The sequence below is a fragment of the Ruegeria sp. BC5 genome, from assembly GCF_056539205.1.
This window is the reverse complement of record NZ_JBQFUN010000009.1, coordinates 1-55,359: the sequence shown is the minus strand read 5'-3', so window position 1 is coordinate 55,359 and position 55,359 is coordinate 1. Positions and strand designations below refer to the sequence as shown.

Below are 55,359 nucleotides of genomic sequence, written 5' to 3'. Positions count from 1 at the left end.
ACAGGGTGGGCCCGGCGCTGAAATTGATCTGAGCGATCTGGATTCGGCGACAGCCAAATCCCTGACACGAGACTTTCTTGACATCTATGCTGCAGATGCCCGGGCCATGCCGCTAGAGGATGTGCAAGCGGCTTTGGCAGAATCTGCGTTGAACCCGCTGCAATTGGCGTCCCGGTTTTCGGTGGATCTTGCGACGGTGCTGCGTCGGTTGGCGGCCCTGCCGGACGGGTATCTGGGCCGCCCGACGGGTCTGGTGGTGTGTGACGCATCCGGCAGCATTCTGTTCAACAAATCCGTCCCCGGCTTTGCTATGCCGCGTTTTGGCGAAGCCTGCCCCCTGTGGCCGTTGTTTCAGGCCCTGAACAGGCCCTTGGTGCCCATTCGGCAACGCATTGTACAGCTTGGTCGGACGGCCGCTGTCTTCGACTGTTATGCCTATGCCTGGCCGCAATCCGTTTCCGGGTACGACGAGGGGCCAGTTTATCGCTCGGTGATGCTAGTACGCTCGGTCGAAGACGTGGCGTATGACGAACAGGCCGTGGCCCGGGTTGGGCCCAGTTGCAGGGTCTGCCCGCACAGCGACTGCAAGTCGCGGCGCGAACCGTCAATTCTGAGCGAAGGTTTTTGACAGTTTCCTGACACTGCGCGTAAGCTGTCGGAGACGGGTCTGCCAGTTTGTAGCCCGTCACGGGGAGGACAGATAATGAGCCGTAAGGTTCTGTTAATTGAGGATGAGCCCAACATCGCCGAGGCCATTCGGTTTCTACTGACGCGTGAGGGTTGGCAGGTGGAAACCCATGCCGAAGGCGCGGACGCGTTGCAGGTCATTCAGGGGGCAAGCCCGGATCTGGTCATTCTGGACGTGATGTTGCCGGGCAAAAGCGGGATGGAGATTCTACGCGATCTGCGTGAGCTTGAAGATATGCAGAGCCTTCCGGTTTTGATGCTGACAGCCCGCGGCCAGTCCCGAGATCGCGAAATGGCCGAAAACGCCGGTGTCAGCCGCTTCATGACCAAGCCGTTTTCCAATACCGAGATGCTGACGGCAGTGCGCGACCTGCATGCGCAGGCGACACAGTCATGAGCACTGGCGAAGACCGGCCGCCCTCGGGGGTTCGGCCTTCGCTTTTTCTTGAGCGACAGAGTTATCGCCGCCGCAGGCTGTCAGACGCCGCGCGCCTGTTGCCATTTTTGGGGGCGGCGCTGCTGGCCATTCCGTTGCTGTGGCCAGATGAGCCGGGTGCGCCGGAAGGGGTGCCCCTGTCCTCAGCGATTTTTTACATCTTTGCCTGCTGGGCGGGCCTGATTGTTGCCAGCCTAGTGTTTGGCTTTGCTGCCCGGCGTATGGCCATTCCGGACGATTCCGAGCCCGAGACGGATTGATGGCCACGCTGAACGTCCTTATTCTGGTCTGCCTTGCCTATGTTGTTCTGCTGTTCGGGGTCGCTTTTGCCGCGGATCGGATGGCGGCGGCCGGGCGGGGGGCTTGGCTGCGATCTCCGCTGATCTACACACTGTCGCTGTCGATCTATTGTACGGCTTGGACGTTTTATGGCGCCGTGGGCAACGCCGCGCGGTCGGGGTTAGAGTTTGTGACCATTTACCTGGGGCCAACGCTGGTGATGGTCGGTTGGTGGTGGGGACTGCGCAAACTGGTGCGGGTCGGGCGCAGTCAGCGGGTGACCTCGATCGCTGACCTGATTTCTTCACGCTATGGCAAATCCAATACGCTGGCGATCTGTGTGACCATTCTGGCTGTGCTGGGCGGAACCCCCTACATCGCGTTGCAACTGCAATCCATTACCCTGTCATTTTCTATCTTTGCCGAGGCTGACCCCTCGGGGCTGTATCGCGAAGGTGCCAGCGTTTTCTGGGTTGCTGCAGGGTTGGCCATCTTTGCGATCCTGTTTGGCACCCGGAACCTGGATGCCAATGAACGGCACCACGGAGTAGTGACGGCCATCGCATTGGAATCCGTGGTCAAGCTGTTCGCGCTTTTGGCGGTTGGTGCCTTTGTGGTCTGGGGCGTTGCGGGGGGCGTGGGGCCGATGATGGACCGGATCGACGCCTCTGAGATCGGTCAGTGGAATGTGGATGCGGGGCGCTGGACAACGTTTATTTTCCTCTCCGCCGCGGCTTTTATCTGCCTGCCGCGTATGTTTCAGGTGATGGTGGTTGAAAACGCGGATGAAGGGCACCTGAGGACCGCTGCCTGGGCCTTTCCGCTGTATCTGCTGTTGATGAGCCTTTTTGTGGTGCCGATCGCGGTCATTGGTCTGGACCTGATGCCCGAAGGGTCAAATCCCGATCTGTTTGTCCTGACTGTACCCTTGTCTCAGGGCAATGATTGGTTGGCGATGTTGTCCTTTATCGGCGGCTTCTCTTCGGCCACATCGATGGTCATCGTTACCGCAATGGCGTTGTCGACCATGGTGTCAAACCATTTGGTCATGCCAATCTGGCTGAGCACGCAGGAAGGGTCCGGCTCGGTTTCGGGGGACGTTCGGAATGTCGTTCTGATGGCGCGTCGGGTGTCGATCGCTGTCATCATGGCGCTGGGTTTCTTTTACTACCGCCTGTCCGGTGGCGGCGCGGCTTTGGCGTCAATCGGATTGGTGGCCTTTGCCGGGATTTCTCAAATCCTGCCCGCACTAGTCGGCGGTCTGTTCTGGCGCGGTGCTACGCGGACCGGCGCGCTGGTGGGGCTGACGGTAGGTTTCCTGCTTTGGATATACACACTGCTGTTGCCGGGGATGAGTGGGGCGTTGATACCCGAAACGGTCGTTCAAAACGGGCCCTTCGGGTGGGGTTGGCTGCGCCCGCAGGCCCTGTTTGGGATCGAAGGTATGGACCCGATGGTACACACCGTAATGTGGTCACTGTCCCTGAATACGGTGGCGTTCTGCGTTGCATCGTTGCTAAGCGTTCCCAGCCCGTTGGAACGCCTGCAAGGAGCGCAATTCGTTAACGTTTTCGACCATTCGGTCGCGCCGCGCGGCTGGACGGGATCGGTGGCCCAGAGCGAAGATTTGATGATCATGACCCAGCGGATTTTGGGGGCGGGCCCGGCGCAAGACTTCTTTCATGCCGAGGCAGAACAGCAGGGTGGTCGCTCTAGCCTGCCGGAACCCACGCCCGCCTTTCTGGAACGTCTGGAACGGGAACTCAGCGGCTCTGTCGGTGCGGCCACAGCGCATGCGATGATTGGCCAGATCGTCGGGGGATCATCCGTTTCGGTCGAAGACCTGTTGGCGGTGGCCGACGAATCCGCGCAGTTGCTGGAGTATTCCAGCCAACTGGAGGTCAAATCCGCCGAGCTTTCCCGCACCGCGCGGCAATTGCGCGAGGCAAACACCAAGCTCACGCAAATCTCGGAACAGAAGGATAGTTTCCTTAGCCAGGTCAGCCATGAGTTGCGCACACCCATGACCTCGATCCGCGCGTTTTCCGAGATCATGCGTGACACCGACGGGCTGAGCCCCGAAGAACAGACGCGCTATGCCGCGATCATTCATGACGAAGCTTTGCGCCTGACGCGATTGTTGGATGACCTACTTGATCTTAGCGTGCTGGAAAGCGGACAGGTCAGCCTGAACGTGGGCGGGGATACGCTTCGCTCGGTTCTGGATCGGGCGGTGTCCAGTGCATTGGCCGGAACCGGGCAAACACTGACCGTCAAACGCGCGAAAGCGTCCGAGCGTATCCCGCTGTTAACTGATCTGGATCGGCTGGGGCAGGTGTTCATCAATTTGATTTCCAATGCTCAGAAATATTGTGATGCTGACGAGCCCGAACTGACAATCTCGGCCCATGATGTTGGTGGGCAAGTTGTGATTGATTTTGCCGATAACGGCAGTGGCATCCCGCCCGAGGCGCGCTCGATGGTGTTCGAAAAATTCGCCCGTGTTGGCGTCGACAAGGCCGGGGGTGCCGGATTGGGTTTGGCGATCTGCCGCGAGATTATGCAGCGCCTGGGCGGTGAAATCACCTATCTGCCCGGTCAAGGCGGGGCGGCCTTCCGTGTTCGGTTGCCACTGGCCTATCGGCAGGCCGCGCAGTGATGTGCTTGTAAAGACATTCGTAACCAGCATGGGTTTAGACAGGGTGTCAGACGCGGAAAAACACAGCGGATTCGAGAATGTCGCAAACGGTCAGCGCAGCATTGGCGCGCAAGCTTTCAGCGGGACAGGAAGAGCAGGGCGATAAGCCACGCTCGATCTTGCGGGCGCTGCGGCTGGCTTTTGCACGCGCGGCCGGGGACAATTTGCAACTCCCGCTTGTTGTCATAGGGGCCAAACAATCCAACCGTACGCCGGACATGCTGGCGGGGCCGGTTGGGGAAGATTGGTTGATGCTGCAGTTTATGAACAGCGATGGAATCTCTGCCGCTGTCTGCATGGATCTGGGCGCTGTTTCAGCCATCGTTCAAGTGCAAACGATTGGTGAGGTAATGGCAGGTGATCCTGCGCCACGTGCCTTCACGCACACGGATGGTGCGATGGTTGCCCCGTTGGTCGAGCAGGTCTTGGCACGGTCTGTGGAACTGGTGGATGCGCCCTTGGATCAATCCAGTTTGTTGGGGTATGAATTTTCCACGCGTTTGGCAGATTTGCGCACATTGTCGCTGGCGATGGTTGAAGATACGTATCGGGTGTTTGACCTTACCGTGGAACTGGGCGGTGGCCTGCGGCAGGGCCAAATTTCTGTCTTCCTGCCCGATCATCTGGCAGAGCAGGAGGGGGAGGTCAGGCAAGAGGACACAGGTCCAAACCTTGAACAGGCTTCGGATGTTTTGCGGGCAGAGTTAAACACGGTGATCTGCCGAATGACCTTGCCGCTGGCGTCGCTGTCTGACCTTGCCGTTGGGGATGTGCTGCCGTTGACGGGATCACGGCTGGATCGGGCGCAGGTCTTGACGATCGACCGCGCGCGCGCTGCCGTTGGTCGCTTGGGGCAATGTGGCGGGATGCGCGCCGTGCGCCTGAACGAATGCGCACCGCTTACGGCGTTGACCCAATCTGAAGCCGAGGAGTTTCTGGAGGCCCGGTCGCCTGTGGCATCACATCAGGAACCGGACATGCCCGCACAACCAGAGATGTCGCAGATGCCTGTCCCGTTCGGTTCAATCGCACCGGAGGATTTGGAAACGAACCTGAATTTCGCCGACTCAGATCAAATGGTTGCCGAAATTTCGCAGCTGGCCGGGTTGTCGACGCCCACAACTGATCCCAATAATCCTAGCTAGTTTACTCAGTGTCGCTGCGGATCTGCTCAAGGATCGGGCGCAGGTTGTCCAGCGTGTAACCCGCTTTGGTGGTCGCGTTCAGGATGTCGTCCGCACTCATCCGATCGCACTGCCCCAATGCCCACACTACCGAACACCGCGTGCCCGAGGCGCAATAGGCCAGAACCGGTCCGCCGCAGCTTTCGGCTAACTCGCGTTGCAGGGCCACATTTTCAGGGGTCATGGTCTGGTGGGTCAGTTCCAGAACCTCGTATTCCATACCCGCCGCACGCACCGCGTCGCCGATGGCGTCTGATTGCATGTCCGCAGGAACCTCGACATTGGGCCGGTTGCAAATCACTTTGACAAAACCGGCATCGGCGATGGCTGGGACGTCCTCGACCGAAATTTGCGGCGAGACGGCGTAGCGGGGGGTAATCGGGCGAATCTCCATGGCAATTGCTTAGGCCGCGTTGGCGGCTCTGTCCAGTTGCGCACCAAGGGTAGGGGCCGCAACCATGCCCACAATCATGGCGATCAGGAATACAACTCCGCCAACTCCCCCATAGCCAAGCGAGGCAAGGGCCGGTCCGGGGCACAGCCCAACCAATCCCCAACCCATGCCAAACAGAACAGAGCCAAAGATCAACTGGCGGTCCAATTCGGGTGCGGCTTTTTGCGGAAACCTCCCTCCGGTCAGTGGGCGGCGGTTGGACGTCAACCGCCATGCGACAAGCATGGGAAGGATCGCCCCAGCCATCACAAAGGCGAGCGTTGGATCCCATTGTCCGAACATATCCAACCAGCCCTGCACTTTGGTTGTGTCGGTCATACCAGAGATCAGCAGGCCGATTCCGAACAACGATCCTGCAAGAAATGAAATGACTACGCGCATCAGATCAGCCCCCAGACATGGCGCAGCAGAGCGACCGTTGCGATCCCAGCCATGATGTAGACGATTGTGGCGACAATGCCCCGCAGGGAAAATCGGGATATTCCGCAAACGCCGTGCCCCGATGTACACCCATTGGCGATGCGTGTGCCCAAGCCCACCAATAGACCGGCGATAATCACGAGGGTGATGTTCCCGGTCAGATGAGTTTGGGCCGCGGGCAAGAGCAGGGGCCGCAGCAACAAGGGCACTCCGATCAATCCCGCAAGAAAAGCAAGCCGTTCAAGTGATCGATCACTGCCGTCGACCAGTCCGCCCAGAATGCCACTGGCCCCCATGATGCGCCCATTGCCCAGTAAATAGAGGGCAGCACCCAGCCCAATCAGAAGACCTCCGCCAAGGCCCCATATCCATTCAAGTTGCATTGTTTGTCCTTTGCGTGACAGCCGCCTCTGTTTCAGAGTTTGTTCAGTGGAAGTTTCAGGTAAACGTCGCCATCTTCATCGGCTGGCGGCATCTGCCCTGCACGCATATTCACCTGCAGCGACGGCAGAATCAGACGGGGCATGGGCAGCGTTGCATCACGGGCGTCGCGCATTTCAACGAACTCTTCGACAGAGCGTCCATGACCAATATGGACGTTCAGCGCCTTTTGCTCTCCCACGGTTGTTTCCCAAGCATATTCGTCGCGCCCCGGCGCCATGTAATCATGCCCCACAAAGACGCGCGTCTGATCCGGTAGTGCCAGAATTTTTTGGATCGATTCGTATAGCGTTGCGGACGACCCACCTGGAAAATCACAGCGCGCCGTGCCGAAATCGGGCATGAACAGAGTGTCGCCGACAAACGCGGCATCGCCAATCACATAGGTCAGGCAGGCCGGAGTGTGGCCGGGCGTATGCAGAACATCGCCGCGCATCTGACCAACGTGAAAGCTGTCGCCTTCGCGGAACAGGGCGTCGAACTGACTGCCGTCCCGCTGAAACTCGGTCCCTTCGTTAAAGATTTTACCGAATGTTTCCTGAATGGTAACGATCTGATCCCCGATCCCGATCTTGCCGCCCAGCTTTTCCTGCAGATAGGGGGCAGCGGATAAGTGGTCGGCGTGCACATGGCTTTCCAGAATCCATTCAACCCGCAGGTTGTTCGCCCGCACGTACTCGATGATCTTATCGGCTGCGTGCGTACCCGTCCGGCCAGAGGCGTGGTCAAAATCCAGAACGCTGTCGATAATCGCGCATGCAAGCCCTTCGGGCTCTTGCGCCAAGTAGGAAACCGTAAAGGTCTCGGGGTCGAAAAACGCTTTTACTTTTGGTGTCATGTGGTCCTCCGCCTATGTCGGTAATTCATATATCAATTACGGAATATATTGCAATCAACACTGCGTGATTTGATGCGGGTCAAAGCAGGGTAGCCTCGTTTCGAGTAAAAATTAATCAAATCGCCCCCGGTCGCAAAAATAGCTCGACGAACAGGCGGTTTTCCGCGCGATTGTGTGGCAATCTATACGGGTCTTAAAACGGTCACATATATCAGACTAAATGAAGACATTTGGGAGGATAGAAATGTCGTCAGTCAATTTATACTCAGAAGCCGAACAACTTGAAGAAAAGCTCAGCGGAGCGTGCCTTGATACACGTCTGGCATTGCAACCGAGTGTGGCCAAGGTGATTCAACGGATGCGCCAGCAGGGAATGCATGTCCCGTCGCGCCTACGTCGTTTGGATGCAGCCCTGTGCGAAGATGCGATGGAAGCGCGCTTTGATAATCTGCCCGTTTGAATATAACAGTCAGCCAAAAGAAATCCCGACGATCACCACCATCAGGCCAAGAACCGACAAAAACAGTGATGCCAGGTTCCACGGCAATACACCTTGAACAACAGCGCGCAGTTCCTCGTCCGACAGGCCGGACTTGCGCGCCTTCATCACACGCAGGATACACCAAACTAGGCCGCAGAGCCCGGCAAGCGACAGGGCGGCACCGCCCCAGGTGATGAATTCGAACATGGTTCCCCACATTTGCTTGTCAATTCCACCAGCGCTTAGCGGATCGCCACTGCTCACACAAGCCCGGCAGGATTGGGTGCTTGCGGCCCGTGCGGCAGCAATGTATCCGGCGTAGAGCCCGCTGTCACAGCATCAGATATCCACCTCTGGGAGAGACATTTATGGATGACATGACCGAAGATCAGGCCACTGCGAATTATCGTGTTACCGCGGGTGAGCTGCGCCAGTTCATCGAACGCTTTGAACGCCTGGACGCAGAAAAGAAAGACCTTGCGGAACAGCAAAAAGAGGTGATGGCGGAGGCCAAAGCCCGTGGATACGACACCAAGGTCATGCGCAAGGTAATCGCGCTGCGCAAGCGCGACAAGGACGATATTGCCGAAGAAGAGGCGGTGCTTGAGATGTACAAGGAAGCTCTTGGCATGAGCTGAAACAGGGCTGGGTCCGTCTGACGATTCTTGTCATGCGGGTCCCCCACATTCACGATCAGGGTTTTAGAACACGCACGCCCGGTACAGCACCAAGCCGTTCAAGATCCTGTTCGTACAATTCTGAAAACGCGTCCACGATCTCGGTGGACCAGCCGGGCAAGTCCAACTCTTCCTCGATTTTCTCAGGCAGCGCGTGCTCTTCAAAGATCTGCGCCAACTGTTCATGCAGGGCTGACCTGTCTTGCGGCTCAATTTGGTTGCTCAGGGCCAGCACTTTGGTTTGTCCGGCTTCATCCAGCAAAGTCGCCAACAGGTCATATTCATCCACCAGCGTCGTGCTGTCGTCCAAGCCAGTCAAAGACCGCATAATGTCCCCCCAGATAAACGGGGTGTCCTCATTGCTCCACAATGTGATTTGAACGCTGGGGGCGAGGTCCTGAATGTCTTCGATCATGCCGATCCAGCTAAGGCAGCTCAGGTCAGTGTTTCGAACAATTTCGGCACGCTCACCTTCGGGCAGCGACATCAGGAATTTGGGGATAAAGCTGCCCGGATTTCTGAGCCCTATGAACAATTCAAGTTGGTGTTCATCAAAGGCTTGCTCCAACAGCGCCATTCTGCGACCGGCTAAAGGATACAACTGCCCTTCCTGCAAGGCATCAGCCGGTTCACCCGCAAATCTTCCACTGGAAAAGATCGCGCGCTGGGTATGTGAATCGTTTGGCAGAATGCTATTGAGGTTTTGGGATAAGTCGACGGCCTTAGTTCCCAACTTTTCAAAAATGGGATTGAAGGTCCAGTTGTATCGTCGCGCGCCAAAAATCTTGACCCCGTTATTTTTCAGGATGCCTGAGTTTTTCTTCAACGAGTTCAGCACGCGGCCTTCATCTGTAAAAGCCGCGCCCGCGTGGATAGCAACCTTCATTTTCGGTTCTTGTCCTTGCTTTCAACTCTTCTAGTCGGGTTACAGCCTGCGGTCGGAACAGTCAAATCCACACCATTCTGCCCGGTTGTTTCTTCGCGTTGCCAAGAAATCCGACATTCACTAAGTTAAGATAAAAATATTGGCTTGCAGTCTCCAACAAGAGAAAGTAATCGACACTCAGTGCCCCTATAGCTCAGCTGGTAGAGCAACTGATTTGTAATCAGTAGGTCCGCGGTTCGAGTCCGTGTGGGGGCACCAAACCAGACGCAGAAGCGTTGCAATCCGCTAACGCTCTGAAAGGTAAAGTCAGATTCACGGTTCGAAACCCTTGTTTATGGCTGTAGACCGCTGGAGCGGCAAAGATCATTCGAAGCATAGATTTTCGCCATTCGAGCGTTGACTTTTTCCATATATCAAAAGGGCTTGAGAGAATCCGCATTGCCGGTTCGAACGCATCTGAGAAGTCTGGGCTGTTTTGGTCGAATTCTCTTAATTTGTGCTCCTCATGGGCCTTTTCATTGTGTAGTTTTTCTAGCTTTCTCTCCAGGGCCGAAGACACAACTTCCAACTCAGTGTCTACGTACTTGTCAGTCGTCTTTTCGATTTCACTGTTTATCTGAGAGATTCGCTTTCTGCGCTCCTTACGTGACTGTTTATCCTTGAGCCTCCGAAGCTCCCACGCATCTCGCAGCATTTGGGAAAAGACCTTCACGAAACCAGGCTCGGGTTGAATCTGGCGCAACAAAGATTCGAACTCACCTTCAAGCTGCTCTCTTCGAATTGACTTTCCGGCCCTGCTGCATCCGTGTTTTCGGCAAATGTAGTAAGGATAGTGCTTTGATCTTCCTCCTGACCAATTCGAGGTCATGAAGTTCCCGCAAGCTTCACAAAGGACGAATCCACGGAGAGGAAAATCCTCGCTGACATCTTGCCTGACACGAGCCACCACCCTTCCATCCAAACGCTTCAGAATTTTCTGATGTTCCTCATATGAGATCAGTGGAGAATGCTTTCCTTTGGTGAGTGGGATGTTCCACTTGAGGTTGCTGTAGCGCCCTGCATATAACGGGCGCCGCAATATCGCTGAGACGTATGAGTAAGTAAGTTTGCTTTTTCCGATATAGCGCATGAATGTAGGATCATTCTCAAGGAACGATTTGGATTCTCCCACAGTTTCGAAGCGACCAGCGGCAAACCCTGATAACATCTCTGATAGAATGGATGCCACGGGCTCGTCCCTTACAACCTTTTTTCGCCCTTGATTGTCCGAACGAACATACAGGTAGCCAACCGGCAAGCGGCTGAAAGCATAATATCCGTTCAACATTCGACCACGAGTGCGGCTCTTGTTTGTCTCTGCATTTTTTTGGCTAAAGTGCTGAGAGAACACTGCTTGCATCATCTCAAACAGGATTTCATCGGCGCTTTCGCCAAAGCGAAGTCGAGGGCTTACCAATTTACCGCCCGCGCTTTCGATTTCCTCCTTTATTCGCAAGTATGCCTTCATACCTCGGGCAAGCCGAGAGACGTCATCAATGATGACGGCTTTCGTATGCCCTTTAGATCGTTTTAGATAACTAAGCAGACTGCTCATGCCTTTTCTTTTATCCAATCGACCCGACGCTATATCTCTAAATTCTTTTTCGACATCTAAGTTGTTTTTAAGTGCAAACTCGCGGCATATGGTTAGCTGCGATTCTAACCCATCGCCTTCCTTAATTTGCTTGGAACTCGAAACTCTGACATAAATTACTGCCGCGATCTTTGTGTCAAGGTTGCTCATTTTTAATTCTCCCTTTTTATTCGATGTAATTCCGCTATTTTTGATATTTCATTCACTAATATTCGCAATAGCGAGCACGATTTGCCATGAGGCCCATAAATGTGATCTTCCAATTCTCCTTTGACCCGCTACCCAGTTGAGCTCGGTGCAATATTTTTCGAAATTCTCATTAAATTTCGCCGTCACACATAGAGAACTTGTTCGCGTAGCCAACGCGTCTACGTCTGAACATACCGCGCCCCAACCATTTGAAATTGCGCCGACTGTGCTGGCTCCCTTGGTCGACTTCCACGAGATGCTTGGCTTATCTTTCTTTTCCTTTTTTGATCGGATCATTTCACAAACCATTTATTACATTAACTGACTTCCCTATTGCCTCAAATGAAACTCAATTCGTCAAGGGTAATGAAAAAACAAGCTCGGTGGAGTAGCGTCACTAATTCTAGACCAGTTCATTTATCCTTGAATTCCTGGTGCTAAAATTCTGTGAGGTCTATTCTTTCAAAATCTCCTATCGGACTCATCTATTCATGTTGGCAAGAATAAATTTGGCACCCATTAGATCTAAAAATACGAATATTGCCTTGAAGTCTTGGTAAGTATTTTGGTGTGGAATTCCATTTGCCATTGGGAAAATGGTAGCCAGTCAAACTCAAAATTCTACGAGAAAAAAAAGCGAATCAGTCAGGAGTGCTGTCGCGATTTTCGGGCCTACCTGTTAGCAATTGACTTGAGTCCCAAGTCTTCTCAACTTAGGAGAAAATTCCTGAGTTTGGGGTTTCCCGAATGGAAGTACAGGTAGCGCCATGCCGCTCATGAAGTGGGATCAGTTTTGAACACTACGGTCGCAGGCATCTCCAGGGATGGCCAGCGGAGGCAAACTGGCCTCGTTCAGCCATGATAGATAGATCGCAGAAAACAACACTGACGATAGTCACAACTGCCACCGAACAATGAACTTCTCGATCTGAATGACGTTGGCTTGGAGCTTCGCTCGCAGCCTCGATGCCAGGATGCCTGCCGTGGGCGTGTCCTCATGCTGCGTGATGAGTCCATCATTGCCAGTCCACCGGATGTCGAAGAAATCAGGGCAGGGTATCTCCATGCCGCGGACGGTTGCTTTCTCGTATTCCTCGAAAAACCACTCCCTAACGGTTCGCTTGATAGTAAGCGGTGCTGCCCAGGACGGCATCCTGCTGACCGAGGAACAGATGGCGGCGCTGGAGAAGGCCAAGCAGCAGAGGGAGGCGCATGGCGAGATCGAGAGCCACCATCCCGGTTATCTTGGCAGCCAAGACACCTACTATGTGGGCACGATGAAAGGCGTGGGGCGCATCTACCAGCAGACCTTTGTCGATACCTTTGCCCGCGTGGCGATCTGCAAGCTCTATACCGAGAAGACGGCGATCTCCGCCGCAGACCTGCTGAATGACCGGGTGATCCCGTTCTTCGCCGAACAAGGCATCAACCTGCTGCGCATCCTGACCGACCGGGGCACCGAGTATTGCGGCAAGGTCGAAAACCACGCCTACCAGCTTTATCTGGCGGTCGTGGATGTGGATCATTCCAGGACCAAAGCAAACAGCCCACAGACCAACGGCATCTGCGAGCGCTTCCACAGGACCATCAAGGATGAGTTCTACGACATTGCCTTCCGCAAAAAGCTCTACCGCTCGGTGGAGGAGTTGCAGACCGATCTGGATATTTGGCTGGCCAAATACAACGAACAGCGGCCACATTCGGGAAGATACTGCTACGGCAAAACACCTATGCAGACCTTCCGAGAAACGCTACACATCGCCGTGGACAAGACAATCAGGGGTTCCGATCAATCGGACGGCCAACAACCCATTCTCAGCCCTGTTCGCTGAGGTGTCCGTCAGATCAAGTCTGAAGTTTTACATCTCATTGTTCTTCGGTAAGCCGTTTCAAACCAAGCTCCAGCTTCGCTCCAGTGCTTACAACTCGCGTTGCCTCTCGAAACCAGAGCCGATCTTCGGCGGATACCTCGAGAAGGAACCACTTTGCCAACTCGTTGTGATTGTGCGTGTAGAGCTGCGTTAGTGCAGTTGTTCCGTCGTCAAGTTTGTCTCTCACGTTTGCTCCGTATTCTATCAGTGTGCGAAAAAGCCAGGGATCTCCTATTTCAGCCGCAAAAAGAAACGGAGTCATTCCGTCGCAAGAGACTTTTGTGGTGATGTCTGCCCCTGCGTCTAGAAGGGACAAAACGATCTCTTTACAGTTTACAAGTTCGCTCTGTTGCTTCTGAAAATACTCATCCATTTGCGGCACGATCCGAGGGTTTTTGTTGATAAAACTCTCCCACGCTTCTGCATGCCTATGCCTGAATGGAGATGGTGTCTGCCAATGCCGGTCACCCCAAATGGACACCTTTTGAGCACGTTGGTGAGGATCAAGGAAGTCTTCCAACAACCTTTGTGGCGACCGGAAGTTATTTGCTGCTGCAAATAAAGGCGAACCTCCTTGCGGCCCTTCAATTTCGAAATCTGCACCTTTAGAAAGCAAAGATTCAACAAAACCCGAGTGGCGCTCCTTTATTGCTTCATGCAAGCATGTCTCGCCATTTTTTGCCTTCGTATCGATTGTAGCCTTCTTTGTGGCGTCGATTAGTTCGTAAAAGACATCTTTGTCACCTCGCTTAATCGCAAAAAACAAAGGTGACCTTTCCCGCTTATCGAGGTCGCCTGGATCAGCTCCCTTCTTCAAAAGTGCTTGGATATTTTCCCTGTCGAGGAGGAATGTGTAAATATGAAGCTGGCTCACGGGTCCATCGCCCCAATCCCTAAGTCTCCTGCCCGGGTTAGATAAATCTGGTGTCCGGCCTTTCCATTTAGCTGCTGCGGGAAACCCGACTTTCGATGTCTTTATTGGCAGGCAACCAAGTGCTTCAGGATAAGAATTTGGAAACAAAGACTTGAAAGAAGTATCCGTCTCCTGAGGCATTACCTCTAGTCCGATTGTTTCACAACGCGCAGTCCAGCGGTTGCGAATTTGCTTTTCGTTGATGGCGGCTGAAGTGGCGAACAAGTAGGTCATTGCGCATTCAAATCCGGCGGCACTATGGTAGCTGAACGCTGCGCCCGCTTCATCAAAACACTTCAGCGCGGCCTTGCGATCTCCAAGCTGTGCCAAGTGCATCCCTTCCATCAAAGAAAGGTTAGCCAGACTGAAGCTATCGCAAAGCTCTTCCTTAAGCAGCTCGATACAAGCTTCGGCCCTTGCTACATCTCCAGCCACCTTCTCTCTACTAGGGGCTGTGAGCTCCGAGAGCTCCAATAAGTTTTTACAACGGGCTTCTCGAAATTGCTCATGCGAAATAGAGTTTTGGAGTTTTATTTCTTCAAGGACCGTCTCGACCGACTTCTCGTAACGCGAAGTGTGCCGAGAAGTATCTACCATTTCGAGACAGCAATAGTTTCTGTATGCATTCGCAAGTGCCAAAGCAAAACCGAGATCAAAGTCATATTTGCTCTGGATTGCTAAGATCTTCGAAACGCTCATGCCGGACTTACGCGACCATCGACCGATCTCAGTTTCCCAACTGCGCGCCTCTATCGGAATTTTTTTTTGTAGGTCAGCAGATAGCGCCCGGATGGTTTTACCCTGAAGACGTGCACTCCATACAACGGAGACACCTTCCGCAGGATGACCAATAACATCTTCAACCTTGAAACCGAGTTTCTGCGAAAGCGGCGTCAGGAGTTCGACAAACAAAGAAACAGCGTAGCTGTCAAAGACGCTTCTAACTTCAATAGCACCACGAGATCCGCACTCGAGTTCTCGGACGGCAAAAAAGTAGTGGTCCTTATAGTTGACCAGAGTTTCTAGAATCCCAGTAGAATCGGGGCAGGACTTCAACAAACTCGAAAGCTTTTTAAGTGAGAGTTCGCGGATTTCTTCAGAAAGAAAACCCTGTAGATCAGCCATTCGTTGAAGTTTCTTGTCGAGAGCAGAGTTGTTCTCACCGTCAACGTGCGTGAAATTACGAAGTATAAACTCTAAGATTTCGCCGGGTTGTGGGATTGGCTTCATTGGGAGGCTATTCGTTTTAGATTCTCTAGCTGCATGCGCGTGTTCAGGTAAGCTCTCCGGCAGCTTGGGGATCTTGCTACGACCAAAATTCCGCCATTCGCTAACCGCAATTTGCCGTGCTTTCGACCAATTGCAAAGCGTGCTCCTGCTTTTACTTCTTGACGGATCATTTTGTCTATATCTCTGTTTTTACAGTACTTCATGTGTGAGATTTGGGGGGAGGTGATGAAAGCCTCATCACCTCGATGATATTATTTTTTTGTCTGCTTTGCCGCAGCAGCCTGGGCACGGGCCGGAAAGCTGCCTTTACTCACTTTGCCACCGTTGCTTTTCGCGGAGGCACTCTGTACTCGCGCAGCAGCTTTTGCAGTCATTGGTTTTGATTTTCTCATAACGTCTTCCTTGTTGCGTTGTAGATGGCCAATATTTGGCAAGCACCAAGAAACAAATCGAGAGACATACTCGGGACACCAATCTTCATTTTTAGGGAAGGTCGGGTTGAGGTTGCGCGTCCAACGGGCTCAGTAACCCCTTTTACGCATACTACTCAGTGAAGCCGCCAAATCTCTCATACAGTATCACTGACACTGCGACACGCGGTCTGCTCGTCTTTGCCCTGTGTAATCAAGACCCTGCGCTAGAGACTTCGAAATGGGTATTCACCACACGCAACAAGTGCTCAAAGTCACCCTGGACGGCGTCCTCGAGGAAGGCCCGAACTCTGGCTTGTTCGGCTCCGGCTTTTTCGGCTGCGGTCTGGCAGCGTGCCAGCACTTCAAAGGCGTTGCCGCTTGTCCTGGGCAGGTCGATGGTTGCAAGTTTTTTCATGTCAAATCCTCATCTAGAATACCGGGCAACCATTGCAGGTCGAAATTAATCTCAGGTATAAGAATTGCGGATTTTGCCCCGATCCAGAGACTGATTGGGATTTAACATAAGTTGCGATTATAGAGTGATTGCGCTTTCGTCAGCCTGCTACCCGCTGCATCCGAACATCGACCAGTCGTGAAACTTCGATAGGTGACAGCCTTGAGCCCTAAGTTCAAAATGCTTCTTCGCACTCAAAGGTCTGCGATGCGCAGCAAGCGGACTTTGCAAAGTTTGGTGGCCATCTCTGCTGTGCTGCTTCGTCAAATCAGACATATGAAAGCCGTTGCGTTAATGCTGGGTATCAGTGACAGATTGTAGCACGTTTATGCGAGTTTGGTTTCAGCAAAGATATACGATGAGCAGAGCAATTCCGACAAAACTGATACAAAGTTTGAGGGATGAGTTAGCATCCGCGATATCAGATTATAAGGCCTATGAAGTGCCGGGTGTCTGCGCACGATTGGGTTTGGCCGAAGGAAGCGAAGAAGAAGCGTTTCAGAGTAAGTACAAGTATGCGTCCAGCAGGTTGGCAGCAGTTGAGGTCGAACCACTCGTAAAAATGGCTCGTTCGCTTCTTCAAGAGATCGACGCTTTCAACCTCCTTGAGTTGGTTGATAAGATCGCGGATCTGGAACGGCCCGAGATTACTAGCATCACGCGCCGAAGATTAGTCAAACTGCTGACCGTGGGCCCACTGGTGAGTGAAGTTGATGATTTTACGTTTGTGGCGGCTGTCTTTCCACTGGAAAACATGTCCGCACCCCATCGAAATGATAATCGCACACTCGAAGAATACTTAATCCAACACACAATTCGAAACGATGATCTGACTCAACAGGAGTACTTGGAAGCTCTTGGGCTGCTGACTTGCTCCACCCGTTTGTTGTTTAGCTTTATCGAACAGCTCACCTCTGCCGAATATCAAAGTGAGGAACGCCAGAGGATACTATCTGGGAAGGTCGACGATTTGCTGCGCCATGATGGGTACACGCTGTCTGAAGCCGGAAGAATCTCAGGATCACCGATTTTCGAGGTAAACCCGCTGCCAGAAGGAAATCCGGCTGATATTGAGATCACGGCGACCCTGAGCACCTTTAACCCGGATCAAATTGGCGAAAGATGGCAAAGTGCACTCGACAGCAGGTCAAAAGACGCTGAACGCGCAATCACATTGGCCCGAACTCTAATGGAAGACGTTTGCAAGTGGATCTTGCACGAGGCAGGTGAAAGCTGGGAAGAAAAAGATGATCTTCCAGTTCTATACAAAAAACTCTCCAAGACGCTAAGGTTGGCCCCTGATGATTACACGGAACAAGTATTCAAACAGATTTTGAGTGGGTCACAATCGGTTGTGACGGCACTCGGTGCGCTCAGAAACAAGCTGGGAGATGCTCATAGTATTGGACCGAAGCGCATCAAACCAGCGGCTAGACACGCAGAGTTGGCCGTCAACTTGTCAGGTACTATGGCCACGTTTCTTGTTTCCACTTGGAACGCGAGGCAAGCAGAAAAGTAGAAACACAGATACTGGTTGGCAGGTTTGGCTGAGCAGCCTCATCTGACTGGTCCAAGTTGATTGTTAGTGCATCATTGGCCTGTGATCCATTGAGATGATGGTTTCGGGCGCTGGCGGGCGGTAGCCCAGTGCACTGTGGGGACGTTTTGTGTTGTAGTGTCTCCTCCATTGTTCGATCAAGATTTGTGCTTCGCGCAGGCTGTAGAAGATTTCGCCGTTGAGCAGCTCGTCTCTGAACCTGCCATTGAAGCTTTCACAATATCCGTTCTCCCAAGGGCTTCCAGGTTCGATGTAGGCTGTCTTGGCCCCGACAGCAGCCATCCAATCCCTGACGGCCAGGGCAACAAATTCCGGCCCATTGTCTGAACGAATGAAACCGGGCGCGCCACGCAGGATGAACAGATCCGTTAGAGCATCAATCACGTCCGTTGAGTTCAGCTTGCGCTTCACTCTAATCGTCAGGCACTCCCGGCTGTGCTCATCAAGGATGTTCAGCGTCCGAAAGGCTTTGCCATCGTCGGTTCGACAATGAACGAAGTCATAGCTCCATACATGATTGCGATACTCCGGCCTCAGCCGAACACACGACCCATCGTTCAGCCAGAGCCGTCCTTTCTTCGGTTGTTTCACTGGCACTTTCAGCCCCTCTCGTCGCCACAGGCGTTCAACCCGCCCGTCGCTAACAGACCATCCAGCCTCTCTCAGCAGCGCTGCGATCCTGCGATAGCCATATCGGCCGTACTGTCGGGTCAACTCGATCATGTCGGCCACCAGTCGGTCTTCGTCTGCGCGACCTTGTGGGACGCGCCGTTGCGTGGACCGGTGTTGCCCCAGCACGCGGCAGGCGCGTCTCTCGGAAACGTTCAGCTGGTTGCGTACATGGTTAATACAAGCACGACGACGAGCGGGGCTCAGTAGTTTCCCTTTGTGGCTTCCGTCAGGATCAGTTTGTCCAGCGTCAGATCTGAAACTGCGCGTCTCAGCCGCTCGTTCTCTTTCTGAAGCCGTTTCAGTTCCTTCAATTGATCAACACCCATTCCACCGTACTTCCTCCGCCAGCGGTAATAGGTTTGTTCGACAACTCCGATCTGTCTGATCGCATCAAGACGGGACATGCCTTGCCCCATCAGAACTTCAACCTGCCGTAACTTCGAGACAATCTCTTCAGGCTTCGGTCTCTTATTTGCCATTCGTGGCCCTCCGTTTCCTAAACATAACGGTGGACCAGTTCAGTTGGGGAGGCTCAATATCGCGGTGAGGAACTTCCTGAGCCCACATTGATGACGTTAGAAATTACAAATTCCGGCCATAGCGCAGTCGAGGACGCAGAAGTTGTCGTGCAACTCCCAGGCTCCACTTACTTGATCCCTGGACATTTTATTGATCTCCCACCTGGATATCTGTCTCTGTGGGACATCGAAAGAACCGATGCTGAAGAATGCACTGTGAAGCTCAAGCATATCAACCCGAGACAGACTGCCAAAATGCGGTTTCTGATGGACGAGATGCCGCAGGGAAATCCTCAGCTGGCCTGTCCGATGCCAAACGTCGAGTTCGACAAAGCTAGTGTTGCTAAGATGGGTGTAATGGCAGAAATTGTCGTGTCGTTCGTTGCCCCACAGGTATTGGGTGCCACGCGGCTACGCTGAGCGTGTGAGCTGCACGCCTGGGAAGCCCATATCTTAAGAAACGCAGGGAGCATCAACCAATAAACTCACTCTCCCACCTCTAGCCATATAGCTACTGCAACAAGCCGCAGGCAGCCCCAAGCGGACATTCGTAACAAGTATTTTCAGCTCCTGCTTCGGACCATAGGCCGTCAGAGATTGATAGGAGGTGTCGTCACACTGGTTAGCATCGCCGTTGCAAACAGGATCAGGACAACAGCCAACATCTCCATTGAAATCGACCGCCGGAGAGCAATTTCCGCGCCACGCTTCTCAGCCCTGAGAGCCGGAACAAATCTCAGCTTGTTCAGCGCCGCCAGGCCAAGAAGGGCAGAAACGATAACGACCTTGGCCAAAAGTACCAATCCATAGGCCGTTCCGAACAAGGCGACCACAGAGCCCGAAAGCAGCCATGCGAGTGCTGCGCCAGCAACAATCAGGACGGCAACTCCGTAAGCAGCGACATTGCCAAAATGGTGCAGTAGATCGGCCCCAGTGGGAGTGAGCGCCGCTTTGTGCAGGGGCAGAAGAGCGCCAACCCAAAAGGCGACTGCCAGAAGATGAAGAACCAGTAAGACTGCGAGAGGCGCCCTGGGCTCTCCAAGCGAGTGTCCCACCTGAGCAAAGGAAATCGCTATGGCAAGGCTGCCCGCCAAAGCGACCCACTGCCCTACGCGGGGGAGCAGGATTGCCAATATCGCGAGTTCGCCCACCCCTCGCCAAATCGCAGCGGTGCCAAGCGGGCTGTCCCAGACAATGCCAAGCATCATTGGGTCCGTCGCGCCCTCAAAGCCCATTCCGGATATCCGCGCCGCTCTGATGCCGAAACGTAGAGCCAGAACGGCGAGACCGAGAAGCGCCGCACCGACCGAGAGGTGACGTGCAAGGCGCAAAACGGACGCCTCGGCGCGCGTGGCAAAGAGAACGGTGAACAGGATGCTGCCCATCGCCAGCAGCGCCGCGCCGTAGCCAAGTGCTTTCGCCAAAATGGCCAAGACGACAACACCGTCAATGGGGGCCAGTCCGGTCACTCAGCGACCGTGAAAGAGAAGCTGCCCTGCATCGGGTGACCGTCTGACGCCATACCTCGCCAGTCGAAGCGGTAGCTTCCCGGTGCAAGCTCTTCCAACGGCATGGCCCGGAATTCTGTGGCGGGGTCCATACCTGTCTCGCGTTCAATTTCGACGTCGCCATCTGAGGAGGTCAGCGTAATCGAAATGATGCGCATCGGATCATCGAACCGCATGGAAATCTCCGGCGCGTTCGTGACAGTCGCGCCGTCAGCCGGTGTCGTTGCTTCAGACTTTGAATGCGCAGCCGCAAGCATCGGAGCCATTGCAACGGCCAAACCGAAAAGAGTTTGTTTGATCATCTGAGTTGTTTCCTATTCGGACTGGGCATTCAGTTCGTCATGATACTCACGAAGGTCATCGGGCCAGGTTGATTTGATAAAGGATAGCACCGCAATGATTTCGTCATCGCTGAGCACACCTTCATAGACCGGCATACCAGTTGCGGGCGCATTCTCTATCAGCCCGGCCAGGCCAAATTTGGTCAGGGTGAAAAGCGTTTCATCATCGTGGTGCCACGTATGCCCTGTGGCGTCATGCGGAGGTGCCGGTAGCAAACCATCCTCGCCGCGTATCCGCCAGTTTGGCTGTCCTTCCAGGCGTGCTCCGTGGCAGGCAGCACATTGTTCCGCGTAAATTATTTGGCCAATGGCGACCAGTTCAGCGTCATCCGGTGTCAATAGACCGACCGCTTTGGTGGGCTGGGCCAGAACGAATGCTACGGTGAAACCGGCGAGCGTAAGCCCGCCGGTGACCAATAATGTTGTGCGCCCAGCCATCAGGTGTCGAACGGCTGCGCGGTGCCCGCGCGGTAGTACACCGTTCCGGTTCCAGCCTTTCCCCCAAATGCAATGACATCATAGCGGGCGGACGGATCGTCGCCCATACCAGGGGACCCCACTGGCATGCCGGGAACAGCAAGCCCTGTGATGTCAGGCCGATCCTTCAACACGGCTTCCAGTGCTTCAAACGGCACATGGCCTTCAAAGACATAACCATCGGCTTCTATGGTGTGACAGGATGCGAGGTTCAACGGGATACCCCGCGCTGACTTCTGTGCCTCGGGGTCGGTCAGTTCCTCAACGGTAACGGCGTAGCCACGTGCGCGAGCCAAGTCGGCCCATGCGTGACAACATCCGCAACCTGGTGAGCTGAGCACGTGCATTGGGGTGCCTGCACGAACGGGAAGAGCGGTCGCGATGAGAGCAGTTGCAGACAGTGCTGTGAAGTAACGACGTGTGATCATGTCTGTCGGTCCTTTGAAGTGAAATTTGAACGGATTGCGGGCGAGCGCCCGTAGCCATTCAGGCTTTCGGAGGACCGGTGGGGACACCCAGTGCGAGGCTCGAATAATCGGAACCAGCGTGCGTCACACCACCCACTGAGATCACCAATGGAGCAATCGGCGAAATCCCCGCCGTGGCGACAAAATCACCAAAACAGGATGTTGAACCCATGCCGCTACTGGTGTCGCAACAATCCGCAGCAGCTTTTTCGGCATCAGCCAACGGATCGTCGCCCGCCATTTGAGCATGATGACCAGAATGATCCGATCCATGGGTCAAGCCATGCTTCGCGGACGCTGCGGATGCGCCAGAGAATGCAACAACTAGAAATATCGACAGGACCAGGCGAAACATACCAAATACCTACTGGGGGTATGTGGTTTTGACAAGTTGCGAGGATGGGTCGCCATATACATCCTAGTTGCACTCATTATGGGTGCGCCACATCTCTGGATCATGCCCGTCCGGAACAGTGGAACACAGATCACCTGAAATTCCGGTAAGACTGATTATTGACTGACTTGCGCATTAGTTGGCAACGGCAATGTCAGCAGGTAGGCGTTTAGCCCAAGGTGTTGCCGGTGATGAAGGTGTACGAGCTTTCAACCAGATCGATGACGACATCCAACTCTTCGGGTGTCGTCGGTGTATAGATCATAACAAAGCCGCTCCACCCAGGACGTTGATTGGCCCACGGGTGCGCTACGGCCCAACCCGCCTCAACTGCCCGTCGCGCCATTGCGGGGTCTAGCGAAGCGTGCAAGCTGCCATCAGGATGCATGTGCGCAAACTCAAACCCACCAACGATAGAGTTCGGGTGAGACAACAACATGTCGGGATCAAGTTGAAAACCAATCGCGCCAGGTAGTGATATGCGTGTGGGGCCTAGTGTGACCCCCGGGAATTGCGCAACACGCTCCAGCAATAGCTGGGCCAATTCGGCATCAATTTTGACACCAATCTGAGTATGCGGTACGCCGCTTGTCGTTTCCGGACGGGGCGAGGTGCGCTCTGGCAAGGAGCGCTCTTGTGCGGATACCATCGGGCACATCAATGCCACCACCGTTACAGCAACCGCCAATGTTCTCAGGTAGACATTCATCGCTTTGACCATCCGCCAAAATTAAAGATTGAGTGCTCAGCGCCGTATCGGTGCCCCTGCACACATCATTCAGCTTTTAGCGCTTCGATATTGATCAAGAGCTCTATTTCGTCGCTCACCGCAGGTGCAAAGGCCCCAAGTCCGAACTCAGACCGCACGATAGTCGCCGTGGCTGCCAGACCCAAGGTCGGCGTGCCCTCTTTTTGGCCAAACGGGTATGGCGCTGACTTGTTAAGCGTTGTTTCCAGAACCACAGGTTTGGTGATGCCATTCATGGTCAGGTCGCCAGAAATATTCGCGGTATTGTCCCCGGTCACTTCAATGCTGGTTGAGGCGAAGGTGACCACGTCATCGTCACTCGCGCTGAAAAAGTCATCGGACATGAAGTGTTGCAGACGGGCGTCCCAGCCGGTGATCATGGATTTTACAGGCATAGACACTGTGACAGATGACGCAGACGGATCATCTTCATTGAACTCTATCTCGCCGCTAAAACCTGAGAACATTCCAAACGTTTCTGAGAACCCGATGTGGTTGTAGCTGAACAAGACCTGGCTGTGTCCAGGATCCAGCTCGTAAGTGCCACTCTCGGACAGCGCGGTTGTCGCACCAATCGATAAGAGTACCGCCAGCGGGGTTGCTGCCACTTTGAACATTGATACGCTCCCATTTTGACAAGACGTGTTCGCGGAATTGAGTATTGAGCTTTAGTTTTTAGCCGGCCATACTTTTAGTACAAAATGTTCTGCTATGCAACAATATGTTCTATAGGAGGGGCGATTGAAAGAAGATCCCAGGCTGATCGCCACACGACAGGCCGCACTTGATGCGGCGCAAAGGATACTGATGGATGAGGGCGTGCTGCACGTAACTCATGGCGCGGTTTCAAAGGCAACGGGCATTTCGCGCAGCACACTTTACAGGCATTGGCCAGATGCGCGCAGTCTGCGTGATGCAGCATTCAGGCGCATAGCAACCCCGCCGAACATACCGCCCAAAACCCATGGCCCGCTACGATCTGATCTGCGCTGGTTACTCGGAGTACTGATGGGAGCCTTAAATGACACACCATGGGGCCAGATCGCGCCTCAAGTGGTCGCTGCTGCGTCCACCGACGAAGAGGCGCGGTTAGTGATAACTGAATTCATGAAAGACAGGTTCGCAAGTGTAGAAGCAGTATTTGCAGCCGCAATCGGCCGCGGTGAGATCACCGCCGACGTTCCGGTTGACCAGCTCATAGAACTAGCAGTCGCTGCACCTTATTTTCGCAAGCTCATACGTCACGAGGCCCTGGACGAAGATTGGTTGGATCGACATGTCGATCTGCTTTGCAGTTTTGCGAAAACCAATTCTGGACGGTGAGAACCGCCTGAAATTGCAAACAAAGCGGCCAATAAACATAACAGTTTCCAAGATCGCAGTATGGCTACGTTCGCCGCTTGACATCAGCACGTCGCAGGGTCAATTCGATGCGCTCCTCACAACGTTGACGACTGCACTCTGATTTGTCGCTGCCGCTAATTCACAATGCAACATGAATACCTTTGGGTTCAGTGTCGCCCACGGCAATGTCGACTTTCGGGAACCGGCCAAACAATGCAATGTCCAGTATCCTCCTCGGATGCGCCTTTCTCTGACTTGCACATAAGTGACTTGAAGCAGCCCAAACTGAACCTTCTCACCCAAGCATTGCAATTTAGTAAACTCGCAACGAAGCGGCATTTAGACTATTTCCGCCCAAAAACCGCTTCCAAAACGCGATCCCCCAGACTGACTTGGTAATGTCAGGTTCAATGCGGGCGTCACGCGTACCAATGCTGCCCGATTAGTCCGTTGCGAAGCAATAAAACAGACCTGCCCCGCCTGAACGTGGCAGATGTTCCTCTCCGCAACCGCGCGAGCCGTGCGATGAGTTCCAGGACACCATGTTTCGGGCATCGTTGAGACCGATACGGTCATGATGCCCGACAATCGCAGATCCATCCTCGCTGTTCGAAGTCCAGTTACTGCATGTTGTGTCACCGCCTGCCGTAGAGAAGTAACCTGCGGAATCGGAGCCGGTCAGAATGTCATGTTTGTTCGGCTGGCTACCACGCCCATTGACGGGGTTACCGTTTTCGTCGAGCGCTGTCTGTAGACTAATGTTCACGCTGTCGCGGTGCAGTTCTTCAACATTGTTGGCGATGAGCTCTCCATTGGCATTGTACCAGGGGCCTGATCCGATCCGGTCGCGTGCAGAAATGCCATTGGTGATTGTCATCGGGTCGGTGCTGCGATCAATGGACATTGAGGTGCTCAGATAGGCCGCGAAAGTCTTGGAAGAACCGGTCGCGGAGGCAAGCGCATTGCAATGAGCATCGGCGCCTTCGAGGCCACCTAAGTTGGCACCGTCGCCCTTGCCCACACTAGTGATGAAGAACGACATCTCCTCGCCTGCCGATTGCGCCTGTGCGGTCGCCGCGATACAGCAGATTAGGAGTGCAACAACCCCGTGGGCAGTTTTTCGTTTGGTGAACTTCGACATGTGTGTCTCTCTTCGTGCTGTGTGATCACTGATGCTAGCCGTATGTAACAATCGGGTCCATCCGAGTAACAGATGTATGACGCTGTGGTGCCAGCGCCATTCACGACAGCCGGTCGAGCATGACCGACCCTACGGCCCTGTTCATCTTTATCCTAATCCTGTCTTACGTGTTAAGCACGATAGCTCATCTGTTCCTAGGATCTCTTGTAACGATTGACTGAGGCTCGTGACCGAATGACACAAAAATTTGCTCTTTGGTCCATTCCGATTTCCATTGCGGTACTGGCTCTGAAACTGCTGGCCTGGTGGCTGACGGGCTCGGTGGCGTTGTTGTCAGACGCAATGGAATCAACCGTGAACGTCGTTGCGGCGCTGCTGGCGTATTTCGCAGTTCGCGTTGCAAACAAGCCTCCTGACGAAAACCACCCATTTGGTCACAAAAAAGCTGAGTATCTTTCCGCCGTCGCCGAGGGCGTACTGATTGTGCTGGCAGCTTTCCTGATCATCAGAGAAGCTGTGCTGGCGCTCCCTAACCCGCATCTTGAGGATGCGCCGCTGCTTGGAATTGCCGTCAATGTCATTGCAACAGGTGTGAATGGCGCATGGGCCTACCTATTGCTCAAAATCGGCCGGCGCGAGGGTTCGCCTGCATTGGAGGCAAGCGCCCGGCACATTTTTACGGATGTCATGACTTCAGTTGGTGTCATAGCAGGTCTGATACTTGCACTTGTCACCGGCTGGCTGATCCTCGACCCGATTCTGGCAATTCTTGTTGCACTGAACATCTTGTGGGAGGGATGGAAAGTTATTCGGGCATCCATCGATGGCCTGATGGATGTGAGCCTTTCAGACCATGACTTGCGGGCTATTTCTAACGCAATCGAAGCAAATCTCGGCGCAGCCTTAGAGTACCACGACCTCAAAGGGCGCAGATCCGCGAATGTCATCTTCGTGGAGTTTCATCTTGTTGTGGACGGCACAATGCCAGTCAGCGCGGCGCATGATATATGCAATGACATCGAGGAAGAATTGGATCGTTTGTATCCGGGTTCCGTCTTTGTCATTCACCTCGAACCTGATGACGAGTTGAAGGGTGACGGGGTTAATTCCCACTAAACTGGTCAAATGGCTCAGCAAAAACTCTATTGGTTTGACTGATCTGACTAAGACGTTCGGCTTGAAATTCGTCAGACCTAAGCCCGATGTGGGAAAGCCGAACCAGAAGTAACCTGTCTCCAACGTCACGAAGCGTGACGCTTAGAAATGGAGGCGAACATGAAAATTCAAAGAAAGCTGGGTCAACTTCTTAGTACAGCAGCGTTGGCTTCGTTGATTGCGGCTACGCCTTATGTGCCAGCGTTTGATGCCGATGGTCGCCTACATTTTGAACCGTCCTATGCCTTTGCCAAGAGCGGCAAGGGGAAAGACGGGGATGGTCGCGACGATGATCGGGATGATGATCGTAACGACGACAGAGATGATGACCGCGACGACAACTCGGGGTCAGGTAATAGCGGCCGTGGTGGTGACCGGGACGATGATCGTGATGACGATAGGGACGATGATCGCGACGACGACCGAGATGATGATCGTGACGACAATTCGGGATCAGGAAAAAGTGGTCGCGACGACGATGACGATGATGATGATGATGATGATGCCTCCAAACGCTCCAACAAAGGCAGCGGAAAGAAGGATCGGTCTCAAACAGGGGGCAAGCCGTCGGGCTCGGCTGGGATAACAAAGATCGAAACAAACGCTAACGGCATTGAAGTGCGTTACGCCGACGGAACCAAGGAGGAGATCGAAAACGGGCGGTATGAAAGAAAGAATGCTCAGAACCGAACTGTTGAGGAGCGCCCCGCGACTGGTGCTGACGTCTCAAGGCTCCGGTCTTTGGCAAATGGCATCTCAATCGGCAACGTGCGCTCTTCAGGGCAAAGCGGCGCTGCTGGAAGTCGGCCCACGAAAATCGAACGCCAGGGCAACAACATCGAAGTGAACTATGCCAATGGTTGGAAAGAGGAGATCGAGTTTGGGCGCTACGAGTTGAAAGACCCGTACAACCGAACTGTTGTTGAAAGAAACGCAACGGCCTCTGATCGCAGGAGGTTGCAGTCGGTTGCCAACTGAACAGCAACTCCAGTCGATAATCCGTTGGCGGCTTCTTTGAGTGAGGGGCCGTCATCGTCTTCAAAGGGACCGCAGTTAATCTCCCTTGTTCCAAACATCATGCGCAATGAGCGCGGCCTCTACCCGATTTCGCGCATGAAGCTTGGACAGGATTGCCGTCATGTAGTGCTTCACGGTCTTTTCCTGAAGGTCTAACTCATCAGCGATTTCACGATTGCTCAGTCCCTTGGCCACGCGTCGAAGTATTTCTTCCTCACGATGCGTAAGATCATCGAGAATGCTGCTGTTGATAGACATGCCAGTGTCAGCGTTGATTTGAAGCAATACCCGCGAGGCCAAGCCCGGAGAAACGAACCCTTCACCTGCGGCGATGCTGTGTAAGGAAGCGGTCAATTCGCTCGCGGTTACGCCCTTTACAATGTACCCAATCGCGCCCGCCTCCAAGGCGTCCGCGACATCGCTGCTGTTCTCTGAGACCGTTAAGATTGCAATGATGGGCGGATTTGCCATTGCCGCAATTTCACGTGTTGCGCTTATCCCGCCACCGGGCATCGAGAGGTCAAGAATGGCTATGTCCGGCTGATGCGTGACGACCAGCGATACTGCATCTTCCGCGCTGGACCCAGCAGCCAAAACTTCAAAACCATCAGCTTCATCCAGCGTGCGTTGCAAGCCATCCCTGAATATCGGGTGATCATCAGCTATTACGACAGATGTAGTCATGATGTGCCTAACTTTCTGGGAAAGAGTGTCATAGAAATGGTCGTGCCCTCACCCGGTCTCGATGCGACTTCGAACCTGCCGCCAATACTCTCGACCCGATCTCGCAAGCCCATAAGCCCCTGGCCACCATCGTCTCGCAACGCGGCTTCTTCTGACCTGTCAAATCCAGGTCCGTCGTCTTTGACCTTTACAACTATGCGGTCGTTCTGCGCCTCAGAAATAACAGTGCACTTGGAAGCTGGAGCATATCTCGCGGCATTGGAAAGCGTCTCCTGAAGGAAACGAAAAACGCACAGCTTGTCGGACAATGACAACCTTGGGGCCTGGCTACCCAGGAATGAAATATCCGGTCGCAACGGGCTGTGTTCGGCGTGATCCTCTACGGCTCTCTTCACAACATCGGCAAGCGCCAGGTTGTCGATGTCCGGGGCGGACAGCCCTCGCGATATTGCACGAATTTCAACCAGAGATTTTTGCAAAGACTGCTGAATTCCCTCTGCCTCTTTAGGCCTTTCGGACTCTTTGGAAAACGCCGCCTCCAGTCTAAGGGCAGCGAGCGACAGGTATTGTGCAGGACCATCATGCAGCTCGGCACCGAGTTTCTTGAGGAACCGATCTGTTTGCGTGGCATATCTTTCTGACGCCTCGACCACACGCGACCGCAGCAGGGCATTCTGCTCAGCCATCCTTTCACTTTCTGTCAAGCGCTGTTTAAGAAGAGTCCCCTGTCGTCGAATTGTTTTGTCGCCAATTGCGACGATGGAATACAAGACAATCGTACTTGCAAGAAATGCGGAACCGACGACCAACCAACTCGTTCGCCTGGCCTTGGCTAAGTCTAACTCCAGCTGGTCAGCTCTTTCGTAGAACTCCGCGACCGCGATGATTTCGCCGGACCAGAGTTCGCGGATAGGGCTGTAAACTTCAAGTAGTGGTATCCCCAGTGCTGCCTCGGCAGCGCTTTCGGCATGATCAAGCTCTTCAAAAGAGCCGGAGATATTTCCACCCCATGCTCGTTTCAGATCATCCGTTGGATTGAAACGGTTTCCTATGATGTCTGTATCCGAGGCATGTGCAATCACGCCGCCTTGCTTCCAGAATTTGTAGGAAACAATGCGGTCACGCATTGGCTGGCTCATGAAAATCTCGTCCAGCGCTAGGCTCGCCTGCTCGGAAAGGCGGTAGCCATGTGCCAATTCCTGGCTGAGCGGGGATACTACGCTTTCCATATACAGCGCCGCGGAGTTGGCGGAGTTTTGCACGACTGCGTTCTGGATTCGATTAGACACCCAGACCCCGACGATTGCGGTAGCAGTACCCATCACGAAAATGCTGGCCGCAAGAAAGACTCGCGACAACGACCAATTTCCAATCGTCAGGTCAGTTACTTTGGCTCTCATCGTGAAATCGACTATGAACTACAATCTGTTATCGCACCACGGACCTTGGTCTGACGTGATCTGGCTAAATCTCGGATACTGAGCTTCTGCCCAGTGGCCGGAGTCAGATATCATCCATCGTTCTCAGTCTTTGCAGCATCGGGCAGTGAACGTTACCGCTATCACAATTGGCCGTAAGCTCACTCAAGGCGTGCTCCAGTTGTCTGAGCTCATCAATCTTGCTTCGAACGCTGGCAATGTGTGCCTCGGCCAATTCTTTCACTGACCGGCAATCTTCAGCACTTCCTTCTGACAGCTCTAAAAGCACCTTTGCGTCAGATAGAGGAAACCCCAGGTCGCGGCACTTCTTCAAAAATCGAAGTCTTCCCACATCGTTTGCTGAATAGAGGCGACGATTGTTCAGAGCTCGTGCGGGTCCTGGTACGATACCTTCGCGTTCGTAGTAGCGGATAGTTTCTATGCCGACCCCGCTTTGCCGGGAAGCCTCACCAATCGCAATCATGTGAAGTGCCTCCACTTGATCCTGTAGTTACTACAGGAGTTATACGCTCTGAATGCCGGTGCCTCAACACAATCAAATAGAGTACCTCGGGAGCAAAAGATGAAGAAATATTTGAGCCTCAGCTACTTGGGATCGGTTTCAGCTCTGGGGGTCGCGACATGCTGTGTTCTTCCAATGGCCATGATGTTGCTCGGCTTGGGTGGCAGTTGGTTGGCGATATTCGGAAAAATAGCGGCAGCAAGCTACTATGTTCTCGCCATCTCAACAGCGCTGGTCGCGGTTTCGTTGTTCGTAGCGCATCGAAACGGGACGTTGGCAAATCTGAAATGGTGGCTTGTCGGAAGCACGGCGACTACCGCGTTGGCATGGGTCATCGTGTTCAATGAGGCTCAAATCAACGATTATCTAATCATGCAGATGTGAGACAATGACAAAACAAACTGTGGTGCTGAATAGCATTTTGACCTGCCCTCGGTGTGGGCACGTTGAAACCGAGAAAATGCCAACTGAATCGTGCCAGTGGTTTTATGAATGCAAGTCATGCAAGGCAGTCTTGAAACCGTTAGAAGGCGATTGCTGTGTTTTTTGTTCCTACGCAACTGTCCCGTGCCCGCCAATTCAGTTAGGTGATTGCTGTTGTGGATGAGCGGGCCGCAACCGCAATATCCGACAAAGATGTTGAGTGTCTTAATTGGCTCGTCCGCCAAAGTTTGCAATGTCTGCTTTCTGCGCTAAGCCGGAATTGCAAAGTCTTGAGTTCAATGTCTGCTTTGGGCTGAGGCTGTGTGAAAACTCCGGCCCACGAGCTCTCTCGTCGCGCTCGTTTTGAGCGCCTGAGCAAAAGCTCTCTCAGAAGTGCGAGAGAATGCACATAGAAGGTGTTTTCGGCGTATTTCGCCAGACTGTCAGAGTTTTCACACAGCCTCGGCTGCGAGCGGTCTATCGCACCATTTCAGAAATCGCCGGCACTGACCCTTTTTAGACCTGCTTTGGGGCGAGTTTGTTCCACTCATCCGCGCTCATGCTTTTTCGCGCTAGCCCATCCTCTGACGCGAACTGAGCTGCTTTGACGAGGAGAAAGGCCACCGTGATGGCGTCTACCTCGCAGCGTTTCTCGAATTCTTCGGTAGTTTCATTGGGCCTTTCTTCTGACATTCCCATTCCCCTCTGTATCTGACGCTTTCGGGTAATTGGCTCACTTTGCATAATACTTCGTCGCCCTAAGAAAGCCAGTTCTCGGGCGTGCGAGCGCTTCTTCAGGAGAGGCTCTAATTCTGCAAACAACCTCGTCCTCCAGCGCAAGTGATTTGCAACGGTGTTGAAGGGCGGGAGATCGGCTCTGATACTCCTCATTGTTCGTTTTGATGGGCGTCATCTGGCGACACATCCCGCTCATTTTCAGACGTTGCCATTCTCCCGAACAGCCAACTCGGCGATTTTTCGAACCAGATACCAAACGCTGCTGCGGCGCGCGTGACCCTTGATCCAGCCGGTGACATTCTTGACCAGGATATCGAGATGCGGGGCTTCGTCTTCGAATACTCTGACTTTGTAGTCGGAGATATCCGCAAGCCCGGACATGTTTCCTGCACGGGCTTCCGCGATTGGGGTACGATTTACGTAAACAACAACTCTTAGCATTTTCGCCTTTCCTATTTTGTGGTGTCTGCATGCTTGGGTCCTCGTGGATCCGTCCTAGTTCCACGAGTGGGTTTTGGTCTTTTGATGCAGAAGGCCGCGCACCAGCCGTCTCAAAACCCGCACTGATCGGTGCCGTCCATAGGTACTCACCAAAGCTTCAACATCGCCGAGATCCAGCCGAAAGAACTCAGGCCTCAACCCAAACTCAGCAGCGAATTCGCTCACCAGGCTTTGAATGATCGCAGGCAGTTGTTCTTGGGTCGGGGGCGGGATTTCATAGATTGTGCAACGGCTGAGAAGAGGGGCGGGTACGCCACTCAAGTGATTTGCGGTCAAAATCCAGCTCACATGTGAGGCATCCACGTCAACCGCCAGATATTTCTCTCGATATCTCCTGGCCTCAGAGGGCTCGAGCAACGCAAGAAGTTCGCCGGTGATATCTCCGTTGCGGCTCGCGTGCGTCTTGTCGATTTCGTCGAGGATGATCATTGGGTTAAGGAGGCGTGCCGTTGCCACGGCCTCCGTCACGATCCCTGCATGCGCGCTACTCCAACCTACCGAAAGACCAAACAAATGGTTCTCCGATTTGCCGCCGACGTTTGCGCTTTGCACATAAAGGCCGAGAGCTTTACAGGCTGTCTTTGCAAAAGCTGTTTTGCCGACGCCGGGCTCGCCAACCAGTAGGGTGGGTTGGATATGAAGGATGTCAGATCCGATGCTCCATCGACACTCGATATCGTGGACCATCCCCTCGATGACGAAGTTGCAATGAGGGAACCTTTGGGAAACTGCACGAAGCTCGTTCAACTCATCAAGTGAGGCCAGTCGGGCGAACTGATTGCTCCAGGTTGTGAGTTGCTTGATATGTTCCGGCATCTCGTTTCGGAGGGTGCGCGGCAGTTACTCAAAGTCCACTTTGTCCAGAAGATATCGGGCAGCAGTGGTCTTCTCACCCTCTGCACGAGAAGCTTCCATGCTCATATCGGCAGTGTGACGTTCCGAAATGAGGCCCATGACCTCTTTCCAGCGCTTCAGGCTCGGCATCTGTTCCACCGTGTCTTGGGCGAAGACTGCCAGAGCAGGATCGATTTCCCTCAAACGGTTAATTTCCGTCTGCCGCCAGTTGTCAGGATCATCGCTAAATCTTGCGGTTTCTTCTGATCGTTGTTTGATCACCTTGAGGAGGTCTTCAGAACTGGCTCTTTCCAAAATCATTTGCTTCACGATTTCCCAGGATGCACGGGAGTTGAGAGCGCTTAAAACAAGGCGGAGGATGTCTGCCTCGTCATGGCAGAAGCCAGCCAGCGCAAAGATTTCATCTTCTTCCCAGGTTGTTTCACTCATCGGGCTACCAACCTTTCGCGACACAGGAAGGGCAGCGGTGACCCGATGCGCCCCAGGCAATTTGGCCGATATAGCCGCAGCTTCGGCATTGAAGCACATCTCGCTTGGCACGCGTATTCAAACGCACTGTGGGAAAGGTCTCCATCCGTTCACTGGCCGCCTCGTGCGCGTGCCAGCAGCACAGGTTGACATGCCAGGCAGCAATGACTTGAGTTGTGGAGGCGTTGCCGCACCGCTCGCAAGACATCTCTGCTTCCTGCACGGCTTGCTGCAACCGCAGTTGAATGAATGTGTCTTCCTGCACGCCGTCTAGGTAGATCCGAAGCGAGCCGAATTTTTGCTTGATCTGTCCGACCGTGAGATAGCTTTCCTCTCGCTGATCGCAGTGCTTCTTGATCGCTTCAAAACACTCAGTGACAATCCGAACCCAGCCCAGATTGTCTTTTCCCAGATGCTTCTCAACGGAGCCGCGGATGTCATCGTAGTCGAAGGTGTCAGTCATCCGTCAGATCCCCGGTTCCAGGGGGCTCGGACTCTTGCGCTGAAGCGATTTCCTCCAGCGCAGCAATGAGACGATGCAGGCCTTTTTCTGTCTCTGCCGCCACCGTCGATTTGAGAGCGGAGAAGTGTTCGTCCGGTAAGTCGAACAGGCATTCAGCGACGTTTTGATGCCTGATACTGTCTGGGTCGAATTCGTGAAAAGGGAATACCAACCGCAGAATGGCATCTGGAGGAAGAAGGCGCTTATCTTCCTTCCCATCGTCTGAGTACATGCGACCTGTATCGCCATGGAACAGAAGCGTTTCTTTCAGCTCACCAGTCTCGATGCGCGTTTTGACTTCAGATAGAAGCTCGTCGTTGGCGTAGAGCTTCAGGCGTCTTCTCAGATCTTCATTTGTTTTGGGGTCTTGTGACATGGAATGCCTCCAAAGAATGGTAGGAGGCGTCGGAATCGAACCGACTCGTGCACTCTGATCTGGAGCTATCACAGGGGTATAAGCCCCGCCCGCATACCAATGCTGCCTCCCGCGTGTTTCGCGTGGGCTATCGACCTCAGGTCGATATTCGCTGGCAGTGGATGCGTGTGTTGGTCATGCGGTGAAGCTGAACCAGCGCGGGCCGTCGTGTCAAGATGAAGTGAGCAATACATCGTGGTTTACCGCGTAGTTCCGGGAACTTTCTATCATGGGTTGTGTGAATTGCTGCCTCCCGACCGTATCAGGCACGTATATTTCGCCACTCAAGGTGAGAATCGGTCGGTGATTCTGATCTAATGAAGAGCGCCCGAACGTTCTGTTTCTCGGTCGGCGCAACCGGGGTTTATGTATTCGCGTCTTCACTGACACCGCTGGAGAGTGGTTCTTGTTTTATCGAACGTAGTGCGACGGGTTTCATGATCGGCGTGGAACCCGCCCAGATCTCACCAGTCTTTTTTCACGCAGCAGGGGCACCTCCGCCTGTCATCGGAACGGTCAATATGTCCAACATAACCGCAAACAGCACAGGTAAGGTGCTCGGCTGCGTCCGTTCGGCGGAAATAGCGGCGTTTGTGCTCGTTGAACCGTCTGGCAGCTTCTTCATGTGCACACCAACAGCATAACGTCATGATCCAGCTCTCTAAAATCTGTGGGAGTGCCGCGTTCCCGCATCGCTCGCAGCTCTGGTTTGCCCTATTGATAGTAGCTGCGACCCAGCTGCGGATGCGTTCATCCTCAGATGCCTTGCTGAAGTAGATCCGGAGCTCGCCGAATTTTTCTTTGATCTGGAGAATCTTTGGATAGTCGATCCCAATCTCGTCACTGCGTGCTTTGATCTGCTCAAAAAGCTCGGTCACGATCCCTGACCAACCCAGTGGGGTCTCACCCAATTCGTGTTCAACGCTTGTTTTAATATCGTCGTAGTCGACCACATTGATGGTGGCTTCGGTTTCGGACATGCCGCGTCCTCCTGGAATTCCGCCGGTAGGGGGTCAGCTCCGATTGGGTTCCGGCAGCACTTCGCTGGACAAAATGGTCTTTGCTTGGAGTGTCAACTGCAAGTTGTAGTATCTATTACTACAGGAAAGTCGCGTTTCTTTGTGCCGGATTTGCAACTGCTTCTCGTCGCGCATGACCTCAGGGAATTTTGGCTCGGTCGTGGGGTTTTCTCCTAGAGCGCATGCTTCCCATGCTTGCCTTGTTCCAACCGTGCGATCTCGGCTTTCAACAGCGCGATCCTCTGCGACGTCTGATGTTCCGCAATCAGATCGAGAAACATCTTAGTCTTGCCGCCGTGCTTCATGCCATAGCGCTCGTAGACCATCGCATTAAACACATCCAGCTTCGCCTTCGGAATCCGGAACTGGATGTGTTCATATTGTTCAATCGCTGTTTTTGTCATCGAATCCACCTTTATTGTCTGGTCGGTCATTTCAAACCTTTGTATTTTTTAGAGAGTTCAGAAAGGGTCAGTTTCAGGGATAAGCCAAGTTCCCGCTGCAACAGTCTTTGCTGGAAAAATGGCTTGATGAGATTGCTTTTCCTTGCAATTGCCAAGCAGTATCAAGGCATTGCTAACAACGAATACTTGATCGAACGGAAGCTACAACTTGACTACACCAAATGAACTTGGTCCCCACAACGCAATTTGGCTCGGCGACGGTGAGTGGATTAGCTGGGATGAGATCAACTGGCAGATTCAGTGCAAGGAATGGCGAGCAAGGTATCCGAACGCCCGGCTCTCACTCGTGCCTATTTTCGAGCAACTATTGGATGCTGCTGCCGCGTATTATGATGCCACCGGCAGCCATCTTCAGGTCTACGGTGACATCGGTGAGCTTTATGGCGCCATTACCTACGGCCTTGAACTTCATAGGAACTACGCACAGGGGTCAGACGGCCGCATGGGCAATGATTTCGTTGAGGTAAAGACGATTACACCATTCAAGAATAGAGACGAGGTCGTCGTCAACATGGATGGGAACTTCAGCAAACTGCTGGTGGTTCGTATTAACGAAGACTTTGACCTGTCTCACAAACTTGTCGACCGCAAGGACATACCCAAGCGAAAGGGGAAAGTCATAGTTAAATGGGCTGACATGTAATCAGGTATGCAAGGAGTCACTATCCTTTCCTTGTGGTAAGTGACAACACAGAGTTAGCCAATGAACGCGGATTCTAGGGGGTGCAGATCATCTGATTTACTACCTTTGACCAGTCTGCGAGTTCCTCCAAGATCCGGTTCGAAGTTTGTTCGTTTGGGGGCACCACAAATCATTTAAAAACAATGGCTTACGAGATGCCAATGTACGTAAGATGACGTATGGCTCGAAGCCGTATCTCGGATTCGAGCCGGTGTTCCATCGACTTTGACTTCCGGCTCAAACTAGTGATCAAGCCCGGTAAGGAATGTGCGATCTGTTTTTCGAGACGATAGGCAGTGTCGATTCTACGGGTGTTGCGCTATCACCAGTAGCAACGGCCACGAAGCCGCCATTCGCTGATGCCGCATCGTCATACGTCCACAATGGCAGCAATGCGCAGGAAGCGGACTTTGCAAAGTTGAGTGGTCCACTCTCAACCGAACTATCAGACCCGTCGGCTGCGAGCTCGTTGTCATCTAAAACCGGTGAATTTTGGGCGGCGGTAGCTTTCGAGACCAACGACGGGGTAAATGCTCCAATAGCTCAAATGAACCGATCAGAATGAAATCGGATTTGCAAACGAGGTGGCTATTGGAACCTGCTTAGAAGACTACGCTACCAAAACGCGCCAGTGTCGGTCGAGAATACCTTCCCAACCGTCAGAGTTCTTTAACCCGTTGGTTGTTTCACCCATCAGCGTCATTACCATCATACGACCGCGAATTTCAGCGTCTTGAGGCCCGAAACCGGCCTGTTCGAACAACCAGGCTGAAAACTCAAACCGCCGGTCCATAGCACGCTTATAGCTCAATGCAGCGTCCGCATCAGACTTCGCCCAGACCGCAATGGCCCCGTCTGGTCTGGAAGCGTCTTCGCGAATGACCTGTTGCATCAAGAGCCTGATCCGCTCTTTCGCGGGACCTTCAAACTTTATTGCATCCTCAATGATGTGCCCGGTCAAAGCTTCTTCCCAATAGGTTAAAACGGCGTCGAGTAAATCTTTTAAATTCTTGAAGTGCCAGTAGAAACTTCCGCTCGTCAACCCCAACCTACGCGCAATAGCGACGACCTTTACGCCTTCTATTCCGCGCTCTCTCAAAACGTCCAGCGTCGCAAGCAACCAATCCTCGCGCGACGCTTTTTCCTTTTTTTCGATTACTGCCATTCCGCTTTCCATAGAGGCCTCTATTGACATAGAGAAGTCTATGGTACTACCGTAGAGATGTCTATGGTTGACTTGGGAATCACGCTTTTGTGACATGCTTAGCCACGTCTAAAGGGAGGGGGAACTATGAATAGATTACTCATTTCCACGACAAGTGCAGTTTTGGCGCTTGGGCTTGCGGTCAGTGGATCCGCGTTGGCGCAGAATATGCTTCCAAAAGGTCGAACGGCTGCAGCAATCGAAGACGGAACCTATCCGGCGTCCTATTTCCCAAACACTGAAATTCTCGGTGAAAGCGAGATGCGGATCACCGCATTGGGCACGGGGATGCCAAACCAAACAAAAGCGGCCGTGTCCATTTCGTTCCTAGTCGAGTTGGGCAACGGGGATACCTTTCTTTTCGACGTTGGCACCGGATCTACTGGCAACCTTTTTTCATTGCGACCAGATTTCTCAAAGATCGATAAAGTCTTTTTCAGCCATCTGCATGTAGACCATGTCGGTGACTTCATGGGTCTTCACGTTGGAGGCTGGCTCTCTGGCCGCTACACCCCGCTTCGTATTTTCGGTCCGTCCGGATCGGAGGAAGAACTGGGCACCAAGGCATATGTAGACGGTATGTCGAAGGCTTATGCTTGGGACCTTGCGACCAGAACCGGTGCTTTGCCGGATGAGGGTGCGAAACTTGATGTCACCGAATTCGATTACATGCAGGAGAACGAGATCGTTTACCAAGAAAACGATGTCATCATTCGTTCCTGGCCGGCGATCCACAGCCTCGATGGCTCGGTCAGTTATTCCCTTGAATGGAACGGGCTAAAGTACGTCTTTGGCGGAGATACCTACCCGAATAAATGGTATGTCGAGTATGCCAAAGACGCAGACTTAGCATCTCACGAAGCGTTTTTGCCGCCAGATGCGTTGGCACCCTACTTTGGCTGGGACATGAAGCAGGCAACTTATGTCGCCACCCGCGTCCACACCGAACCCGCGGCTTTTGGCAAGGTCATGTCAGCGGTCAAGCCTCGCATGGCACTGGGATACCATTCTGTTCTTTCACCAGAAAACTACCAGGCGATTTTGGAAGGCGTTCGTTCGACGTATGACGGGCCGCTGACGCTAGCGCGCGATCTTCAGGTAATCAATGTCACCAAGGATCAGATTGTCGTCCGGGAGGCCAGCGTGGATGACTATGCCCTGCCACCGGCAGTCAGCGACGAATATATCAAGGCGCCTCGCTCGAAGGAAAAAGAGCCATCTGACAAGGTGACTGCTGGCAAGTGGGAAGGATACACCCCGCCGCCGATGCCGGATCAATAACGACATCTTCGCTGCATCCGCGCGGCCAGATCACAGGTCGCGGGGGACAAAACGGCAAATGTCTTCCCATGAGAATGACGGCTGCATCACAGACGCGTGTCGAGAGCTGGGGAACTCATTGCCCAGGCAAGTGATGGAACGAAAGCACTGCCAATGAACTTGTCACGGAACACAGTAAGCAAACCACCGGGCCGTGTCAGATACATGCTGGCACTTGTAACGGCATTGGTTTTGCCGATTGGGGCGCAAGGAGATGTGACGCCCTACAGCGGTGCGGAAGTCGCCGATAACATTGCCGTCTTACGAATTGAAGACGAAGGCATTCACCTGGATCTGGAAATATACCCTCGGGACTTAACGGCCTTCGCTGCGACTCTGTCATCTGGAGAATGGTTGGAACCACAGCCGGAATTGGTCACATATGACGTTGCATCCGACAAAGGCCTTGAAGATTTCTTGATAGTTCGGGGCGACGGAACTCCGTTGCCATTGCAATTCCTGACTGCGGAGCGCCGCAAAAGGATCGACCGCGCATCTCCTCTTGCCGGAATGACCGATCCTATCACCGGCAGCAAAATTCCAGCACCTCCTAATGATCCTGAAGTAATCTACGTTAGAGCATTCTATGACTTTGAGGGCCTGAAACCCGAGAAGTTGATCATCCGCCCTCCGCTGGCCAAAGACGAAAACACTGCGGTATCGATTGGCTTCATGGTCTTTGATCGCGCCGTTCCGGTCACACGGTTCAGTTTTCTCAGCAAAGAATCGCGATTTACGATCAACTGGTCGGACCCCTGGTTTACTGCATTTGCTAACGCAAACCTCAACCGTTCAGCCCAAAGCGGGACGACATCCTATCTGTATGTCGCTCCACGCGAACTCCGCCACGAGGTCCTGATCCGGTCTCGTGATCTTGCGCCCTGGATCGATCAAACCCTGGGTACCGGATCAAATCTGGATCCTGCGTTACAGTTACAGATTCTTGCGGATGCACTGAACGAATTCGCAACCAAGAACCCAGTCGCCATCGAGGGCGAGCAGGTAATGCCTTCGAACGTGCGCGGTTCGTTCCTGACGCTCGGGGAACGCGGGTTTCAGGTTGTTGATGGCCCCTCAACGCTTAATGCTGATACGACGTTCATCGGCGTGATATCGTCTTATCCTATTCCAACTTTGCCAAAGGAGGCGTCTGTCACCTGGGACATGTTCGGCGATACGATCCACGAAGTTCCTGTGACGCTGACGGATGTTGCTGGTCCGTTCCTGGATTGGGCGACGCCTGAGAATGCCAAGATCACGTGGGAAAATCACCTGAAACGATATGCCGAGCCTGAGGTTTCTCGGGTGAAGGCTCAAGGTGTTGTGTTTGTGCCTCTGTGGACACTGTTTACCGTTGGCCTTTCAGCTCTGGTCGGCCTGATCGCCATACTAACTTCCCAGAAGCACCTGCGGATTGGATTATCCGTGCTTACAATCGGCTGTCTTCTTATCGGGTCGGTATTCTGGAATTCACGATCCGTCTCATTGATAAGCCCGACTTCTGATCAAGCCGCAGATCATGTCGCTGCGGATGCTTTTTCCCAGCTCATAGCCAACGTCTATGTTGCAGCCCTCGAAGTGTCGCCAGAAAAACGCAGCGAGGCGCTAGCCCCAATCGTTCTGAATGTTGACCTTGTTGAGGTGTCTGCAGAACTGGAAGCAAGCTTGGGGATCCGGGTACCCGGTGGTGGCCTCGCGCAGATCGCTGAGGTCACGGATGTCGTCATAGTAGACGGTGGATTGAATAGATACGGAGCGTTTGAAGGCGTTGCGCAATGGCGGGTCGACGCGCGCGCGGGCCATTGGGGTCATGATCACCGTCGAAGGGTGGAATACCGCGCAAGGGTCGAGTTCCGACCTGAGCGAGGTAGCTGGAAACTTAGAGCAATCACTGTGTTGGAGGCGCGTGCACCGGATGTCTAAGCGGATAAGCAGAGCTTTGTTGGTTTTTGTCACGACCTGCCTGATAGTGTTCGCGGTTACGAGCCACGCGCATTTTCTACTGAACCTGAACGTTCGGGTATTCCACGTTGAACACACCAGCGACGGGTTGCGTATCCATCTTCGACTGCCCATGCCTTACCTTGTCGCGGACAAAACGGGAGCAATTGGGGCAGATGGCCTTCCGTTAGCTGCTCCGTTTACGACAAATGCCCTTGAGGACGGCAATGTCGTGCATTTTGCCGACACCGCTCAACTGGATGCTGACCCGCTCGGGCTCGGTCGAATCGCTGAGGCCGGAACAATTGTCGAAGTGCAAGGTCAGCGCGTAGCAGGAAACGTGGAATCTGTGGCAATCCATCGGGTGGGCGAAGAACCGGGATTTGCTACTCTGAACGAGGCCCAAAATGCGGTGTTTGAGGGATCAACTCTGTCGCTCGATCTGCCTGTATATGTTGGCGATGTCATCGTCGATGTCACCGTACGGTATGACCAGAAAACCACCCCGTCTACCTATGCGCTGTCAAACGCTCTGAACCCCGGATTGCCAGACCAGGAAATGACCGCGAACCTCATCCTAGACTACGGCTCCAGCGACCCACTTGTCTTTCGAACGCGGGGTCTGATGGAAGATCCGGTTGAGATTTCAAGGTCGAGTTTCGCAGGAATCGTGACTTTCATTTGGGAGGGTGTGCGCCACATTCTCGAAGGCATCGATCATGTATTGTTTGTTGTTTGCCTTGTCATCGGCGCGCCTGAATTGCGGGCGCTACTCTGGCGTGTCACCGGGTTTACAGTTGGCCACAGCGTAACACTTTCGCTTGGCTTCTTTGGCTATGTTCCATCCGGTGCATGGTTTGTCCCTTTGGTAGAAACAGGGATTGCGCTCTCAATCATCTACGCAGCTGTTCTGGCCATAAAGCGAGAAGGTTCGGGGCCAAACGCCAACAGAAAGGTTTTCGTAGTGACCGTCCTGATGGGATTGCTTCACGGCCTGGGCTTTAGTTTCGTGCTGCATGAAATCCTGCAAGTGACTTCGCCCAATATTTGGCAGAGCCTATTGGCATTCAACATCGGCGTGGAAGTTGGTCAAGTCGCAATCGTTCTGGTGACGTGGCCGCTCCTAAATTCGATTTCAAAATTTGGCCCAACTCCTGAGTTTACGCTCAGAGTTTCGATAGCTATCGGCTGCGGAGCTATCGCGAGTTGGTGGACATTCGAGCGTGGGAAAAACTTTCTGGACTTACTTTCAATTTAGCCGGTTACGAACGACAGCTTTGGGCTGCGACCTGCCGACTGCGACTGCAGGAGACAGATAGCCTCGGGATGGCCGGTTTGGGCTCAATTTGATACTTCGCCTTTGCTTTACTTGTGTGCTGGGTGATTGGTCAGCGTATTCGAGTATTGAAAGGTGTCTTTCGTCGTGAAGTGTTCTCCAAATGAGCGTGACATGCACCAGATATAGGCTTGCGGAAAGACCAGTGTTTCTGCTGAAGTCCGGACTAGATGTGATGTATTGAAAGGAGAGTGTTTTCTAAAATTGCTTGATGCTTTTTTGGGGAAATAGAGCGTTACGTCAACTAATAGGGAGACCATCACCTTTCAGGTGAAAAGACGTAAGATGTACGTAACGCGCATAAAATTTTCCTGTAAGTTGTTGATTTTATTGGCGTCAGAATCCGTGTGGGGGGCACCACGAAACTCATGAAAGTACTTAAATATCAGAGCGTTAAAGCGCAGTCGCTAGATTCGAAGGTGACACAAGAGGTGACGTTATGCCTCTAGTCATCGCTGAACTTGGAGCGATCATGATCTTAGCAAAGCACGTAACGCAGAAGAAAGAGGGTGGTGTTAACCAAGTCCTAAGCGGTCACGGTCGTGAGAACGAGGTGAACCTCTTTTTGGATGTCTGCGTGCAACAGCTGCCATCGACATATTTAATCCGAAATGATCGACCATCGTCGTCCAAGCCAATTTCCAGCAGCTTCTGGCACGGGCCGCCAAGATATTCAGAATAGTTTCTTTTTTGTTGCATCCAGTGACGTTTCGATAGGGGCAGGCGCTATGGGCTGTTCAGCTCAACTCGATGGTATTGCCGAAAAAATAAATGCTGGAAGGTTTCGTTATACTTTGTATGAACTCCACCCATTCTTCTCCGTAAACCTGCTCGAAAGATTCCGGGTAGGCCCAGACTGCATTGTGGTAGGTAAATGTGGTCAGCAAAACACCTAGCGTGCAGGCGCTGGCAAATTCCTTTTGCTTACCTTTGAAAAGCATCGAAACAAACAGACCAGCCATGCTTGCAAGACCAATTCCGACAATGTCTTGCGCGCCGGGTTGCCCACTTCCGGGCACGTTAACCAGCTGAGACTGAAAATAGCGTGTCAGAAAAACTGCAATGGCACCTAGGAAAAAGGCTCCGATGAAAGAACCGGGGTATGCCAATCGTACCCAGATGCTGTCTGTTCTGCCAGGAGTGGCTTTGCTGGCGGCCACTTCGGCGCGATGATTGATGCTTGTGACGCGGTCCTGAAAGGACTTTTGTTCTTTCTGCATAATAATACTCAGGGACCTTGATGAATCATCTCAATCAAACACCCCTCGGAGTAGCGAAGCCGTAATGAGCGTGCAACCCTGGCGCGTGTGATCCTGTTCTGAGTAGAGCTTGCGCATCATTTTGGGAAATCACATGAGGTTGCGCAGCAAGTTTGTGGGTCGGCAACAAGCTGCGTGCTTCTTGGCCCACGCAAGCATTTGCAGCCGGGATGTTTGCCGGTTCTCTTGGCGGCAAGCAACTTGCGGCTTTTCAATCACTTTGGTTGGCAGTATGAGTTTCGGAAGTCACCCGCTTTACAGCTTTGGTGGCGCGCGGATGTGGCGAAACTGGTAAACGCAAGGGACTTAAAATCCCTCGCCCTAGGGCTTGCGGGTTCGATCCCCGCCATCCGCACCAATTTTTACTGAAATGAGATGGTGCCAGATTGCCTTTGCCCGAGATTACAGCCGACTTGGCAGGCAATGCGGCGACTGTTCAGTAAGATGGATGGCAGCTGAAGAGGGCTTTTAAGTACGGTTCTAATGATGTGTGATCAGACCGGGAAACCAAGTTGGTTGATCAGGCGCCAGATATCACGGTTTGCCGTCGACAATTGCGCTACGATGCTTTCGATTTCCTGAATGGCCTTTTCATCAACCGTGTCTTCACGCCCCAGCTTAATATCGGTCTTTCGGTCCGCAATGCGCATCAGGATGGTCTTGGGGTTCCCGCTGTCGGCATCAAAGGAATAGATGCAATGGTTATACCTGTTCCGAATGGACGACAGTTTGGCCAGCCGTTGCGTGTGGGCCAGGATCGGATCGCGAATTTCGGCAGGGCGGCCTTCCATCTTGGCAAGACGTTCAACCAGATCGATCCGGGCGCGCGTCGTGTTGAGCGTCAAGAAGATGATAACGGCGACGTCCTTGTTGGTGCCCGTCAGCCCGGCAATCAGGTGGATCAACAGGCTTTCTGTGTTGGTCCACATGTAGTTCAGTTTGCCGACCAGCAAGATTAAGCGGTCAAAGCGGGTTTCCAGCGTCTCAGTCAATGGTTTGTCCGTGCGCTTCATCGGACGCCACTTCGAAATAGAACTGTGCTGCCGCGGTCCGGTTGCTTACACCGATCTTACCGGCAACATTGTGCATGTGCAGCTTTACCGTGTGCTCAGTGATGCCGAGGTTCGACGCGATGATCTTGTTGCTTTGCCCTTTCGAGACAAGGTGCAGAACCTGTTTTTCCCGCCGCGTCAGCCGGGAATAGATCGGATTAGGTTTCTTTGGATTTTGCTCTGGCTTTGCGGGTGTTTCACGCAGCAAGCGGGGTTTGTTCTGATTTTGCAGATTTGACACGCAATCAGCCATAAAGCACGGCAGATACAATTCCTCATGCATCAGCAGGCGCAGAATGGACCGCCACACATCCGGTGCAACATTCATGGGAAGATAGCCGACATCCCCGAACTGCCCCCGATCCCAGTTTTCGAACAGAAAACGGGCCGAGTCCTCTTTGCGGTACGCAAAGGCCAAACAACCTGATCCGGTTGCTTCGGTATAGACCTGCGGGCGGGCCAGCAAATCGTCTAACATAATCTGATCGACAACAACCACCTTGCCAGCCGCGGCAACCGGGGCGCCGGAAGTTTTCAAGTCGGCGATGTCGTCATACCGATGAGCGGCCACACCGAATTCGGATTGAACGCTTCGCAGTGTCTGGTTGGAAAAGAAGAGTTCCTTGCCGATGAAATTGATCGAGAAATCTTCGGTACTAACATCAAGTTGGGCAATATTATCCTGTAACGGATTGCTCATTATTTCCCCCTATAAACCCACGCCACAAAATCGGTGACGAAATCGTAAACAACAATCGGAACACAAATTAACGGCAAATTAGCCGACAGTCCTGACCGACTATACCTGAAAGTCTAATTTTCTTCAATAATTCGTATCGCCCTGCCAATTGGGACTAGAACTATTGATTAGGTTCGCCATGGCCGTTCTCGTAAAAGTAGAGAAAAATTATGGATTTAACCGAGTGGTCGAATTTCCGCCGCATTTTCGTGTATTTGAGCGTTAATTTTGGGTTAATTTTTAAAATTTTAAATTAAATCAGCATCTTACCATATCTAATGCTTTAGGGCAGCTATTCAGACAGCCTTCACGCTGCAACCATGTCCCTGCTTCAATTTGAGAAGCTTGGTTCCTGACGTGTCCGCGATTCGTGAATTTGCACGAATCCTGATTATCGCGGACAGCGCATCGGCTTAGCCGGGAAAGGAAGGTGGTGAACGAATCAACCAAATGAAACCGCTTCATGCGCGTATTGCGCCTGAATGCTTAAAAATTGTTTCAACTGCGCCAGTAGCCGTTTTGTAGATGAATGACGGTCGGGCGCTTAAAAAGTGGAATTTTGAAATGAAAAAGCGCAACCATGAACAACCTGTCAATGATGTTACTGCCATCGGCGAAGTGAACGTCGATGATGCATATGTTTATGTCGATGCAGACGTGGACGTTGAAGAAGCAGAAATTGACGCGAACCATAATGAGCAAGGTCAGGAACAGGGTCAGGAACAGACTGCTGAAGCAGACCAGGAACAGGGTCAAGACCAAGGTCAGGAACAGGGTCAGGAACAGTCTGCAGACGCGGACGCGGATCAGGATCAGAAACAGAAGCAAGATCAGGATCAGGACCAGCATCAGTACAATGGTGACAACACCAACGACAACTCCAACTCTGTAAGCATCGACTTTGGTGAGGAAGGTCTCCGCCCCAATGACGATGATCTGGTTGATGTCGATGTGTATGAAGGTGGCTCGGTCGAGGACATCATCACGGTCGGAAACGACTTTAACTATGATCCGGGCGACGACATGAACCTGGATATCTCGTTGGACGGTCAAGGCAACGACATGCTGGCCATCAACAACCAGGTGGCCCACCTGAATGACGATGACCATCTGGGCGCGGCACGTGTGTCGAACGACGGTGGTACCTTCGAACAGCACGGTGATGCCCATGGTGGCGAAGCCAACGCTGCTGAAGGTATTGCATCGCACGCAGACGGCGGTGACTCCGGTGACGGTGGATCAACCGACGGCGGCAACGCAATGTCATACACCAAGGGCGCATCTGCCTATGCCGGTGGTGGCGAAGCAGGTGATGCTGACGCCGACGCAGATGCCGGAAACGGTGGCGACTCGGGTGATGCAACGACCTTGGGTCTGAACGTTGGTAAAGGCTACGCAAGCTCTGACGGCTCCGGAGACGGTGGCGATAGCGGCAATGCGAATGCCGATTCGAAGGCTGACAATGACGGTGACTCGGACGCGTCGGATGCTGACAGTGACGGTGGTGACGGCGGAAATGCCGGATCAATCGGTCTGGGTCTGGGTGTTGGTCTTTCAGGCGCTGGCAATGACGGCGACTCGACTGGCGGCAACAACGACAGCGACGCCCACGCGCTGGGTGCTGGTCTTGGTGCTAACGACTCGTCGGCGAACGGTTCAGACGGTGGCAACAGTGGCGCCGGCAACTTGGGCCTGGGCCTTGCAGGCAGCCTTGCTGGCAGCGTGGCTGGTAACGACGCAAGCGGCGACGGCGGCAAAGGCGACGGTGGCAATGCCAACGGCGGCGACGGTAGCAACAACGACGCAACTGGCGGTGCGGGCACCGGTGGTGCCGGTGGTGCTGGCAGCCCTGCTGACTTTGAAGAAGCAGCAGGCGGCGGCGGTGCCGGCGGTGCTGGAACCGGCGGCAACGGAAGCAATGAGAACATCACCGGTGGCGGAACTGGCGGTACGGGTACCGGCGGTTCGGGTGACGGTGGTGACCCGGATGCTGACGCTGATGCGACATCGGATGCTCAAGGCGTCGGTAACCAGAATGCGGACTCTGCTGGTGGAGCTGGCGGAACCAACACCTCCGACGGCAGTGCTGACGGTACCGGAACCGGTACTGCGACAGCGGACGGCGTCGGTGGCGGCGGCGGCGCAATCGATCTGGATGCGACCTCTGATGGTAGCGGCACCGGATCGGTAGACGCCGACAATGACGCCGGTAATGGCGCAGCTTCCAGCCTTTGGGCGGTTGCGGACACTGACGGATCCGCTGACGCGATGGCTGACGCAATCTCTGGCTATGGCGGCGCAGGCAGCTCCGACAACGATGCAACGGCTACCGGATACGGTACATCGGACGGTACGTCCACGTCGGGCATCGGTGGCGGCGGCGGTGCTGCACAAGCCATGGGTGGCCAAGGCGGTAATTCGCACGGCTTCGTCGATATTGGTGACACCAAAGGTGGCATGCAGCAAGGCGGCGACGCATCGGGTGCGAACTCGGGCGCAGGTGGTGCCGGTGGCAACGCTGGTGACTGGGGTTCGGGCAACGGTGGCGATGGCATCGTCAACGGTGAGTCGCACGCATCGGCCGCAGCGGTCGTCGATACTTCGGCGTTCAACCAGTCGATCGTCATGGGTGCCAACGTTCTTGGTAACTCGGTCGATACGACCATGGTTGGCGGCAACATGTCGTCCAGCTACTCCAGCGACGACACCGACGTTTAATCGGAAGCAGAGCTCGCTTTGGCGGGCTCTGACCTCTTAAAAACTGCCGGGGGCGCATTATGCGGCCTCGGCCCAACTTAACCTAAACCGGAAATTTCAGGCCGGGGCAGGGAAAGGAAACTAAAATGGCACTCGACAGTATTACGGAACAAATTGCACATTTTGTTGGCACTTTTGAACTTACGACCGAACAGGCCCGTTGGCGTGATTTTTATGAAGAATTTACTGCTCTGCGTAAGAAAGCAGAACTTGAGGGTCTCGAAGATCCGGCCCGCATCAATGTCAAAGCCAATCTGAAAATGGATCCGGGCGATTACGGTCCGGTGCCTTACAAGTTTGGACCCGCACAAGATGATGTCCCCCCACCAACGGAAAATTCTGGTCTGATTGATGGTGCTGATGGGTCACCCGGCCCTGCGGTCGGCCCGGATGCGATCTTGCCCGAAGATGCGCCGGGATTCAGCTCGTTTGTGCAGATGAACATCATTCTGGAGCCCGAATACATCACCGAGCTGATTGGATCAGCGGTCACCTACACGGTGCAGAAAATCCATCTGATCGACAACGATGTCGTGGGCGAAGGTGACTTCCGCGATGTCGAGGCCCTGATGGCGCAAGCCGACGCGCTGCAAAGCGCGGCACTGTCCTTGCATGCCATATCGACCCCATCGATCCACATCCAGGACTATCAGTCCGGTGAGGCTGTCGAACAACTTATCGAACAAATGCAATCGCCCATTAATCTTGAGATTGAAGGCGTAACGGTACATCAGTTTCACGGCGAGGATGCCTCGGGCATTATCGTGAATGGCGAGTATGTCGATGAAATTCCGGACTTTTTGGAGCTGCTGCCGGAACATCACAAGGATGATTTGGAGGACGAAGATGCCGAGGACGAGTTGGCCGAGGCATTGCCTGCCGAATGGGATCAATCCGAAGACCCCGAATTTGAAGACGGTCATTCGGTGGTCGCGGGTGGCAACTATGCCGTCAACGAAGTCGCGGTATCGGTTGGCTGGGTCGATGCGCCCAACATCGTGGTCGGTGGGCAGGCGATCAACCTGACCGCTGTCAGCCAGGTCGCCGTCGTCTCTGATGTCGACCAAGGTGCGCCGGGTGCGCAAAGCGACACGCATGTTGTCCAGTCTTCAAACATCGCGACCGAAGCCAACGAGGCATCATGGGTGGAACACAATGTCTCGGATAATCCCGATCAGGACCCGATTGTCATGATCGACTGGATTTCCGGTGATCTGCTGGTGACCAATTTCATTGAGCAGCTTATCGACGCCACGGATATTGACCACATCAATACGGAAATCTCAGCTTCGTCCACAGCCTATACGCTGGGCGATAATGATATGGCCAATGTGACCAACATCATTCAGCTGGGCAGCTATTATGATGTGATCATTATTGGCGGCGATATGGTCTCGATCGACGTTGTGAACCAGACCATCGTTTTGTTGGACAATGATGTGATTCACGGCGCAAGCCCGACGGATGCCGAAGACAATCTTGTAATGAACCAGGTATCGTTGACGACCGAAGGGGAAGACACCCACGAAGAGTTAAGCGACAATCTGGCCAGCACGGTATCTTTGCAAGAGGTGGATACCGATGCACTGGAAGACGCGTTGTTGAACGATCCGATGTTTGCCGGAACAGAAGTGGTGCGGGTTCTCAAGATCGAAGGTGACCTGCTGCAGATCAACGTCATTGACCAGGTAACCATGTTGCAGGATGACGACGATGTTTACGTCGAAAACTCAAGCGGAGAAGGGGTTTCCGCGCTAGGTGCGGGCAACGCGTTATTGAATTCGGCCAACGTGACCAAAATGGGAATCGACTCTGTCGTGATGGCGCAAGAGGGCGAATACTCGGATGTGATGTTGCATCAGGCCAGCCTTATCGACAGCCCAGAAGAGGAAAATGCCGAGCTTGTCAACGAAGCGATCGCGATGTTGTTGGAGGATGTAGATGGGCCGGGCAATTCGGAAAACGCCCCAGGCCAGAGCAATCTGACGTCCTCAGAAGCGGCTGCCATCGACGACGGCCTGCAATCTATGCTAGCGTAGTAACCCTGTTTGTTACGAGTGTTTTGAAAGTTTTAACATGTCGATTGTTTTTCCGTCGCGCCCGAGACGATACGCCAGTCCGTTGGATCGTAACGCTGGTGCCGTTTCCAAGCCGCCAAGTGCGAGCAAATCAGATTTGAAACGGAAAAAAGTTCTCGGATTGCGCTTGAGCGAAGATTTACGCGTTAGTAATCCGCCAGACGGTGAACGGGAGGCAGTCGCCAAAAGCGATGCGAGCGCCGGCAAAACCGTGAAAGCTGATCCTGAACATCACGAAGTGAAAGAGGAACCGCACCTGCGCGCCGGACCTTCCTCCCGGCGCAAGCAGCCGCAGCCTGCCGAAGACAATGACCAACAGGGCAGCGGTGATGGGGTGGCCGATGTCGAGGGCCCCGATCCTGAACCCGTCAATAAAACGAGCGACCGTACACCCCCCGCGTCGCGCTCGAGTGGCGGTGATCGCATGGGCACCACTATCGAGGCCAAAGCGAACGAGCCAATGCTGCGCAGTAATTCTGGCGGCGGCGATGGCAAGGGGCCACCCCAAACATTTCACAAGCGAACGCCGCCTGAAGATTTTCAGGCGACGTTGCGCACTTCGTTACGCGCGATCTATCGCAATCTGGCTTTTGTGCTGGTTCTGACCTGTGCAACGAATGTTCTGATATTGGCGATCCCGATCTATCTGTTCCAGATCAGTGACCGCGTCCTGACTAGCCGGTCGTTGGACACGCTGATCATGTTGACCGCCATTGTCGCCGGGGCAGTGATTTTCCAATCCGCCTTCGACGCGGTGCGGCGGTTCATGCTGATGCGCACCGCGGTTGAGGTGGCAGCCCGTCTGGGTGCCCCGGTTCTCAGCGCTGCGGCGCATGCGTCGCTGCATGGCTCTGGGCGGGAATACCAAACACTCGGTGATTTGCAGCAAGTGCGCAGCTTTTTGGTCTCGGGGACACTGATTTCCTTCCTGGACGTGCCCTTCGCACCATTGTTCATCCTGATGATCTTTTTGGTTCACCCGCAGCTTGGGATGATCGTTATCGTTACGGCGGTTTTGCTGATGACAATTGCATTCATCAACCAGCGTATGACGGCCAAACCCTTTGCCGAAGCCAACAAGGCGCAGTCCATGGCTAACATGCATCTGGATTCGATGTCGCGAAATAGTCAGATCATCAACGCTCTGGCAATGATCCCCGAGGCCGTGCGCATCTGGGGACGCGACACCGCACAATCCCTGACATGGCAGGTCCGCGCGCAGGACCGGAATGTGATTTTCGCGGCTATTTCGCGGGCGGTGCGTTTGCTGACGCAGATCGGCATTCTGGGTTGGGGCGCGTTTCTGGCTTTGCAGGGTGAGATCACCGGCGGCATGGTCATTGCGGCCTCAATTATCGCGGGCCGCGCTTTCGCGCCGATCGAGGGTTCGATCGAAGGCTGGAACGGCTTCCTTCTGACACGCGGAGCCTATGGCCGGATCAATCAATTGCTATCCAACTCGGCCCTGCAATTCGAAAAGCTGCGCTTGCCGCGCCCCGAGGGTCGGCTGGACGTGGAACGCCTTCTCTATGTGCCTGGCGGCACCAAGCGTGTTGTGCTGAACGGGATCAGTTTCTCGCTGAACCCGGGTGAAACTCTGGCCATCATCGGCAACTCGGGTGCGGGCAAGACCACGCTGGGCAAAACGCTGGTTGGGTCAATCCTGCCCACATCCGGCAGCGTCCGGCTGGACCTGATGGATATCCGCAACTGGGATCCGCGTCAGTTTGGCGAAAGCATCGGCTATCTTCCGCAGGACGTGCAATTGTTCCCCGGTACGATCAAAGACAATATCGGCCGGATGCGGGACGATGCGACCGACGAACAAATCCACGACGCCGCCGTTCTCGCCGATGTACACAACATGATCGCCACGTTGCCGCAAGGCTATGAAACCGTGGTGGCTGCGGATGGGTCACCCTTGTCAGGTGGTCAGAAACAGCGCATCGCACTGGCGCGGGCCTTCTTTGGCAATCCGCGCATGGTGGTTCTGGACGAACCGAACTCGAACCTGGACGTTGCTGGTGACAGGGCCCTTGCCCGGGCCATCGAACAGGCACGGGAAAGCAAGATTACCGTCGTGGTGATCACGCAGAAACCAACGCTGCTGAACGTGGTCGACAAGATCATGCTGCTGACGGATGGCCGTGTGGCGCTGTTTGGTCATCGCGAACAGGTTCTGCAACAACTGAATGGGCCGCGTAATAATCAGCCCGGCATTCAAAACAAATAAGGGGGGTGCGACATGAATGAACTGGTACCCGTGAACAACGATCCCAATGATCCGACCGTCTGGTATGCCGAAGTTCCACGCTCGATCAATCGTCTGGTTGTAATTGGGCTTACCATGCTTGTCGTTTGCTTTGGTGGTTTTGGCGTCTGGTCGTTCAGTGCACCGCTGGCCGCTGCTGTGATTGCACAAGGTAGTTTTGTCGCGACAGGTCGCAACAAGATCGTGCAGCACCTTGAAGGCGGTATCATCGAGGAAATCCAGGTTGTTGAAGGTCAGGCCATCAAAGCCGGGCAAGTGATGATGACGCTGGATCAGACCTCGGCCGAAGCCAATGAGCGTGAATTGTTCATCCGTAAAATCCGCCTGCAGGCCATGTCAGATCGTCTGAATGCCGAGTACAATGAACTGCAGCGGCTGGAGTTCTCGCCTGACCTTATTGCCAATTCAGAAGATACAGAAGTTCTGTCCATTCTCGATGGGCAAAAGATCACTTTTGATCTGTCCCGCAAGACGCTGTTGAACGACATCGCTCTGCTCGAACGCAACATGGAAGCTCTGAGAATTCGCTCCAGCGGGTTCAATGCACAGTTGGACAGCATGGTGCGGCGCTCAGAAATCCTGCAGGAAGAACTCGAAACCAAGCAGGCGCTGTTCGAAAAAGGCCTGGTGCGCAAAGGTGAGCTGAACACGATCCGTCGGGTTCAGGCCGAAGCGGAAGGGCAACAAGCACGGCTGCAGGCCGAAGCGGCTGAGATCAGCCAGATGCTGTTGAAATACGAAGAGCAGATTACCCGCACCCGTGCTGCCTATCGTGAGGCCGCGCTGGATGAGTTGGGCGTGATCGAAGCCGATCTGGAAAGTGTCCGTGAAAAAGCTCGCCAGGCCCGCAGCGTTCTGGACCGCGCCGTTGTGCGGGCTCCGGTATCCGGCACAGTGGTGCGACTGCACTATCATACGCCGGGTGGTGTGATCGAAACCGGTGAACCCATTGCCGAGATTCTACCCGCAGACGCTCCGCTGATCATCGAAGCACAGATTCCGCGCACCGAGATCGACAGTGTCGTGACAGGGCAGGACGCCACCGTGCGTCTGGTCGCCCTGAATCAGAGGACAACACCGGTGCTGCAAGGGCAGGTGTTCTATCTGTCTGCGGACTCGGTGATCGAGGATTCAACCGGAGCCCCGCAAGAGGTCTATCTGGCCCGCATTTCACTGGAACCAGAAGAGATTGAACGCGTGCGCGGCTTTATCCCAACACCGGGTATGCCCGCCGAGATCATGATCCAGACCGAAGAGCGGACCTTTGCGGCCTATATCGCGAAACCTGTGACGGACAGCATGTCGCGCGCATTCCGCGAACAATAACAGGGGCGGTCTACACCTTCCATTTTTCGCATGTTAGCCTTCGGTGATATTCACCGGAGGATTACTGATGCCATTGACAGTAAAAGCCATGATGGAGGCCGCAAATGCGGTCGTCGAACGTGTAGACACCGATTTTGCCCAACAGGTCATGGAACAGGGCGGGTTGCTTCTGGATGTGCGCGATGCCGTCGAATTGCAGCAGACGGGCCGGGCCAATGGCGCTCATCACATTCCGCGCAGCATGTTGGAATTTCGCGCCGATGAAAGCTTGCAATTTCACGACCCCGAGCTTCGGAAAGACCGCCCCATCGTTCTTTATTGCGCCGCTGGTGGCCGCGCTGCTTTGGCCGGTAAGCTGCTGAAAGACATGGGATATGAGCAGGTCTACAATCTTGGCGGATTGCCCGATTGGATTAATGGTGGGGGTGAGGTGTCGTCCTAAAGGATCAGGCGTTCAGAAACGCCCTTACGGCGGCTTCGAATTCGCGCGGTTTTTCGGCGTGCAGCCAGTGGCCTGCACCGGGGATTTTGGCAAACCTGGCGGCCGGGAATAGCGTGCGGATCAGGCCACGGTGTTCAGGCAGGACATAGTCAGAATCGCCGCCCGAAAGAAACAGGGTCGGACCATCCCAGGTTGCGTCCAGCTGCGGAAAACCCATGATTTTGGGCATCTCGGCGGCCAGAACATCCAGGTTCAGTAGCCAGCGTTGCCCCTGAACATCCAGCGACTGCGTGAAAAAGCTTTGAAGCGCTTTTTCTACACCCAGTTCGGCCAATTGCTGTGACGCATCCGAACGTCGCTCGACTTTTGACAGGTCAACGGCGCGCATCGCCTCGATGAACTGGATCTGGCTATGAGAATAGGTGACTGGCGCGATGTCGGCGACCACCAGTTTGCGCAGCAGTTCGCCGTGTTGCAGCGCCAGCGTCATCGCTGCCTTGCCGCCCATCGAATGGCCCACCACGTCGGCTTTGCCGCCAAAATGCGCGATCACTTCGGCCAGATCATTGGCAAGGTCGCCATAGCTGTGCTGCTCGGTCCACATGCTGTACGCGTGGTTGCGCATATCAACGGCCACGACCTGCCGCTCATCGGCCAGCCGTCTGGCAATTACGCCCCAGTTCCGGGCCGAGCCGTACAGCCCATGCGCAATCAGCAAAGGGGGGGTCGCGGTCGGTTCACCATGTATGATCGTGTTCAGCATGAAGTCGTGATACCCGCCGTCAACAGAAACGACCAGCCCCATTGTCGCCTTCGCAAGAGGCGGCTAGATTGGCGGGCTTGGAGGCTTCGTCATGTCGGAAAAAACAGATATCCAAACCCAGATCGCGCAGACGGTTCAGTTGCTGCGCAAAAAGTTGGGGGTGCGGGACAAGACGCTGACGGCTTCGATCCGCAAGGCCAAGCGACAACTGCCCCGGCGGATTTACAAACAGGCCTTGCTGTTGGCCAGTGCCGAGCCGATGGCGGCACATCCAAAGCTGCGGCTGGTTCTGGATACCCCGAAACTTGCTCGTGCGTCAGAAGAGGTTCAGGCGCATCTCAGCGGTATCAATCGCGCCGACCGACGGCTGGGTTGGTTTCTGGGGATGCTGGGGGGGCTGGCGTTCAACCTGATTGCTCTAACGGTTCTATTGCTTATCTTCTTGTGGTGGCAGGGTTTTATCTGACCCGTATAAAAAACGGCGCCTCAAAGGCGCCGTTCAAGTCTTTGATTTTCGACCTGATTACAGGTTCGGATAGAGAGGGAAGCGCGCGCAGAGGTCCGCGACCTCGGCTTTGACCTTGGCTTCGACGGCGCTGTTGCCGTCTTCGCCATTGGCGGCCAGCCCGTCGACCACTTCGATGATCCAGTCGG

58 protein-coding genes, 3 tRNA genes and 1 pseudogene (1 of these 62 only partly in view) are annotated in these 55,359 nt (G+C 53.9%); 27 read left to right on the top strand and 35 right to left on the bottom strand.

Annotated elements, in window-relative coordinates:
• The 5 genes from ACR0LY_RS17440 to ACR0LY_RS17420 all read left to right on the top strand — a co-directional run.
• On the top strand, positions 1–628 hold the 3' end of the coding sequence (locus ACR0LY_RS17440; protein ID WP_170351334.1) for a helix-turn-helix transcriptional regulator. 668 nt of this gene lie to the left of the window's left edge; only the last 628 of its 1,296 coding nucleotides appear in the window; its start codon lies off the left edge, out of view; its stop codon occupies positions 626–628.
• 75 nt (positions 629–703) lie between these two features.
• A complete protein-coding gene (locus ACR0LY_RS17435) occupies positions 704–1,084 on the top strand; it encodes a response regulator transcription factor (RefSeq protein WP_170351333.1) in 381 nt (126 codons plus the stop codon).
• Entirely contained in the window at positions 1,081–1,383 is a 303-nt protein-coding gene (locus ACR0LY_RS17430) for a hypothetical protein (protein ID WP_170351332.1), read from the top strand. Before ACR0LY_RS17435 ends, ACR0LY_RS17430 begins: the two co-directional genes overlap by 4 nt.
• The gene (locus ACR0LY_RS17425; RefSeq protein ID WP_170351331.1) at positions 1,383–4,061 is read left to right on the top strand and encodes a sensor histidine kinase; all 2,679 of its coding nucleotides are present in this window, start codon (positions 1,383–1,385) and stop codon (positions 4,059–4,061) included. Before ACR0LY_RS17430 ends, ACR0LY_RS17425 begins: the two co-directional genes overlap by 1 nt.
• A gap of 77 nt (positions 4,062–4,138) precedes the next feature.
• Complete coding sequence (locus tag ACR0LY_RS17420; RefSeq protein ID WP_170351330.1) at positions 4,139–5,245, top strand: FliM/FliN family flagellar motor C-terminal domain-containing protein; 1,107 nt, start codon at positions 4,139–4,141, stop codon at positions 5,243–5,245.
• Position 5,246: 1 nt separating this feature from the next.
• Here the strand turns inward: ACR0LY_RS17420 and ACR0LY_RS17415 are convergent, their stop codons facing one another.
• The 4 genes from ACR0LY_RS17415 to ACR0LY_RS17400 are packed head-to-tail and all read right to left on the bottom strand — an operon-like array spanning position 5,247 to position 7,437.
• Positions 5,247–5,678 carry a protein tyrosine phosphatase family protein gene (locus ACR0LY_RS17415; RefSeq protein WP_170351329.1) on the bottom strand — a complete coding sequence of 144 codons (432 nt, stop codon included), beginning with the start codon at positions 5,676–5,678 and terminating at the stop codon, positions 5,247–5,249.
• A gap of 9 nt (positions 5,679–5,687) precedes the next feature.
• Positions 5,688–6,119, bottom strand: a complete 432-nt coding sequence (locus ACR0LY_RS17410) for a DUF6691 family protein (protein WP_170351328.1) — start codon at positions 6,117–6,119, stop codon at positions 5,688–5,690.
• On the bottom strand, positions 6,119–6,541 hold the full coding sequence (locus ACR0LY_RS17405) for a YeeE/YedE family protein (protein ID WP_170351327.1): 423 nt from the start codon (positions 6,539–6,541) through the stop codon (positions 6,119–6,121). Before ACR0LY_RS17405 ends, ACR0LY_RS17410 begins: the two co-directional genes overlap by 1 nt.
• A gap of 32 nt (positions 6,542–6,573) precedes the next feature.
• Positions 6,574–7,437: an MBL fold metallo-hydrolase gene (locus tag ACR0LY_RS17400; protein ID WP_170351326.1), complete on the bottom strand. Its 864-nt coding sequence runs from the start codon at positions 7,435–7,437 to the stop codon at positions 6,574–6,576.
• 244 nt (positions 7,438–7,681) lie between these two features.
• Between ACR0LY_RS17400 and ACR0LY_RS17395 the strand changes: the two genes are divergently transcribed.
• Positions 7,682–7,897 carry a hypothetical protein gene (locus ACR0LY_RS17395; RefSeq protein WP_170351325.1) on the top strand — a complete coding sequence of 72 codons (216 nt, stop codon included), beginning with the start codon at positions 7,682–7,684 and terminating at the stop codon, positions 7,895–7,897.
• Positions 7,898–7,906: 9 nt separating this feature from the next.
• On the opposite strand, the gene ACR0LY_RS17390 is transcribed toward ACR0LY_RS17395, so the two are convergent.
• Positions 7,907–8,125: a hypothetical protein gene (locus ACR0LY_RS17390; RefSeq protein ID WP_170351324.1), complete on the bottom strand. Its 219-nt coding sequence runs from the start codon at positions 8,123–8,125 to the stop codon at positions 7,907–7,909.
• A 161-nt stretch (positions 8,126–8,286) separates the two neighbouring features.
• Between ACR0LY_RS17390 and ACR0LY_RS17385 the strand changes: the two genes are divergently transcribed.
• Positions 8,287–8,556 (top strand): DUF2312 domain-containing protein, encoded by a 270-nt coding sequence (locus tag ACR0LY_RS17385; protein WP_058282431.1) that lies wholly within the window; start codon positions 8,287–8,289, stop codon positions 8,554–8,556.
• Between the two features lie 55 nt (positions 8,557–8,611).
• Here the strand turns inward: ACR0LY_RS17385 and ACR0LY_RS17380 are convergent, their stop codons facing one another.
• Entirely contained in the window at positions 8,612–9,481 is an 870-nt protein-coding gene (locus tag ACR0LY_RS17380) for a hypothetical protein (RefSeq protein WP_170351323.1), read from the bottom strand.
• A gap of 182 nt (positions 9,482–9,663) precedes the next feature.
• Here ACR0LY_RS17380 and ACR0LY_RS17375 point away from each other — a divergent pair.
• Positions 9,664–9,739: transfer RNA gene (locus ACR0LY_RS17375), tRNA-Thr, on the top strand.
• Here ACR0LY_RS17375 and ACR0LY_RS17370 read toward each other — a convergent pair.
• On the bottom strand, positions 9,702–11,264 hold the full coding sequence (locus tag ACR0LY_RS17370; RefSeq protein WP_368040154.1) for a recombinase family protein: 1,563 nt from the start codon (positions 11,262–11,264) through the stop codon (positions 9,702–9,704). The genes ACR0LY_RS17375 and ACR0LY_RS17370 overlap by 38 nt on opposite strands.
• A 1,178-nt stretch (positions 11,265–12,442) precedes the next feature.
• Here ACR0LY_RS17370 and ACR0LY_RS17365 point away from each other — a divergent pair.
• Positions 12,443–13,135: pseudogene (locus ACR0LY_RS17365) on the top strand (integrase core domain-containing protein); the annotation flags it as partial.
• Between the two features lie 34 nt (positions 13,136–13,169).
• On the opposite strand, the gene ACR0LY_RS17360 reads toward ACR0LY_RS17365, so the two are convergent.
• Both ACR0LY_RS17360 and ACR0LY_RS17355 read right to left on the bottom strand, forming a co-directional pair.
• Positions 13,170–15,212: an ankyrin repeat domain-containing protein gene (locus ACR0LY_RS17360; protein ID WP_170351322.1), complete on the bottom strand. Its 2,043-nt coding sequence runs from the start codon at positions 15,210–15,212 to the stop codon at positions 13,170–13,172.
• A gap of 729 nt (positions 15,213–15,941) precedes the next feature.
• Positions 15,942–16,145 carry a hypothetical protein gene (locus ACR0LY_RS17355; RefSeq protein WP_170351320.1) on the bottom strand — a complete coding sequence of 68 codons (204 nt, stop codon included), beginning with the start codon at positions 16,143–16,145 and terminating at the stop codon, positions 15,942–15,944.
• Positions 16,146–16,542: 397 nt separating this feature from the next.
• Here ACR0LY_RS17355 and ACR0LY_RS17350 point away from each other — a divergent pair, with 397 nt between their 5' ends.
• Positions 16,543–17,703, top strand: a complete 1,161-nt coding sequence (locus tag ACR0LY_RS17350) for an abortive infection family protein (protein ID WP_170351319.1) — start codon at positions 16,543–16,545, stop codon at positions 17,701–17,703.
• Between the two features lie 63 nt (positions 17,704–17,766).
• Here the strand turns inward: ACR0LY_RS17350 and ACR0LY_RS17345 are convergent.
• Positions 17,767–18,893, bottom strand: a protein-coding gene (locus ACR0LY_RS17345; protein WP_170351318.1) for an IS3 family transposase whose coding sequence is annotated in 2 segments (ribosomal slippage) — positions 17,767–18,632 and positions 18,632–18,893 — 1,128 coding nt in all. Because the reading frame shifts where the segments join, the coding sequence is not laid out codon by codon here.
• A 294-nt stretch (positions 18,894–19,187) separates the two neighbouring features.
• On the opposite strand from ACR0LY_RS17345, the gene ACR0LY_RS17340 reads away from it, so the two are divergent.
• Positions 19,188–19,352, top strand: coding sequence for a hypothetical protein (locus ACR0LY_RS17340; protein ID WP_170351317.1), 165 nt, complete (start codon positions 19,188–19,190; stop codon positions 19,350–19,352).
• Positions 19,353–19,522: 170 nt separating this feature from the next.
• Here ACR0LY_RS17340 and ACR0LY_RS17335 read toward each other — a convergent pair whose 3' ends face one another.
• The 7 genes from ACR0LY_RS17335 to ACR0LY_RS17305 form a co-directional block, all read right to left on the bottom strand.
• The gene (locus tag ACR0LY_RS17335; RefSeq protein WP_170351316.1) at positions 19,523–20,401 is read right to left on the bottom strand and encodes a CopD family protein; all 879 of its coding nucleotides are present in this window, start codon (positions 20,399–20,401) and stop codon (positions 19,523–19,525) included.
• Complete coding sequence (locus tag ACR0LY_RS17330) at positions 20,398–20,742, bottom strand: copper resistance CopC family protein (protein WP_226689772.1); 345 nt, start codon at positions 20,740–20,742, stop codon at positions 20,398–20,400. Before ACR0LY_RS17330 ends, ACR0LY_RS17335 begins: the two co-directional genes overlap by 4 nt.
• A 12-nt stretch (positions 20,743–20,754) precedes the next feature.
• The gene (locus ACR0LY_RS17325) at positions 20,755–21,219 is read right to left on the bottom strand and encodes a c-type cytochrome (protein ID WP_170351315.1); all 465 of its coding nucleotides are present in this window, start codon (positions 21,217–21,219) and stop codon (positions 20,755–20,757) included.
• Positions 21,219–21,686 carry a DUF411 domain-containing protein gene (locus ACR0LY_RS17320; RefSeq protein ID WP_170351314.1) on the bottom strand — a complete coding sequence of 156 codons (468 nt, stop codon included), beginning with the start codon at positions 21,684–21,686 and terminating at the stop codon, positions 21,219–21,221. Before ACR0LY_RS17320 ends, ACR0LY_RS17325 begins: the two co-directional genes overlap by 1 nt.
• Positions 21,687–21,744: 58 nt before the next feature.
• Positions 21,745–21,966, bottom strand: a complete 222-nt coding sequence (locus ACR0LY_RS17315; RefSeq protein ID WP_480637311.1) for a hypothetical protein — start codon at positions 21,964–21,966, stop codon at positions 21,745–21,747.
• 322 nt (positions 21,967–22,288) lie between these two features.
• The gene (locus ACR0LY_RS17310; RefSeq protein ID WP_226689770.1) at positions 22,289–22,828 is read right to left on the bottom strand and encodes a luciferase domain-containing protein; all 540 of its coding nucleotides are present in this window, start codon (positions 22,826–22,828) and stop codon (positions 22,289–22,291) included.
• A gap of 65 nt (positions 22,829–22,893) precedes the next feature.
• The gene (locus ACR0LY_RS17305; RefSeq protein WP_170351311.1) at positions 22,894–23,484 is read right to left on the bottom strand and encodes a YceI family protein; all 591 of its coding nucleotides are present in this window, start codon (positions 23,482–23,484) and stop codon (positions 22,894–22,896) included.
• Between the two features lie 124 nt (positions 23,485–23,608).
• Between ACR0LY_RS17305 and ACR0LY_RS17300 the strand changes: the two genes are divergently transcribed.
• Positions 23,609–24,190 (top strand): TetR/AcrR family transcriptional regulator, encoded by a 582-nt coding sequence (locus tag ACR0LY_RS17300; RefSeq protein WP_170351310.1) that lies wholly within the window; start codon positions 23,609–23,611, stop codon positions 24,188–24,190.
• A 463-nt stretch (positions 24,191–24,653) separates the two neighbouring features.
• On the opposite strand, the gene ACR0LY_RS17295 is transcribed toward ACR0LY_RS17300, so the two are convergent.
• The gene (locus ACR0LY_RS17295) at positions 24,654–25,352 is read right to left on the bottom strand and encodes a hypothetical protein (RefSeq protein WP_170351309.1); all 699 of its coding nucleotides are present in this window, start codon (positions 25,350–25,352) and stop codon (positions 24,654–24,656) included.
• Between the two features lie 234 nt (positions 25,353–25,586).
• Between ACR0LY_RS17295 and ACR0LY_RS17290 the strand changes: the two genes are divergently transcribed.
• Positions 25,587–26,468 carry a cation diffusion facilitator family transporter gene (locus ACR0LY_RS17290; protein ID WP_170351308.1) on the top strand — a complete coding sequence of 294 codons (882 nt, stop codon included), beginning with the start codon at positions 25,587–25,589 and terminating at the stop codon, positions 26,466–26,468.
• A gap of 159 nt (positions 26,469–26,627) precedes the next feature.
• Complete coding sequence (locus ACR0LY_RS17285) at positions 26,628–27,485, top strand: hypothetical protein (RefSeq protein WP_174820553.1); 858 nt, start codon at positions 26,628–26,630, stop codon at positions 27,483–27,485.
• A gap of 75 nt (positions 27,486–27,560) precedes the next feature.
• On the opposite strand, the gene ACR0LY_RS17280 is transcribed toward ACR0LY_RS17285, so the two are convergent.
• The 3 genes from ACR0LY_RS17280 to ACR0LY_RS17270 form a co-directional block, all read right to left on the bottom strand.
• A complete protein-coding gene (locus ACR0LY_RS17280) occupies positions 27,561–28,208 on the bottom strand; it encodes a response regulator (RefSeq protein ID WP_170351307.1) in 648 nt (215 codons plus the stop codon).
• The gene (locus ACR0LY_RS17275; protein WP_170351306.1) at positions 28,205–29,608 is read right to left on the bottom strand and encodes a sensor histidine kinase; all 1,404 of its coding nucleotides are present in this window, start codon (positions 29,606–29,608) and stop codon (positions 28,205–28,207) included. The genes ACR0LY_RS17280 and ACR0LY_RS17275 overlap by 4 nt, the downstream gene beginning before the upstream one ends.
• A gap of 103 nt (positions 29,609–29,711) precedes the next feature.
• On the bottom strand, positions 29,712–30,110 hold the full coding sequence (locus tag ACR0LY_RS17270) for a MerR family transcriptional regulator (RefSeq protein WP_170351305.1): 399 nt from the start codon (positions 30,108–30,110) through the stop codon (positions 29,712–29,714).
• Positions 30,111–30,209: 99 nt separating this feature from the next.
• On the opposite strand from ACR0LY_RS17270, the gene ACR0LY_RS17265 reads away from it, so the two are divergent.
• Both ACR0LY_RS17265 and ACR0LY_RS17260 read left to right on the top strand, forming a co-directional pair.
• The gene (locus ACR0LY_RS17265) at positions 30,210–30,533 is read left to right on the top strand and encodes a hypothetical protein (RefSeq protein WP_170351304.1); all 324 of its coding nucleotides are present in this window, start codon (positions 30,210–30,212) and stop codon (positions 30,531–30,533) included.
• Between the two features lie 4 nt (positions 30,534–30,537).
• A complete protein-coding gene (locus ACR0LY_RS17260) occupies positions 30,538–30,756 on the top strand; it encodes a GDCCVxC domain-containing (seleno)protein (RefSeq protein ID WP_226689765.1) in 219 nt (72 codons plus the stop codon).
• A gap of 332 nt (positions 30,757–31,088) precedes the next feature.
• Here the strand turns inward: ACR0LY_RS17260 and ACR0LY_RS17255 are convergent, their stop codons facing one another.
• From ACR0LY_RS17255 to ACR0LY_RS17215, 9 genes are all read right to left on the bottom strand, one after another.
• The gene (locus ACR0LY_RS17255) at positions 31,089–31,265 is read right to left on the bottom strand and encodes a hypothetical protein (RefSeq protein WP_170351303.1); all 177 of its coding nucleotides are present in this window, start codon (positions 31,263–31,265) and stop codon (positions 31,089–31,091) included.
• 243 nt (positions 31,266–31,508) lie between these two features.
• Positions 31,509–31,751: a hypothetical protein gene (locus ACR0LY_RS17250; protein WP_170351302.1), complete on the bottom strand. Its 243-nt coding sequence runs from the start codon at positions 31,749–31,751 to the stop codon at positions 31,509–31,511.
• 54 nt (positions 31,752–31,805) lie between these two features.
• Positions 31,806–32,627 (bottom strand): AAA family ATPase, encoded by an 822-nt coding sequence (locus ACR0LY_RS17245; protein ID WP_170351301.1) that lies wholly within the window; start codon positions 32,625–32,627, stop codon positions 31,806–31,808.
• 24 nt (positions 32,628–32,651) lie between these two features.
• Complete coding sequence (locus tag ACR0LY_RS17240; protein WP_170351300.1) at positions 32,652–33,095, bottom strand: hypothetical protein; 444 nt, start codon at positions 33,093–33,095, stop codon at positions 32,652–32,654.
• Positions 33,096–33,099: 4 nt separating this feature from the next.
• Positions 33,100–33,597: a hypothetical protein gene (locus ACR0LY_RS17235; RefSeq protein WP_170351299.1), complete on the bottom strand. Its 498-nt coding sequence runs from the start codon at positions 33,595–33,597 to the stop codon at positions 33,100–33,102.
• Complete coding sequence (locus ACR0LY_RS17230) at positions 33,590–34,012, bottom strand: hypothetical protein (RefSeq protein WP_170351298.1); 423 nt, start codon at positions 34,010–34,012, stop codon at positions 33,590–33,592. Before ACR0LY_RS17230 ends, ACR0LY_RS17235 begins: the two co-directional genes overlap by 8 nt.
• Before the next feature lie 17 nt (positions 34,013–34,029).
• Positions 34,030–34,123 (bottom strand) — tRNA-Ile (locus ACR0LY_RS17225).
• A gap of 392 nt (positions 34,124–34,515) precedes the next feature.
• The gene (locus ACR0LY_RS17220; protein ID WP_170351297.1) at positions 34,516–35,031 is read right to left on the bottom strand and encodes a hypothetical protein; all 516 of its coding nucleotides are present in this window, start codon (positions 35,029–35,031) and stop codon (positions 34,516–34,518) included.
• Between the two features lie 212 nt (positions 35,032–35,243).
• Positions 35,244–35,504, bottom strand: coding sequence for a hypothetical protein (locus ACR0LY_RS17215; protein WP_480641185.1), 261 nt, complete (start codon positions 35,502–35,504; stop codon positions 35,244–35,246).
• A gap of 178 nt (positions 35,505–35,682) precedes the next feature.
• Here ACR0LY_RS17215 and ACR0LY_RS17210 point away from each other — a divergent pair, with 178 nt between their 5' ends.
• Complete coding sequence (locus tag ACR0LY_RS17210; RefSeq protein ID WP_170351295.1) at positions 35,683–36,177, top strand: hypothetical protein; 495 nt, start codon at positions 35,683–35,685, stop codon at positions 36,175–36,177.
• A 649-nt stretch (positions 36,178–36,826) separates the two neighbouring features.
• Here ACR0LY_RS17210 and ACR0LY_RS17205 read toward each other — a convergent pair.
• A complete protein-coding gene (locus tag ACR0LY_RS17205) occupies positions 36,827–37,381 on the bottom strand; it encodes a TetR/AcrR family transcriptional regulator (RefSeq protein WP_170351294.1) in 555 nt (184 codons plus the stop codon).
• 126 nt (positions 37,382–37,507) lie between these two features.
• Here ACR0LY_RS17205 and gntH point away from each other — a divergent pair, with 126 nt between their 5' ends.
• From gntH to ACR0LY_RS17190, 3 genes are all read left to right on the top strand, one after another.
• Positions 37,508–38,701 (top strand): guanitoxin biosynthesis MBL fold metallo-hydrolase GntH, encoded by a 1,194-nt coding sequence (gene gntH / locus ACR0LY_RS17200; RefSeq protein ID WP_170351293.1) that lies wholly within the window; start codon positions 37,508–37,510, stop codon positions 38,699–38,701.
• A 204-nt stretch (positions 38,702–38,905) separates the two neighbouring features.
• Complete coding sequence (locus tag ACR0LY_RS17195; RefSeq protein WP_170351292.1) at positions 38,906–40,663, top strand: hypothetical protein; 1,758 nt, start codon at positions 38,906–38,908, stop codon at positions 40,661–40,663.
• 16 nt (positions 40,664–40,679) lie between these two features.
• Positions 40,680–41,939, top strand: a complete 1,260-nt coding sequence (locus ACR0LY_RS17190; protein ID WP_480641182.1) for a HupE/UreJ family protein — start codon at positions 40,680–40,682, stop codon at positions 41,937–41,939.
• A gap of 815 nt (positions 41,940–42,754) precedes the next feature.
• On the opposite strand, the gene ACR0LY_RS17185 is transcribed toward ACR0LY_RS17190, so the two are convergent.
• Positions 42,755–43,237 (bottom strand): hypothetical protein, encoded by a 483-nt coding sequence (locus ACR0LY_RS17185; protein WP_170351290.1) that lies wholly within the window; start codon positions 43,235–43,237, stop codon positions 42,755–42,757.
• Positions 43,238–43,549: 312 nt separating this feature from the next.
• Here ACR0LY_RS17185 and ACR0LY_RS17180 point away from each other — a divergent pair.
• Positions 43,550–43,634: transfer RNA gene (locus ACR0LY_RS17180), tRNA-Leu, on the top strand.
• Positions 43,635–43,770: 136 nt separating this feature from the next.
• On the opposite strand, the gene ACR0LY_RS17175 is transcribed toward ACR0LY_RS17180, so the two are convergent.
• A complete protein-coding gene (locus tag ACR0LY_RS17175) occupies positions 43,771–44,289 on the bottom strand; it encodes a hypothetical protein (protein WP_170351289.1) in 519 nt (172 codons plus the stop codon).
• Entirely contained in the window at positions 44,261–45,028 is a 768-nt protein-coding gene (locus tag ACR0LY_RS17170; RefSeq protein WP_170351288.1) for a helix-turn-helix domain-containing protein, read from the bottom strand. Before ACR0LY_RS17170 ends, ACR0LY_RS17175 begins: the two co-directional genes overlap by 29 nt.
• Before the next feature lie 603 nt (positions 45,029–45,631).
• Here ACR0LY_RS17170 and ACR0LY_RS17165 point away from each other — a divergent pair.
• From ACR0LY_RS17165 to ACR0LY_RS17145, 5 genes are all read left to right on the top strand, one after another.
• Positions 45,632–47,785: a hypothetical protein gene (locus ACR0LY_RS17165; protein ID WP_170351287.1), complete on the top strand. Its 2,154-nt coding sequence runs from the start codon at positions 45,632–45,634 to the stop codon at positions 47,783–47,785.
• 125 nt (positions 47,786–47,910) lie between these two features.
• On the top strand, positions 47,911–49,863 hold the full coding sequence (locus ACR0LY_RS17160) for a type I secretion protein (protein ID WP_170351286.1): 1,953 nt from the start codon (positions 47,911–47,913) through the stop codon (positions 49,861–49,863).
• Between the two features lie 250 nt (positions 49,864–50,113).
• Positions 50,114–52,135, top strand: a complete 2,022-nt coding sequence (locus tag ACR0LY_RS17155) for a type I secretion system permease/ATPase (protein ID WP_425082154.1) — start codon at positions 50,114–50,116, stop codon at positions 52,133–52,135.
• Between the two features lie 12 nt (positions 52,136–52,147).
• Positions 52,148–53,500 carry an HlyD family type I secretion periplasmic adaptor subunit gene (locus ACR0LY_RS17150; RefSeq protein ID WP_170351284.1) on the top strand — a complete coding sequence of 451 codons (1,353 nt, stop codon included), beginning with the start codon at positions 52,148–52,150 and terminating at the stop codon, positions 53,498–53,500.
• 67 nt (positions 53,501–53,567) lie between these two features.
• Positions 53,568–53,942 carry a rhodanese-like domain-containing protein gene (locus tag ACR0LY_RS17145; RefSeq protein WP_170351283.1) on the top strand — a complete coding sequence of 125 codons (375 nt, stop codon included), beginning with the start codon at positions 53,568–53,570 and terminating at the stop codon, positions 53,940–53,942.
• Positions 53,943–53,946: 4 nt separating this feature from the next.
• On the opposite strand, the gene ACR0LY_RS17140 is transcribed toward ACR0LY_RS17145, so the two are convergent.
• On the bottom strand, positions 53,947–54,747 hold the full coding sequence (locus ACR0LY_RS17140; RefSeq protein WP_438826488.1) for an alpha/beta fold hydrolase: 801 nt from the start codon (positions 54,745–54,747) through the stop codon (positions 53,947–53,949).
• Positions 54,748–54,796: 49 nt separating this feature from the next.
• Between ACR0LY_RS17140 and ACR0LY_RS17135 the strand changes: the two genes are divergently transcribed.
• Positions 54,797–55,171: a hypothetical protein gene (locus tag ACR0LY_RS17135; RefSeq protein WP_170351282.1), complete on the top strand. Its 375-nt coding sequence runs from the start codon at positions 54,797–54,799 to the stop codon at positions 55,169–55,171.
• The last annotated feature ends 188 nt before the right edge of the window (positions 55,172–55,359 follow it).

Coding starts and splice junctions, on each gene's coding strand:
- ACR0LY_RS17435 (WP_170351333.1), top strand. CDS start 704: ATGAGCCGTAAGGTTCTGTTAATTGAGGATGAGCCCAACATCGCCGAG.
- ACR0LY_RS17430 (WP_170351332.1), top strand. CDS start 1,081: ATGAGCACTGGCGAAGACCGGCCGCCCTCGGGGGTTCGGCCTTCGCTT.
- ACR0LY_RS17425 (WP_170351331.1), top strand. CDS start 1,383: ATGGCCACGCTGAACGTCCTTATTCTGGTCTGCCTTGCCTATGTTGTT.
- ACR0LY_RS17420 (WP_170351330.1), top strand. CDS start 4,139: ATGTCGCAAACGGTCAGCGCAGCATTGGCGCGCAAGCTTTCAGCGGGA.
- ACR0LY_RS17415 (WP_170351329.1), bottom strand. CDS start 5,678: ATGGAGATTCGCCCGATTACCCCCCGCTACGCCGTCTCGCCGCAAATT.
- ACR0LY_RS17410 (WP_170351328.1), bottom strand. CDS start 6,119: ATGCGCGTAGTCATTTCATTTCTTGCAGGATCGTTGTTCGGAATCGGC.
- ACR0LY_RS17405 (WP_170351327.1), bottom strand. CDS start 6,541: ATGCAACTTGAATGGATATGGGGCCTTGGCGGAGGTCTTCTGATTGGG.
- ACR0LY_RS17400 (WP_170351326.1), bottom strand. CDS start 7,437: ATGACACCAAAAGTAAAAGCGTTTTTCGACCCCGAGACCTTTACGGTT.
- ACR0LY_RS17395 (WP_170351325.1), top strand. CDS start 7,682: ATGTCGTCAGTCAATTTATACTCAGAAGCCGAACAACTTGAAGAAAAG.
- ACR0LY_RS17390 (WP_170351324.1), bottom strand. CDS start 8,125: ATGTTCGAATTCATCACCTGGGGCGGTGCCGCCCTGTCGCTTGCCGGG.
- ACR0LY_RS17385 (WP_058282431.1), top strand. CDS start 8,287: ATGGATGACATGACCGAAGATCAGGCCACTGCGAATTATCGTGTTACC.
- ACR0LY_RS17380 (WP_170351323.1), bottom strand. CDS start 9,481: ATGAAGGTTGCTATCCACGCGGGCGCGGCTTTTACAGATGAAGGCCGC.
- ACR0LY_RS17370 (WP_368040154.1), bottom strand. CDS start 11,264: ATGAGCAACCTTGACACAAAGATCGCGGCAGTAATTTATGTCAGAGTT.
- ACR0LY_RS17360 (WP_170351322.1), bottom strand. CDS start 15,212: ATGGCTGATCTACAGGGTTTTCTTTCTGAAGAAATCCGCGAACTCTCA.
- ACR0LY_RS17355 (WP_170351320.1), bottom strand. CDS start 16,145: ATGAAAAAACTTGCAACCATCGACCTGCCCAGGACAAGCGGCAACGCC.
- ACR0LY_RS17350 (WP_170351319.1), top strand. CDS start 16,543: ATGAGCAGAGCAATTCCGACAAAACTGATACAAAGTTTGAGGGATGAG.
- ACR0LY_RS17340 (WP_170351317.1), top strand. CDS start 19,188: ATGCGGTTTCTGATGGACGAGATGCCGCAGGGAAATCCTCAGCTGGCC.
- ACR0LY_RS17330 (WP_226689772.1), bottom strand. CDS start 20,742: ATGATCAAACAAACTCTTTTCGGTTTGGCCGTTGCAATGGCTCCGATG.
- ACR0LY_RS17325 (WP_170351315.1), bottom strand. CDS start 21,219: ATGGCTGGGCGCACAACATTATTGGTCACCGGCGGGCTTACGCTCGCC.
- ACR0LY_RS17320 (WP_170351314.1), bottom strand. CDS start 21,686: ATGATCACACGTCGTTACTTCACAGCACTGTCTGCAACTGCTCTCATC.
- ACR0LY_RS17315 (WP_480637311.1), bottom strand. CDS start 21,966: ATGGCGGGCGACGATCCGTTGGCTGATGCCGAAAAAGCTGCTGCGGAT.
- ACR0LY_RS17310 (WP_226689770.1), bottom strand. CDS start 22,828: ATGAATGTCTACCTGAGAACATTGGCGGTTGCTGTAACGGTGGTGGCA.
- ACR0LY_RS17305 (WP_170351311.1), bottom strand. CDS start 23,484: ATGTTCAAAGTGGCAGCAACCCCGCTGGCGGTACTCTTATCGATTGGT.
- ACR0LY_RS17295 (WP_170351309.1), bottom strand. CDS start 25,352: ATGTCGAAGTTCACCAAACGAAAAACTGCCCACGGGGTTGTTGCACTC.
- ACR0LY_RS17290 (WP_170351308.1), top strand. CDS start 25,587: ATGACACAAAAATTTGCTCTTTGGTCCATTCCGATTTCCATTGCGGTA.
- ACR0LY_RS17285 (WP_174820553.1), top strand. CDS start 26,628: ATGAAAATTCAAAGAAAGCTGGGTCAACTTCTTAGTACAGCAGCGTTG.
- ACR0LY_RS17280 (WP_170351307.1), bottom strand. CDS start 28,208: ATGACTACATCTGTCGTAATAGCTGATGATCACCCGATATTCAGGGAT.
- ACR0LY_RS17275 (WP_170351306.1), bottom strand. CDS start 29,608: ATGAGAGCCAAAGTAACTGACCTGACGATTGGAAATTGGTCGTTGTCG.
- ACR0LY_RS17270 (WP_170351305.1), bottom strand. CDS start 30,110: ATGATTGCGATTGGTGAGGCTTCCCGGCAAAGCGGGGTCGGCATAGAA.
- ACR0LY_RS17265 (WP_170351304.1), top strand. CDS start 30,210: ATGAAGAAATATTTGAGCCTCAGCTACTTGGGATCGGTTTCAGCTCTG.
- ACR0LY_RS17260 (WP_226689765.1), top strand. CDS start 30,538: ATGACAAAACAAACTGTGGTGCTGAATAGCATTTTGACCTGCCCTCGG.
- ACR0LY_RS17255 (WP_170351303.1), bottom strand. CDS start 31,265: ATGTCAGAAGAAAGGCCCAATGAAACTACCGAAGAATTCGAGAAACGC.
- ACR0LY_RS17250 (WP_170351302.1), bottom strand. CDS start 31,751: ATGCTAAGAGTTGTTGTTTACGTAAATCGTACCCCAATCGCGGAAGCC.
- ACR0LY_RS17245 (WP_170351301.1), bottom strand. CDS start 32,627: ATGCCGGAACATATCAAGCAACTCACAACCTGGAGCAATCAGTTCGCC.
- ACR0LY_RS17240 (WP_170351300.1), bottom strand. CDS start 33,095: ATGAGTGAAACAACCTGGGAAGAAGATGAAATCTTTGCGCTGGCTGGC.
- ACR0LY_RS17235 (WP_170351299.1), bottom strand. CDS start 33,597: ATGACTGACACCTTCGACTACGATGACATCCGCGGCTCCGTTGAGAAG.
- ACR0LY_RS17230 (WP_170351298.1), bottom strand. CDS start 34,012: ATGTCACAAGACCCCAAAACAAATGAAGATCTGAGAAGACGCCTGAAG.
- ACR0LY_RS17220 (WP_170351297.1), bottom strand. CDS start 35,031: ATGTCCGAAACCGAAGCCACCATCAATGTGGTCGACTACGACGATATT.
- ACR0LY_RS17215 (WP_480641185.1), bottom strand. CDS start 35,504: ATGACCGACCAGACAATAAAGGTGGATTCGATGACAAAAACAGCGATT.
- ACR0LY_RS17205 (WP_170351294.1), bottom strand. CDS start 37,381: ATGGCAGTAATCGAAAAAAAGGAAAAAGCGTCGCGCGAGGATTGGTTG.
- gntH (WP_170351293.1), top strand. CDS start 37,508: ATGAATAGATTACTCATTTCCACGACAAGTGCAGTTTTGGCGCTTGGG.
- ACR0LY_RS17195 (WP_170351292.1), top strand. CDS start 38,906: ATGCTGGCACTTGTAACGGCATTGGTTTTGCCGATTGGGGCGCAAGGA.
- ACR0LY_RS17185 (WP_170351290.1), bottom strand. CDS start 43,237: ATGCAGAAAGAACAAAAGTCCTTTCAGGACCGCGTCACAAGCATCAAT.
- ACR0LY_RS17175 (WP_170351289.1), bottom strand. CDS start 44,289: ATGAAGCGCACGGACAAACCATTGACTGAGACGCTGGAAACCCGCTTT.
- ACR0LY_RS17170 (WP_170351288.1), bottom strand. CDS start 45,028: ATGAGCAATCCGTTACAGGATAATATTGCCCAACTTGATGTTAGTACC.
- ACR0LY_RS17165 (WP_170351287.1), top strand. CDS start 45,632: ATGAAAAAGCGCAACCATGAACAACCTGTCAATGATGTTACTGCCATC.
- ACR0LY_RS17160 (WP_170351286.1), top strand. CDS start 47,911: ATGGCACTCGACAGTATTACGGAACAAATTGCACATTTTGTTGGCACT.
- ACR0LY_RS17150 (WP_170351284.1), top strand. CDS start 52,148: ATGAATGAACTGGTACCCGTGAACAACGATCCCAATGATCCGACCGTC.
- ACR0LY_RS17145 (WP_170351283.1), top strand. CDS start 53,568: ATGCCATTGACAGTAAAAGCCATGATGGAGGCCGCAAATGCGGTCGTC.
- ACR0LY_RS17140 (WP_438826488.1), bottom strand. CDS start 54,747: ATGGGGCTGGTCGTTTCTGTTGACGGCGGGTATCACGACTTCATGCTG.
- ACR0LY_RS17135 (WP_170351282.1), top strand. CDS start 54,797: ATGTCGGAAAAAACAGATATCCAAACCCAGATCGCGCAGACGGTTCAG.